The 51,512-nt window shown below is 41.5% G+C and carries 53 protein-coding genes and 1 pseudogene (1 of these 54 cut by a window edge); 46 read left to right on the top strand and 8 right to left on the bottom strand.

From position 1 onward, the window contains the following. Positions 1 to 339, bottom strand: a pseudogene (locus RHS_RS03095) (transposase); the annotation flags it as partial. A 291-nt stretch (positions 340 to 630) separates the two neighbouring features. Between RHS_RS03095 and RHS_RS03090 the strand changes: the two are divergent. The 4 genes from RHS_RS03090 to rpoZ are packed head-to-tail and all read left to right on the top strand — an operon-like array spanning position 631 to position 2,726. After that, entirely contained in the window at positions 631 to 1,509 is an 879-nt protein-coding gene (locus RHS_RS03090) for a YicC/YloC family endoribonuclease (RefSeq protein WP_027293886.1), read from the top strand. 14 nt (positions 1,510 to 1,523) lie between these two features. Continuing rightward, positions 1,524 to 1,796: a DUF370 domain-containing protein gene (locus RHS_RS03085; RefSeq protein ID WP_027293887.1), complete on the top strand. Its 273-nt coding sequence runs from the start codon at positions 1,524 to 1,526 to the stop codon at positions 1,794 to 1,796. After that, positions 1,789 to 2,415 (top strand): guanylate kinase, encoded by a 627-nt coding sequence (gene gmk / locus RHS_RS03080; RefSeq protein ID WP_044296802.1) that lies wholly within the window; start codon positions 1,789 to 1,791, stop codon positions 2,413 to 2,415. Before RHS_RS03085 ends, gmk begins: the two co-directional genes overlap by 8 nt. Before the next feature lie 35 nt (positions 2,416 to 2,450). Further along, a complete protein-coding gene (rpoZ, locus tag RHS_RS03075) occupies positions 2,451 to 2,726 on the top strand; it encodes a DNA-directed RNA polymerase subunit omega (RefSeq protein WP_047832262.1) in 276 nt (91 codons plus the stop codon). Positions 2,727 to 2,868: 142 nt separating this feature from the next. On the opposite strand, the gene RHS_RS03070 is transcribed toward rpoZ, so the two are convergent. Together RHS_RS03070 and RHS_RS03065 are read right to left on the bottom strand one after the other, a co-directional pair. Then, entirely contained in the window at positions 2,869 to 4,425 is a 1,557-nt protein-coding gene (locus RHS_RS03070) for an ABC-F family ATP-binding cassette domain-containing protein (protein WP_027293890.1), read from the bottom strand. Between the two features lie 122 nt (positions 4,426 to 4,547). Continuing rightward, positions 4,548 to 4,736 carry a hypothetical protein gene (locus RHS_RS03065; RefSeq protein WP_027293891.1) on the bottom strand — a complete coding sequence of 63 codons (189 nt, stop codon included), beginning with the start codon at positions 4,734 to 4,736 and terminating at the stop codon, positions 4,548 to 4,550. A gap of 368 nt (positions 4,737 to 5,104) precedes the next feature. Between RHS_RS03065 and rimO the strand changes: the two genes are divergently transcribed. The 5 genes from rimO (at position 5,105) to RHS_RS03040 (ending at position 11,730) form a co-directional block, all read left to right on the top strand. Further along, entirely contained in the window at positions 5,105 to 6,442 is a 1,338-nt protein-coding gene (gene rimO / locus RHS_RS03060; RefSeq protein WP_027293892.1) for a 30S ribosomal protein S12 methylthiotransferase RimO, read from the top strand. After that, complete coding sequence (gene pgsA, locus RHS_RS03055; RefSeq protein WP_027293893.1) at positions 6,426 to 6,962, top strand: CDP-diacylglycerol--glycerol-3-phosphate 3-phosphatidyltransferase; 537 nt, start codon at positions 6,426 to 6,428, stop codon at positions 6,960 to 6,962. Before rimO ends, pgsA begins: the two co-directional genes overlap by 17 nt. 21 nt (positions 6,963 to 6,983) lie before the next feature. Continuing rightward, positions 6,984 to 8,249 carry a competence/damage-inducible protein A gene (locus RHS_RS03050; protein ID WP_027293894.1) on the top strand — a complete coding sequence of 422 codons (1,266 nt, stop codon included), beginning with the start codon at positions 6,984 to 6,986 and terminating at the stop codon, positions 8,247 to 8,249. A gap of 159 nt (positions 8,250 to 8,408) precedes the next feature. Next, complete coding sequence (locus RHS_RS03045; protein WP_027293895.1) at positions 8,409 to 10,934, top strand: glycyl radical protein; 2,526 nt, start codon at positions 8,409 to 8,411, stop codon at positions 10,932 to 10,934. A gap of 1 nt (position 10,935) precedes the next feature. Beyond that, positions 10,936 to 11,730: a glycyl-radical enzyme activating protein gene (locus RHS_RS03040; RefSeq protein WP_047832261.1), complete on the top strand. Its 795-nt coding sequence runs from the start codon at positions 10,936 to 10,938 to the stop codon at positions 11,728 to 11,730. Between the two features lie 164 nt (positions 11,731 to 11,894). On the opposite strand, the gene RHS_RS03035 is transcribed toward RHS_RS03040, so the two are convergent. Together RHS_RS03035 and RHS_RS03030 are read right to left on the bottom strand one after the other, a co-directional pair. Continuing rightward, positions 11,895 to 12,170 carry a hypothetical protein gene (locus RHS_RS03035; protein WP_027293897.1) on the bottom strand — a complete coding sequence of 92 codons (276 nt, stop codon included), beginning with the start codon at positions 12,168 to 12,170 and terminating at the stop codon, positions 11,895 to 11,897. A 7-nt stretch (positions 12,171 to 12,177) separates the two neighbouring features. Continuing rightward, positions 12,178 to 12,651, bottom strand: a complete 474-nt coding sequence (locus tag RHS_RS03030) for a hypothetical protein (RefSeq protein WP_027293898.1) — start codon at positions 12,649 to 12,651, stop codon at positions 12,178 to 12,180. Positions 12,652 to 12,762: 111 nt separating this feature from the next. Between RHS_RS03030 and RHS_RS29980 the strand changes: the two genes are divergently transcribed. After that, positions 12,763 to 12,912: a hypothetical protein gene (locus RHS_RS29980; RefSeq protein ID WP_176731078.1), complete on the top strand. Its 150-nt coding sequence runs from the start codon at positions 12,763 to 12,765 to the stop codon at positions 12,910 to 12,912. Positions 12,913 to 13,039: 127 nt separating this feature from the next. Here the strand turns inward: RHS_RS29980 and RHS_RS03025 are convergent, their stop codons facing one another. Together RHS_RS03025 and RHS_RS03020 are read right to left on the bottom strand one after the other, a co-directional pair. Then, positions 13,040 to 13,294, bottom strand: a complete 255-nt coding sequence (locus RHS_RS03025; protein WP_377146108.1) for a chorion class high-cysteine HCB protein 13 — start codon at positions 13,292 to 13,294, stop codon at positions 13,040 to 13,042. A gap of 85 nt (positions 13,295 to 13,379) precedes the next feature. Then, positions 13,380 to 15,077 (bottom strand): S8 family serine peptidase, encoded by a 1,698-nt coding sequence (locus tag RHS_RS03020; protein WP_047832259.1) that lies wholly within the window; start codon positions 15,075 to 15,077, stop codon positions 13,380 to 13,382. A gap of 118 nt (positions 15,078 to 15,195) precedes the next feature. On the opposite strand from RHS_RS03020, the gene RHS_RS03015 reads away from it, so the two are divergent. The 10 genes from RHS_RS03015 to RHS_RS02975 all read left to right on the top strand — a co-directional run bounded on the left by RHS_RS03015 (position 15,196) and on the right by RHS_RS02975 (position 24,373). Beyond that, complete coding sequence (locus RHS_RS03015) at positions 15,196 to 15,954, top strand: prolipoprotein diacylglyceryl transferase (protein WP_027293901.1); 759 nt, start codon at positions 15,196 to 15,198, stop codon at positions 15,952 to 15,954. A gap of 47 nt (positions 15,955 to 16,001) precedes the next feature. Continuing rightward, complete coding sequence (locus tag RHS_RS03010) at positions 16,002 to 16,901, top strand: S8 family peptidase (protein WP_027293902.1); 900 nt, start codon at positions 16,002 to 16,004, stop codon at positions 16,899 to 16,901. Positions 16,902 to 17,125: 224 nt separating this feature from the next. After that, positions 17,126 to 18,622, top strand: a complete 1,497-nt coding sequence (gene glpK / locus RHS_RS03005; protein ID WP_047832258.1) for a glycerol kinase GlpK — start codon at positions 17,126 to 17,128, stop codon at positions 18,620 to 18,622. Between the two features lie 57 nt (positions 18,623 to 18,679). Further along, a complete protein-coding gene (locus tag RHS_RS29975; protein WP_276327319.1) occupies positions 18,680 to 18,802 on the top strand; it encodes a hypothetical protein in 123 nt (40 codons plus the stop codon). Between the two features lie 321 nt (positions 18,803 to 19,123). Then, complete coding sequence (locus tag RHS_RS03000; RefSeq protein ID WP_044296793.1) at positions 19,124 to 20,515, top strand: 2-isopropylmalate synthase; 1,392 nt, start codon at positions 19,124 to 19,126, stop codon at positions 20,513 to 20,515. 23 nt (positions 20,516 to 20,538) lie between these two features. Further along, the gene (locus RHS_RS02995; RefSeq protein WP_395021081.1) at positions 20,539 to 21,240 is read left to right on the top strand and encodes a GntR family transcriptional regulator; all 702 of its coding nucleotides are present in this window, start codon (positions 20,539 to 20,541) and stop codon (positions 21,238 to 21,240) included. Beyond that, complete coding sequence (locus RHS_RS02990) at positions 21,237 to 22,439, top strand: NADP-dependent isocitrate dehydrogenase (protein WP_027293907.1); 1,203 nt, start codon at positions 21,237 to 21,239, stop codon at positions 22,437 to 22,439. Before RHS_RS02995 ends, RHS_RS02990 begins: the two co-directional genes overlap by 4 nt. A 145-nt stretch (positions 22,440 to 22,584) precedes the next feature. Then, complete coding sequence (locus RHS_RS02985) at positions 22,585 to 22,926, top strand: PadR family transcriptional regulator (RefSeq protein WP_044296792.1); 342 nt, start codon at positions 22,585 to 22,587, stop codon at positions 22,924 to 22,926. Between the two features lies 1 nt (position 22,927). Further along, positions 22,928 to 23,401, top strand: a complete 474-nt coding sequence (locus tag RHS_RS02980; protein WP_047832257.1) for a hypothetical protein — start codon at positions 22,928 to 22,930, stop codon at positions 23,399 to 23,401. A 75-nt stretch (positions 23,402 to 23,476) separates the two neighbouring features. Beyond that, positions 23,477 to 24,373, top strand: coding sequence for a radical SAM protein (locus RHS_RS02975; RefSeq protein ID WP_027293908.1), 897 nt, complete (start codon positions 23,477 to 23,479; stop codon positions 24,371 to 24,373). A 142-nt stretch (positions 24,374 to 24,515) separates the two neighbouring features. Here RHS_RS02975 and abc-f read toward each other — a convergent pair whose 3' ends face one another. Further along, complete coding sequence (gene abc-f, locus RHS_RS02970; RefSeq protein ID WP_027293909.1) at positions 24,516 to 26,432, bottom strand: ribosomal protection-like ABC-F family protein; 1,917 nt, start codon at positions 26,430 to 26,432, stop codon at positions 24,516 to 24,518. Between the two features lie 162 nt (positions 26,433 to 26,594). On the opposite strand from abc-f, the gene RHS_RS02965 reads away from it, so the two are divergent. The 26 genes from RHS_RS02965 to acsE form a co-directional block, all read left to right on the top strand. Next, a complete protein-coding gene (locus RHS_RS02965; RefSeq protein WP_027293910.1) occupies positions 26,595 to 27,914 on the top strand; it encodes an aspartate kinase in 1,320 nt (439 codons plus the stop codon). Positions 27,915 to 28,075: 161 nt separating this feature from the next. Beyond that, positions 28,076 to 28,726 (top strand): redox-sensing transcriptional repressor Rex, encoded by a 651-nt coding sequence (locus tag RHS_RS02960; protein WP_027293911.1) that lies wholly within the window; start codon positions 28,076 to 28,078, stop codon positions 28,724 to 28,726. Between the two features lie 82 nt (positions 28,727 to 28,808). After that, a complete protein-coding gene (locus tag RHS_RS02955; RefSeq protein WP_047832256.1) occupies positions 28,809 to 30,317 on the top strand; it encodes a bifunctional ADP-dependent NAD(P)H-hydrate dehydratase/NAD(P)H-hydrate epimerase in 1,509 nt (502 codons plus the stop codon). Beyond that, positions 30,304 to 31,473 carry an alanine racemase gene (gene alr, locus RHS_RS02950; protein ID WP_027293913.1) on the top strand — a complete coding sequence of 390 codons (1,170 nt, stop codon included), beginning with the start codon at positions 30,304 to 30,306 and terminating at the stop codon, positions 31,471 to 31,473. The genes RHS_RS02955 and alr overlap by 14 nt, the downstream gene beginning before the upstream one ends. Positions 31,474 to 31,670: 197 nt before the next feature. Continuing rightward, on the top strand, positions 31,671 to 32,018 hold the full coding sequence (locus RHS_RS02945) for a type II toxin-antitoxin system PemK/MazF family toxin (protein WP_027293914.1): 348 nt from the start codon (positions 31,671 to 31,673) through the stop codon (positions 32,016 to 32,018). 136 nt (positions 32,019 to 32,154) lie between these two features. Next, positions 32,155 to 33,516, top strand: coding sequence for a hemolysin family protein (locus tag RHS_RS02940; protein ID WP_027293915.1), 1,362 nt, complete (start codon positions 32,155 to 32,157; stop codon positions 33,514 to 33,516). Between the two features lie 24 nt (positions 33,517 to 33,540). Next, positions 33,541 to 34,269, top strand: coding sequence for a YebC/PmpR family DNA-binding transcriptional regulator (locus RHS_RS02935; protein ID WP_027293916.1), 729 nt, complete (start codon positions 33,541 to 33,543; stop codon positions 34,267 to 34,269). A 168-nt stretch (positions 34,270 to 34,437) separates the two neighbouring features. Further along, positions 34,438 to 34,758 (top strand): hypothetical protein, encoded by a 321-nt coding sequence (locus tag RHS_RS02930; protein WP_395016278.1) that lies wholly within the window; start codon positions 34,438 to 34,440, stop codon positions 34,756 to 34,758. A gap of 188 nt (positions 34,759 to 34,946) precedes the next feature. Continuing rightward, positions 34,947 to 35,246: a LacI family DNA-binding transcriptional regulator gene (locus RHS_RS02925; RefSeq protein ID WP_047832254.1), complete on the top strand. Its 300-nt coding sequence runs from the start codon at positions 34,947 to 34,949 to the stop codon at positions 35,244 to 35,246. Positions 35,247 to 35,279: 33 nt separating this feature from the next. Next, positions 35,280 to 35,438 carry a hypothetical protein gene (locus RHS_RS29970; RefSeq protein WP_395021077.1) on the top strand — a complete coding sequence of 53 codons (159 nt, stop codon included), beginning with the start codon at positions 35,280 to 35,282 and terminating at the stop codon, positions 35,436 to 35,438. Positions 35,439 to 35,505: 67 nt separating this feature from the next. After that, positions 35,506 to 36,567, top strand: a complete 1,062-nt coding sequence (locus RHS_RS02920) for an Ig-like domain-containing protein (protein ID WP_047832253.1) — start codon at positions 35,506 to 35,508, stop codon at positions 36,565 to 36,567. A gap of 129 nt (positions 36,568 to 36,696) precedes the next feature. After that, positions 36,697 to 36,846: a CD1871A family CXXC motif-containing protein gene (locus tag RHS_RS02915; protein WP_044296781.1), complete on the top strand. Its 150-nt coding sequence runs from the start codon at positions 36,697 to 36,699 to the stop codon at positions 36,844 to 36,846. 11 nt (positions 36,847 to 36,857) lie between these two features. Beyond that, on the top strand, positions 36,858 to 37,736 hold the full coding sequence (locus RHS_RS02910; RefSeq protein ID WP_047832252.1) for a 4Fe-4S binding protein: 879 nt from the start codon (positions 36,858 to 36,860) through the stop codon (positions 37,734 to 37,736). Between the two features lie 131 nt (positions 37,737 to 37,867). Then, positions 37,868 to 39,019, top strand: coding sequence for an ABC transporter substrate-binding protein (locus tag RHS_RS02905; protein WP_047832251.1), 1,152 nt, complete (start codon positions 37,868 to 37,870; stop codon positions 39,017 to 39,019). 60 nt (positions 39,020 to 39,079) lie between these two features. Beyond that, complete coding sequence (locus RHS_RS02900; protein WP_197041661.1) at positions 39,080 to 40,000, top strand: ABC transporter permease; 921 nt, start codon at positions 39,080 to 39,082, stop codon at positions 39,998 to 40,000. A gap of 13 nt (positions 40,001 to 40,013) precedes the next feature. Then, positions 40,014 to 40,808, top strand: a complete 795-nt coding sequence (locus tag RHS_RS02895; RefSeq protein ID WP_027293921.1) for an ABC transporter ATP-binding protein — start codon at positions 40,014 to 40,016, stop codon at positions 40,806 to 40,808. 407 nt (positions 40,809 to 41,215) lie between these two features. Next, positions 41,216 to 41,635, top strand: a complete 420-nt coding sequence (locus tag RHS_RS02890; protein ID WP_027293922.1) for a hypothetical protein — start codon at positions 41,216 to 41,218, stop codon at positions 41,633 to 41,635. Between the two features lie 12 nt (positions 41,636 to 41,647). Further along, on the top strand, positions 41,648 to 41,836 hold the full coding sequence (locus RHS_RS02885) for a CooT family nickel-binding protein (protein ID WP_027293923.1): 189 nt from the start codon (positions 41,648 to 41,650) through the stop codon (positions 41,834 to 41,836). A gap of 45 nt (positions 41,837 to 41,881) precedes the next feature. Next, entirely contained in the window at positions 41,882 to 42,757 is an 876-nt protein-coding gene (locus tag RHS_RS02880) for a methylenetetrahydrofolate reductase (RefSeq protein ID WP_047832250.1), read from the top strand. A 30-nt stretch (positions 42,758 to 42,787) separates the two neighbouring features. Further along, positions 42,788 to 43,558 (top strand): AAA family ATPase, encoded by a 771-nt coding sequence (locus RHS_RS02875; protein WP_027293925.1) that lies wholly within the window; start codon positions 42,788 to 42,790, stop codon positions 43,556 to 43,558. A gap of 163 nt (positions 43,559 to 43,721) precedes the next feature. After that, positions 43,722 to 45,614: an anaerobic carbon-monoxide dehydrogenase catalytic subunit gene (gene cooS, locus RHS_RS02870; protein WP_027293926.1), complete on the top strand. Its 1,893-nt coding sequence runs from the start codon at positions 43,722 to 43,724 to the stop codon at positions 45,612 to 45,614. 39 nt (positions 45,615 to 45,653) lie between these two features. Beyond that, the gene (locus tag RHS_RS02865; RefSeq protein ID WP_027293927.1) at positions 45,654 to 46,424 is read left to right on the top strand and encodes an AAA family ATPase; all 771 of its coding nucleotides are present in this window, start codon (positions 45,654 to 45,656) and stop codon (positions 46,422 to 46,424) included. 14 nt (positions 46,425 to 46,438) lie between these two features. Continuing rightward, on the top strand, positions 46,439 to 48,568 hold the full coding sequence (gene acsB, locus RHS_RS02860; protein ID WP_027293928.1) for an acetyl-CoA decarbonylase/synthase complex subunit alpha/beta: 2,130 nt from the start codon (positions 46,439 to 46,441) through the stop codon (positions 48,566 to 48,568). 188 nt (positions 48,569 to 48,756) lie between these two features. Next, positions 48,757 to 49,698: an acetyl-CoA decarbonylase/synthase complex subunit delta gene (gene acsD, locus RHS_RS02855; protein WP_027293929.1), complete on the top strand. Its 942-nt coding sequence runs from the start codon at positions 48,757 to 48,759 to the stop codon at positions 49,696 to 49,698. Positions 49,699 to 49,724: 26 nt separating this feature from the next. Beyond that, the gene (gene acsC / locus RHS_RS02850) at positions 49,725 to 51,068 is read left to right on the top strand and encodes an acetyl-CoA decarbonylase/synthase complex subunit gamma (protein ID WP_047832249.1); all 1,344 of its coding nucleotides are present in this window, start codon (positions 49,725 to 49,727) and stop codon (positions 51,066 to 51,068) included. A 224-nt stretch (positions 51,069 to 51,292) separates the two neighbouring features. Next, on the top strand, positions 51,293 to 51,512 hold the start of the coding sequence (gene acsE / locus RHS_RS02845) for a carbon monoxide dehydrogenase/acetyl-CoA synthase methytransferase subunit (RefSeq protein ID WP_027293931.1). Its footprint extends 566 nt past the window's final position; only the first 220 of its 786 coding nucleotides appear in the window; it begins with the start codon at positions 51,293 to 51,295; its stop codon lies off the right edge, out of view.

The raw sequence follows: 51,512 nt of genomic DNA, 5'->3' as shown, positions 1-51,512 counted from the left end.
ATGAAAGAACTCCTTGAGATTCAATTCTTTCATGATGTCCTGAAGAAAGAAATACCCAATATTCAACCAGTTGGAAGCCGATGCTTCATCAGCAGAAGGTCTGACCCTTTCGTTAAAATCGGCAGTCAGATTGAAAGAGACTTTGCCAACGCGGTATTCCTCATTCATCTTTTTGATTTGTTCTCTCACATAGAGTTCAGGATCATCTGTGACCTTCAATAACTCGGAGTGTTTTCCAAAGTTTTTAATATTTCTGGTGGTTGTTTTCTTTCCATTACGGATTCCCTGCTGTGCATAATAAGTGGGATCCTTTAGTCGTTTATCAAAGTATATTTTCATAAATGCATCACCCCTGTAATTATTATACCATATAAATACAACACATACAACATAAAAATAGTAAAAATTTGACAAAAAAATAAGCCTGTATCAAGGCTTTAAGGTACTTTAGAGATATGGAAAGTGTCGAAGACCCGCACTATCTACATCTACAAAGCGTCCCTTCCTCAACAAAACCCCAATTTAACCAGTATAACAGGATTTTGCTGTTGACTACACATTTGATATGTTTTATAATGTTTTTAATGTGGCGGCATGTGCCACAAAACTAAAAAAAGAGAGCGAATGAAGATGATTAAGAGCATGACAGGCTTTGGCAGGTGCGAAAACCTCCAGGGCAGCAGAAAATTTACAGTAGAAATGAAGGCAGTGAATCATCGTTACTTCGACGTGAATATTAAGATGCCCAAGAAGCTGAGTTTTTTTGAGTCAGCGATCAGAGGAATGCTTAAGAATTATATTCAGCGGGGGAAAGTAGACGTTTTCATTACATATGAAGATTTTACCGAAGAAAACTTTTCGTTAAAATATAATGAAAATATTGCAGGGGAATACGTTCGTTATTACAAACAGATGGCGAAGACATTTGGTCTGGAAAATGATATCAGGACTTCAACTCTTGGCAGATGCCCGGAAGTATTTACAATGGAAGAATCCACAGCAGATGAAAAAGAAATCTGGGCAGTACTGGAGGCAGCTTTGGAAGGAGCCAGCAGACAGCTTGTGGAAGCCAGGTTAAAAGAAGGTGATGCATTAAAAGCAGATCTCTTTGAAAAACTGGACGGTATGCTGGCAGATGTAGCTTCTGTAGAAGAACGGTTTCCTCAGATTATGGCGTCTTACCGTGAAAAACTGACTGAGAAAGTAAAGGAACTGTTAGGGGATACCCAGATTGAAGAAGGACGGATCGCAGCAGAAGTAGTACTGTTTGCTGATAAAATCTGTACGGACGAAGAAACAGTCCGGTTAAGAAGTCATATTGAAAATATGAAATCCTGCCTGATGGAAGGTGGAAGTGTCGGCAGAAAGCTGGATTTCATAGCACAGGAAATGAATCGTGAAGCAAACACAATTTTATCTAAGGCAAATGACCTGGAGACTTCCAATACGGCTATTAATTTAAAGACTGAGATTGAGAAGGTACGGGAGCAGATTCAAAATATTGAATAAGGTGGGAAAATAATTTGGCCAGATTAATTAACATCGGCTTTGGTAATGTGGTGAATACCGGCAAAGTCATAGCAGTAGTAAGCCCTGAAGCAGCACCTATTAAGCGGATGGTACAAAATGCAAGGCAGACCGGTAAAGTGGTAGATGCGACACAGGGAAGAAAGACCAAATCCGTGATTGTAACCGTTGATGATTTTATTGTATTGTCAGCATTACAGCCAGATACAATTGCAAAAAGATTTTCACTCAATATAGAAGATAAGCCAAAGGATGAAGAAGATGAATAGAAAAGGAATATTAATTGTTTTATCTGGTTTTTCAGGAGCGGGGAAAGGCACTTTGGTCAAGGCTTTATCAGGCAAGTATGATAATTATGCCCTGTCCATCTCTGCTACAACAAGAAATCCCAGACCCGGTGAAGAAGATGGACGGGAATATTTTTTCAAAACAGTGGAAGAATTTAAAGAAATGATTGCAGATAATGCGTTAATTGAATATGCGCAGTATGTTCAGAATTATTATGGAACACCAAAAGCTTATGTAGAAGAGAAGCTGAACGAAGGGAAAGACGTAATTCTGGAAATTGAGATACAGGGAGCCCTTAAGGTAAAAGAGCAATTCCCGGATACACTGCTGTTATTTGTAACTCCGCCGAATGCACAAACATTAGAAGAGCGCCTGAACGGACGCGGGACAGAAACCGCGGATGTGATCAGGGACAGGTTGAGCCGTGCCAGCGAGGAAGCACAAGGCATGGAAAAGTACGATTACCTGGTAGTCAATGATAAGCTGGAAGATTGTGTGGAAGAAATGCACGGAATCATTCAAAGTGAACATTTCAAAGCATCAAGAAATAACGAATTCATAAATACCATAAAAAAAGAGTTAACGCGTTTTGCCAGATAATTTCAAGGCAAACCCATTTTGAAAGGAGAAAGCATATGTTACATCCATCTTACACAGATTTAATGAAAGTTGTAAACAGTGAAGTAGAAGAGGGGGATACACCGGTAGTAAACAGCCGTTATTCCATCGTGCTTGCTACAGCAAAGAGAGCAAGACAGTTGATCGGAGGAGCAGAAGCTCTAGTGTATGATAACGGTAAAAAACCCTTATCTGTAGCCGTAGAAGAGTTAAATAAAGGAAAGATCAAGATTCTCAGTGAAGATGAGACAATGGATGAAGAGTCAGACATTCAGGTACAGACAGAAGAATAAAATATTCCAGAATGAACCTGTATGTTCGATATAGAACAGATTGATTATAACCATAAAAATAAATAAGAGGATGTTTTGCTGTGGTGTCGGTAAAGACTTTGCAGCGAAACATCCTCTTTTAATTAATATATCTCATTAAATATTAAAAAATCTTAGTGGTCCATTGTGTACAATCCCAGACTTCCGTAACTACATCCTGGTAGAATTCCGGTTCATGACAGATTAGAAGTATACTGCCTTTATATTCCTTCAATGCCCGCTTTAGTTCTTCCTTTGCATCCACGTCCAGATGGTTAGTAGGCTCGTCCAGAAGCAGAATATTGGTTTCCCGGTTGATTAATTTACAAAGGCGTACTTTTGCCTGTTCACCACCGCTTAGAACACGTACCTGGCTTTCAATATGTTTGGTAGTCAGTCCGCATTTTGCAAGGGCACTGCGCACCTGGTACTGGGTCAGTGAAGGGTAGTCTTTCCAGATCTCTTCGATACAGGTAGTTGTATTCCCAGGAGCCATTTCCTGCTCAAAATAACCGATGTAAAGATAATCGCCAAGCTGGACAGAGCCTTCCAGAGAAGGAATCTGTCCCAGAATACTTTTTAACAGTGTGGTTTTACCAATACCGTTGGCACCGATAAGTGCTATTTTCTGTCCCCGTTCCATAGCCAGGTTCAGGGGCCTGGACAAGGGTTCATCGTATCCAATAACAAGATTCTCTGCCTCGAAAATGTATTTGCCAGCGGCCCGGGCTTCCTTAAAATGAAATTCAGGCTTTGGCTTTTCGGCTGCCAGCTCGATTTTATCCATTTTATCTAATTTTTTCTGACGGGACATCGCCATATTCCTTGTAGAAACTCTGGCTTTATTCCGGGCAACAAAATCTTCCAGATCACTGATTTCCTGCTGTTGGCGTTTATATGCAGATTCCAGCTGGGCCTTTTTCACTGCATAGACTTCCTGGAACTTGTCATAGTCGCCCACGTATCTGGAAAGTGCCTGGTTTTCCATATGATAGATCAGGTTAATGACACTGTTTAAGAAAGGAATATCATGTGATATTAAAATAAACGCATTTTCATAGTCATTCAGATAGCGTTTCAGCCATTCAATATGCTGCTCATCCAGGTAGTTGGTAGGCTCGTCAAGGAGGAGGATATCCGGTTTTTCCAACAACAGTTTACCCAACAGTACTTTTGTACGCTGCCCGCCGCTGAGTTCCGTTACATCTTTATCCAGGCCGATATCCTCAAGACCCAGGGCGCGGCCGATTTCTTCTACTTTAGAATCAATAATATAAAAATCATGCATGGTCAGAGTGTCCTGGATGGTGCCCAGTTCCTCCATCATCTGATTCAATTCTTCTTCCGATGCATCACCCATAGAATCACAGATGACGTTCATTCTTTCTTCCAGAGAAAACAGCTGTGCAAAAGCACCTTTTAACACATCACGGATGGTCAGCCCTTTTTCCAGAACCGCATGCTGGTCCAGATATCCGGCATGGACATTTTTAGCCCATTCCACCTTGCCTTCATCCGGCTGTAATTTTCCGGTTACAATATTTAAAAAAGTAGATTTTCCTTCGCCATTTGCTCCTATCAGTCCGATGTGCTCACCTTTTAGCAGACGGAAGGAAACATCATGGAAAATCGCTCTGTCACCAAAACCGTGACTTAAATGCTCAACGTTTAAAATGCTCATTGCTGTATTAGCTCCTTAGTAATTATAGTTATCGATTTGATTATACAGGAAAATTCAAGAAAAGCAAGTATCTGAACAAAAAAACGCACCCGGTTGCGGGTGCGAAGCCTATAAAATAATTCTCAACATTCAATTTTTATTGTCCAGGCATAACCATTTTTTGTCCAGACATTGTAGTCATTATTTTGGGAGTTATAAGCAATATGATCCAGCTCCGGACAGGAGTTAACATTAATAATGTTTACATATTCGTTTGGCTTCAATTTCCAGTTTTTATTGCGAAGATAAGAATCAATTTCATGACTATGCATTTCTGTTACCTCCTTTGGTTGTCATTTATATACATAATCATTGACTGTTTTCATAGTTTTAATCAGTGCCTCTCATGTATATCATTATTATATCAGCAAGTGCATCGGTAGGAAATGGTAAGATGTTAGAAACTATTGTAATAATTTTGGTTAATTTGTCGATTTCATGCAGAAGTCAGTAGATGTGAATGAGATTTTTCTGGGATAATATATAAAAAAGGACAATAAAAATTGGAACGGGTGAAATTGTGGTTTTGAGAACTTTGCACATTCTCAAGTATTTTATTGACCTTTTAAGACGAAAATAGTACAATAAACATCAAAGAGCAATTTTGCTTTTGGACGATACTAAAAATGAGGAGTAATTTATGAACGTATTATTTGTATCCCTGGGATGCGACAAGAATCTGGTGGATTCGGAAGTGATGCTGGGGCTGCTTGCTAAAAATGGATATGTCCTTACAGATGATGAGACACAGGCCGATATTATTGTAGTGAATACCTGTTGTTTTATCAATGATGCAAAGGAAGAGAGCATCCAGACGATTCTGGAGATGGCAGAGCACAGGAAAAATGGTAAATGCAAGGCATTGGTTGTGACAGGATGTCTGGCACAGCGGTACAAAAAAGAAATTGTGGATGAAATAGAAGAGGTTGATGCCGTACTTGGCACCACAACGTACGATGAAATCATCAAGGCGGTACAGACGGCGCTGAATGGGCAGCAGCTGTTAGAGTTCCATGATATTGATGCCCTTCCGGCAAAATCAGCAGGACGTGTATTAACTACTGGCGGACATTATGCCCATTTAAAAATAGCCGAAGGCTGTAATAAGCATTGTACTTACTGTATTATCCCGAAGATCCGTGGAAATTATAGAAGTGTTCCTATGGAACAGCTTATTGAAGAAGCAAAAGACCTGGCAGAACAGGGTGTTAAGGAATTGATTCTGGTTGCGCAGGAGACTACGCTCTATGGAAAGGATCTTTATGGGAAAAAGAGCCTTCATGTCTTATTAAAAGAGTTATGTAAAATTTCAGGAATCCGGTGGATTCGTATTCTCTATTGTTATCCGGAAGAAATTTATGATGAACTGATACAGGTTATGAAAGAAGAGAAGAAGGTATGCCATTATCTGGATCTTCCCATTCAGCATGCCAGTGATGATATTCTGAGGAAGATGGGAAGAAGAACGAATAAACAGCAGCTTAAGGCTATTGTGTCTAAACTGCGCAGCGAGATTCCGGATATTGCGCTTCGGACAACCTTGATTACGGGTTTTCCAGGCGAGACTCAGGAACAGCACGAAGAACTGATGGAATTTGCAGATGAGATGGAATTTGAGCGACTTGGGGTGTTCACCTATTCTCCTGAGGAGGATACTCCGGCAGCAGAGATGGATGGACAGATTGAAGAAGAGATCAAAGAAGACAGAAGAGATGAGCTGATGGAACTTCAGCAGGACATCGCTTTTGATAAAGCACAGCAGATGGTTGGACGCAGTGTAATTGCTATGGTGGAAGGTAAAGTAGCAGATGAAAATGCTTATGTAGCCCGTACTTATGCAGATGCACCTAATATAGACGGATATTTGTTTATTAATACAGGTGAGACACTTATGTCAGGGGACTTTGTCAGGGTAAAAATTACAGGTGCGCTGGAATATGATTTGATTGGAGAGATTGAAGATGAATTTGCCGAATAGTTTGACCATATTAAGAGTTATTTTAATCCCTTTTTTTGTGATTTTTATGAAATCTGATCTGGGCGGCGCAGGAAAATATATAGCGCTTGCTATTTATATTATCGCCAGCCTCACGGATAGCCTGGATGGATATCTGGCAAGAAAAAACCATCAGGTAACGAACTTTGGTAAATTTATGGACCCTCTTGCAGATAAGCTCCTGGTGTGCTCTGCAATGATATGCCTGGTTCAGATGAACCGTCTTGCCGACTGGATTGTTATAATTATTATCAGCCGTGAATTTATTATCAGCGGCTTCCGTCTGGTGGCATCGGATAATGGAATTGTAATTGCTGCTAGCTGGTGGGGAAAATCCAAAACCATTGCGCAGATGATCATGACAATTTTATTAATTGCAGACCTGGGTGGATTTTTTAATACATTAGAAAATTTATTCGTTTTATTGGCACTGGTTCTGACCATTATATCATTAATTGATTATATTGCGAAGAACATCAACGTATTAAGCATGCAAAAGTAAGATTACTTTGGAGGATGAAAAATGGTAGTAGAACTGATTTCCGTTGGGACGGAGATATTACTTGGGAACATTGTAAATACAAATGCAGCCTTTCTGGCAGAAAAATGTGCGCTGCTGGGATTATCTATGTATCATCAGACGGTAGTGGGAGACAATGAGGAACGTCTTGCAGATACCATTCAGACAGCGATGAACCGCTCTGACGTGGTTATCTTAAGCGGTGGACTTGGACCTACACAGGATGATCTGACAAAAGAGGTTGCAGCGAAAGTCCTGGACATGAAACTGGTAGAAGATAAACACAGCAAAGAACGGATACAGGAATATTTCAAGAACAGCCAGTTTAAGATCATAACCGACAACAACTGGAAACAGGCATTAATACCGGAAGGTGCAATTGTCATCGATAATAAAAACGGCACAGCACCGGGGCTTATTCTGGAAAAAGAAGGTAAATCCGTAATCCTGCTTCCTGGCCCGCCAAATGAAATGATTCCGATGTTTAACCACGATATATTCCCATACTTAAATAAACTGCAGCCGGAAATTATATGTTCTACGATGGTGAAGCTCTGCGGCTTAGGTGAAAGCTTTGTAGAGACAGAAATTGCAGACCTGATTGAAAAACAAACCAATCCTACCATTGCTACTTATGCTAAGACCGGAGAGGTGCATCTGCGTATCACAGCTAAGGCAGCCGATGAAAAAGAAGCAAAGAAATTAATTAAGCCTGTGGTAAAAGAGCTGCGCAGCCGTTTTGGCAACCATATTTATACTACAGAAGAACAGGATACTCTGGAAGAAACCATTATCCGTCTTCTGAAAGAAAAGGAACTGACCCTGACAACTGCTGAATCCTGTACAGGAGGACTTCTGGCTGCAAGGCTGACAAATGTACCGGGAGTATCGGATGTATTCAAGCAGGGGCTTGTAACCTACTGCAACCGTGCGAAGCGCAAGCTTTTGGAAGTAAAGAAAAATACGCTGAAAGAAAACGGTGCAGTGAGCGAAAAAACGGCGAAGGAAATGGCGAAAAACGGCGCATTCATTACCGGGGCAGATGTCTGTGTTTCTATCACAGGTATTGCAGGGCCTGGAGGGGCGACGGATGAGAAGCCGGTTGGACTGGTCTACATTGCCTGCTCATATAATAACCAGGTGACGGTAAGAGAGTTTCATTTTAAGGGAGAGCGTAATAAGGTAAGAGAAAGTTCGGTGGTAAATGCCCTGATCCTGTTACGGGAATGCATTATTGCAGATACAGAGAAATCAGCAAAGAAAGATTGATGTTGTATTTGTTGGATTTATGTTTTTTTGTGCAGGGTTTTATTGACTTGTTAGGACGAATAGCGTATAATAAACGTATAAAAAAGTCCTGCGTCTATGTGGAAGCGTAGGTGCAGGACTTTTGACTTTGCAAATCGGATACATAAAGGAGAAGTGAACGTGAAGAATTTTTATGATGGTGAAATAGAAAAGAGTTCCAGAATTCCGAAATTGATCGAAGACCTGTACGATCATATGCCGGTTATCGAGGCAGATCGTGCTGTCATTTTAACAGAGAGTTATAAAGAGACAGAAGGAGAGGCAGTGATTCTGAGGAGAGGAAAGGCATTCGCAAAGATCTGTCATGAACTTCCGATTACGATTCGTCCGGAAGAACTGATTGTGGGAAGTAACACAAAGACAGCCCGTGGATGTCAGGTATTCCCGGAATATTCCTTTTCCTGGCTGGAAGACGAATTTGATACGGTAGAACATAGAAGTGCAGATCCTTTCTATATTTCAGAAGATACAAAAGAAAAACTTCATGAAGTTTATTCATACTGGAAAGGAAAAACCACCAGTGAACTTGCAACTTCTTATATGACTGAAGAAACGCTGCTGGCAATGAGGCATAATATCTTTACGCCCGGCAATTATTTTTATAATGGTATCGGACATTTTACAGTAAAATATGAAGAAGTATTGACAATTGGTTATGAAGGCATTATTGCCAATGCAAAAGACGAATTAAAAAAATGCAAAGTAACGGATGGTGATTACCAGACTCGTTCTGCTTTTCTGGAATCTGTTATTATCAGTTGTACCGCTGCAATTCATTATGCCCAGCGTTATGCGCTCCTGGCGTTGGAAGAAGCTGCGGTATGTCAGGATAACCGCAGAAAATTAGAGTTATTGGAAATTGCCAGAATCTGTGCAAAGGTACCGGGTAAACCGGCGGAATCATTTTATGAGGCTTGTCAGTCATTCTGGTTTGTACAGATGCTGCTGCAGACAGAATCCTCGGGCCATTCCATTTCTCCGGGACGATTTGATCAGTATATGTATCCATATTATGAAGCGGATATGAAAGCCGGCAAGTTAACAAGAGAATCAGCACAGGAACTGATCGACTGCATCTGGGTTAAATTAAATGACCTGAATAAATGCAGGGATGCGGCAAGTGCGGAAGGTTTCGCGGGCTACAGTCTGTTCCAGAACCTGATTGTAGGCGGTCAGGACGAGGAAGGAAATGACGTAACCAATGAATTATCCTTTATGTGCATTGAGGCATCTATGCATGTATTTTTACCGGCACCGTCTCTTTCGGTTCGTGTCTGGAATAAGACGCCGGATGAACTGATGATTAAGGCGGCCAAACTTACCAGAACAGGTATCGGTCTTCCGGCTTATTACAATGATGAAGTTATCATACCGGCAATGGTAAGCAGGGGAGTAGCCCTTGCAGATGCCCGTACGTATAATATTATCGGCTGTGTGGAGCCCCAGGCTCACGGCAAAACCGATGGTTGGCATGACGCTGCATTTTTCAATATGTGCAGGCCCCTGGAGCTTGTGTTTACCGCCGGCATGGAAGACGGCGAACAAGTGGGACTGAAAACCAAAGACATCAGCGATATGCACAGTTTTGAGGAATTCTATGATGCCTATAAACAGCAGATGGAATACTTTATTGAATTAATGGTCAATGCGGATAATTCCATAGACGTGGCACATGCCCAGAGATGTCCGCTTCCTTATCAGTCAAGTATGATTGATGACTGTATTAAAAAAGGAAAGTCTTTACAGGAAGGCGGGGCAGTATACAACTTTACAGGTCCACAGGGCTTTGGAATCGCAAATGTTACGGATGCATTGTATGCAGTGAAAAAATTGGTATTTGAAGATAAAAAACTTACGCTGGCTGAATACAGGCAGGCTTTGGATGACAATTTTGGAAAAGGGCTGAGCCAGTCCAGAGTAGAAGCATTAACGATACAAATTGCAAAAGAACTGCAAAATGCCGGTCAGAAAGTCGGTGCTTCTGAAATCCGTGTAATCGCAGAAACTGTTAGACAGACCGGAACAGAACCTGCTAAAAAGCAGAAATATGACGCACTTTTATCCATGATCGATGAACTTCCAAAGTATGGTAATGATATCGAGAGCATCGACCTTTTTGCAAGAGATGTAGCCTATACCTATACGAAACCTCTTGAAAAATATAGAAATCCCCGTGGAGGGCAATATCAGGGCGGATTATACCCTGTTTCGGCAAATGTACCGCTCGGTGCCCAGACAGGCGCTACACCGGACGGAAGGCTTGCTCAGACACCAATTGCGGATGGAGTGGGGCCGGTAGCAGGAAAAGATATCAGCGGTCCTACAGCAACAGCCAATTCAGTTGCACGCCTGGATCATTTTATAGCATCCAACGGGACTTTGTTTAATCAGAAATTTCATCCTTCTGCACTGAGCGGTATGGCTGGACTTCAGAAATTCACTTCCCTGATCCGGGCATTTTTTGATCAGAAGGGAATGCATATGCAGTTTAATGTAGTAAGCCGCGAGACTCTGCTGGACGCACAGGCACATCCTGAAAATTATAAAAACCTGGTGGTAAGGGTTGCAGGGTACAGTGCCCTGTTCACAACGCTGTCCAGAGCGCTTCAGGATGACATTATTAACAGAACGATGCAGGGATTTTAATATGGAAAAAGAATTTTTAAAACAGACAGGCCGTATTTTTGATATTCAGAAATTTTCTATCCATGACGGACCAGGAATACGGACAATTGTATTCCTAAAGGGATGTGCCCTTCGCTGTAAGTGGTGCTGTAATCCGGAATCCCAGAGTTTCCAGATACAGACTATGATACAAAACGGCAAAGAGAAAGTAACAGGCAGGGATGTTACCGTAGAAGAGGTAATGGAAGAGGTCTTAAAAGACACTTATCATTATAAACGTTCCCAGGGAGGACTAACGCTGTCCGGAGGAGAGTCGCTGCTTCAGCCTGATTTTGCTTCAGCACTTTTTCAGGCAGCTCAGTATTACGGAATGAATACAGCGCTTGAATCAACCGGATTTGCTGAATTTGAGACGATTAAAGAAAAAATACTGCCATATCTGGATTTGTTTTTAATGGATATTAAACATATAAACAGTGCCAAACACAAGCTGTTTACCGGACAGCCCAATGAATTAATCCTTGAAAATGCCAGAAAAATCGCTGCCGAAGGTCAGAAAATGATTATCCGTGTTCCGGTAATCCCTACGTTTAACGATACTTCGGAGGAAATTCTGGGGATTGCCCAGTTTGCCAGAACCCTGCCGGGAATTGAACAGCTACACCTGCTGCCATATCATAGGCTGGGACAGGATAAATATGAGGGACTGGATCGTGATTATACCTTAAAACATCTGGTACCTCCTGATAATGAGCATATGGAGACTCTGGCACAGGTTGCCAGAACTACAGGATTATATGTACAAATCGGTGGATGAGAGAAGATAAACCACCAACACCAAATTAAAATTGACACTGCATAAGCCGGAAGCGGGAGGGAAACTTTATATTCCCTGCCCGCTTCTTTATGTTTCTATTTATCACCAAGACCGTAAAGCCTCCGTTTCCCGATAATCACAAAGCTTATGTCCCTGATAATGTGTTAATGCATCATCTTCATCATATTACGTAATTTTTCTATATTCTGGATTTCTTCTTTTGGTTTTCCCTGTTTCATGACTTCGATTATTAGATCTACTTCTTCAGGAGCAAAACTATTTCCCTGAGACTTTGTCCGTGATGCGGCCGCTAACAGAAATGGCAGCAGCTCTTTCGGCGATTTTCCGGAAGACTGATCTGCAAGTGCCATGAACATCTCCAATTTTGACTTATCAATATCTTTGAGTGCAGGGTTATTCATCCAATCATTACTATTCATAAAATCCTCACTTTCCTTCTGAATCAAACATTGTGTTATAGGTTTCAAACATCGATTGCTGCTCCGGAGAGAGCATGTTCATGACAAAATCCATAGGATTCTGACTTTGTCCTTCTCCGTCACCACCATTATCGCTCTGACTGAACATTTCTTTATAGGTTTCGAAAAGTTCCATGGTATTCAGGAGATTCAGGCATGTATCCAGCATTTCTCTTTGGGAACTGCTACAATATTTTCGCATGTCATTTAGCATATCTTTTGGAGAAAATGAAGTATTCTCCATCGAACACGCTTTCATAGGAGAATCGGAATCTTCATAAAATGTAAGGATGTTTCCCAGTTCCATGACCTTAATATATAACGCCAGAAATTTTTGATTCTTGAATTCTACATATGGTATGATGGCTTTTAACATCTGGAGTTGGTTTCCATTTGCGATCTGGTCGATGGCTGTTAAAGGCGGTGCAGCATATTCTTCCATATTTTCCTGCCAATGTGTTTTGAAAAAATATATGTGTAAAACCAGGGAAGTATGACAGATGGGGGCAAATTCTCATATATTATATGTATAGTTCATTAAGGAGGATACAAAATGTCGCGTCATATTGTTATAGATGGTAATGCATTTTACGAAGTAGATGATGAATGTATGAAAGGAAGAAAGGAAGAAGTGTTTAATAAAGTAAAGAAAGAAAAGGTTACGGCGGAAAAGAAAACAAACAAAGAAGATTCTGAAAAATAGTCCACTGATGATAACGGAGGTTTTAAGTATTGGAAAGTGTAAAATCTTGAAGCCTCCAGAATTTTTCTGTTTCGATTGCTGCAATATAAATAGAAAAAAGCCCCCATAAAGGGGGCTCTTGTGGAAATTAGCAAAGAGATCCACATCCGCCACAGCAGAGCAGTAATAAGATGATTAACATACAGGAGTTGTCGCCACCGCCACAACCGTTGCCGCATCCGCCACAACCGCCGCCGAATCCACCGTTTCCGCCACAGCAGAACAGAAGGATAATGATCCACAGGCAAGAACCGCCGCCGAATCCGCCGCCACATCCGTTGTTACATCCACAATTTCTTTCTTCACATCCACATCCACAATTTGTTGCTGCTAAATCACTCATTTATCTTCCTCCGATAATTTTGATTACACTTCATGATATGTCTGGAGGCTTGTTTGGGTTACAATATTTAAAAAATTTTTTTTATTTATCTTAGAATCTCAAAAATGCGGTATACATTCAGGGTGCCGTATCCCCATTCACGATTGGGATAGAGCAGGTTTTCCGAGCGTTCGGCACCACGGATCAGAAAATTTTTAACTTCCCGGGTACTGAGGACATGAGGCGTATATCTGGTCAGCCCCCAGTTGACCAATAGGGCAACCGACCCTGCAGCCAGTGCCGCGGCAAGGCTGGAACCTGTTCTTGGCATATAGCTTCCCGGTCCGTCGGGTCCATATACATTGACGCCGGGAGCGGCAATATCCGGCTTAATGGCTCCTGTGCGGGTATACCCGCGGCTGGAATTGATAAAGAGACTCTTATCATAGGCATTATAAGTACTGACGGTAATCACAGACTCCGCTGGGGAAGGGGAGGTCAGCGTGGTATCCGGATTTGGAGTTAAAAATACAGTTCCCGGTGGGATAAGCCCTGTAATTGGCAGCCACATATGGAAGATACCGTTTATGAAAATATTATTAATGACACTGATATTCCAAAGACCCGGTGTGGGGTTTTCAAATCGTATCAGTATTAATTGGCTGCCCGTTGTGAATTCTACAATTTCATAATCAATGTAGATGACTGTTTTCTCTAAGACCAGACGTTCTACCGTACTTTGCCCCAGTCTGGCAGGCACGGCGGGTATGGTTTCCCCCAAAGGAGAGGTGACAGATACGGAATAAAGCTCCGGAGCCTGGGCCCAAATTTCCAGAGAGAACCCCTTGGTATCCTTATCCACCAGAATTTCTGCTGATTGGTATTCGTTTTCAGCAGCAATTTTACCGTAGAAATGATGTCCCATTCCGGCTTCATTACCTGCAGCTACCACACAGTAGATGCCGGTGTAGTTGGAATAGTAGGACACGAAGCTGTCCAGGAAGGACGCACCGGAATGGTCTCCCTGATTGCTGCCAAGTCCAATGCAGATTACAAGGGGCAGGTTGTTGTCAATTGCAAGATTATAAAGATAGTAGACCGCCGTCATGATGTCGGATTCCTGAAATGCCAGCGCATCTTCAGCAACAAAGAAGAAATCCTTCAAATACTTCTTGGCAGGTTTTAATTTTACAACAGCAATGTCACTCATTGGGGCTGCTCCTACAAAATCCTGTTCCGGATCTTCACTCCCTGCGGCGACACCGGCTACAAAGGTACCATGTCCGTTTTCATCCGTTTCAGGAACGATGCTTAGGGGATTATCGGAAGCAAGTGCGGTGTTTAGATCATCTCTGGTATATATTTTTCCATAGAATAGCTCATCCGGCGGATCATCCGTTCGCTCTGTCTGATCCCAGATGCCGAGAATCCGGCTGGAACCATCAGATTTTCGGAAGGCATCCAATGTATAGTCGATTCCGGTATCGATAAAACCCAGCAGAATATTTTCACCCTTCAGATTCAAAATAGGCTGATTCTGTGTCCTTAAAATTCCGGAAACCTCCAGACTGGTGGTATCCAAAGTGGTATACAATTTCGGGATCGTGGTGTATCCTACAGTAGAGAGGATACTGCTGGGAAATAATGTCTTGTCTACGTGTAAAATTGCATAGCCCCCGCCCACGGTCTGAGACCCCAGTAAAGGAAAGTCCCTGGAAAGATTTTCTTCTGCCCCCTGATAGGAAACGACAAGATCATAAAAGTCGTTTGAGTATATTTTGTTTTGTAATTCGTTTTTGGGCATATGACCTCCAATTCTAATGTTTTTTAATAAGATATGGGAAAATAGTGATTCCTATGTTATACTAATAATATTGTGCATGGTTTAATATTTATACTGAAACAGAAAAGAGGTAGAACAAATGAGACCGGATTTATTTTCAATCGGACCAATCACCATTCACGGCTATGGTTTAATGATAGGTATTGGATTTTTAGCTGCGATACTGATCGGAATGAAACGGGCAGAGAAACACGGATTAGATAAGGATATCGTTTTTAATATGGGTTTGCTCTGCATTGTGGGCGGTATGCTGGGTGCTAAAATTTTATTTATTATTACAGAATGGAATAACATTATTCATTCCAGGAACCTGTGGTCAGACCTGGCTTACGGATTTGTTGTATATGGAGGCATTATCGGAGGAATTCTTATTCTTTATGTATACAGCAGGTTTAAAAAGCTGAACTTTTTACAATATATGGACCTGATTGTTCCGTCCGTTTCCATAGGTCAGGGATTTGGAAGAATCGGCTGTCTGCTGGCGGGCTGCTGTTATGGACGGGAGACAGATTGTCCTATTGGAATTGTATTTCATAACTCTGAATTTGCGCCAAACGGAGTTTCTCTGCTTCCAACCCAGATTTTTTCCAGCCTGGGAGATTTTGCGATTGCGGGATTTTTAATCTGGTATGCCGGAAAGCAAAAGAAAGATGGTAAAGTTATCAGTATGTATCTGATTCTCTATGGTGTGGGCAGATTTATTGTAGAAATCTTCCGAAATGATCCAAGAGGTAATGTAGGGATGCTGTCAACATCACAGTTTATTTCCATCTTTATGGTAGCATTCGGAGTAGGAATGATGTATTTTGTAACACATCGAAAAAAGAAAGAACAGTAGCCACCTTTTTATTTTTACGTATACTGGTAAAAAAGGGTTAGAGCGAAATGAATCGTGCCAGATTGTCAGTAAATGTAGAAAATGTTCATCGCAGAGGCATTTTAGGCCAGGGAATTGGTGTGGCGGTATTAGATACGGGGGCATATCCGCACCCGGATTTCAGAGATAGAATTTGTAGTTTTCGTGATTTCGTGGGAGGAAGAGCATCGATGTATGACGATTGTTCCCATGGAACCCACGTTATTGGGATCGTCGCTGGGAATGGAAAAATGTCCGGTGGCAGATACAGGGGGATTGCTCCTGCATGCCACGTAATGTCATTAAAGGTATTGGACCGCAAAGGCGGCGGAAATAGAAAAGATGTATTAAATGGAATTGACTGGGTAATCCAAAATAAAGAGTTATATAATATTCGAGTATTAAACATTTCCGTGGGAACAGAGCGGGAAGGGGATGACGCGGATTTTAAGCTGGTTGACAGCGTGGAGCGGGCATGGGATGCAGGACTGGTGGTGGTAGTTGCAGCCGGAAATATGGGTCCGGATCCAATGTCTATTACGGCACCCGGAAACAGTAAAAAAGTTATTACGGTGGGCTCTTCAGATGATTTTATGAAGGTGGGAAGCTATAACAATGAAAAACTGTATTATTCGGGCAGAGGCCCTACAAAAGAGTGCGTCTGTAAGCCGGATGTTGTAGCTCCCGGATCCAGAATCATATCCTGTAACAGCATTAATGTGAGTAGTAAAGGCTACTATTGCACAAAAAGCGGAACTTCCATGGCGACGCCTATCGTTTCCGGAGCAGTAGCGCTTCTTTTATCCAGGTCTCCTGGCATGACAAATGTAGAAGTGAAAATGAAGCTGAAAGAGACCTGTGATGATATAGGACGCCCACGCTACCAACAGGGCTGGGGGCAGATTAACATTGAGACGTTACTGAAATAATTTTTTAATAGTGTAAAAAAAGAGGGTGGCTGCGGCATTGTAAATGCTGTGGCCGTCTTTTTGTATATGTTTAGAGAAGATATTCCCCAAATTACATACCTTTATAGTTTTGCCCCGACTTCCATGAATGTCGCTTGAATCGTAATAATCAGTATGTTAAAATTAAAAATATGAATTGATAACAGAAGGGAACATTTGAAATTGCAAATGTGCAGGTAATGGATATGGCAAAGTATATTATGGCATTGGATGCTGGGACTACAAGCAACCGCTGCATATTATTTAATGAAAAAGGTGAGGTATGCAGTGTTGCCCAAAAGGAGTTTACACAGTATTTTCCAAAGCCGGGATGGGTTGAACATGATGCCGATGAAATATGGTCTTCCCAACTTGGCGTTGCCGTGGAGGCAATGTCCAAAATTGGAGCAGTCGCCGCAGATATTGCTGCGATTGGTATTACGAATCAAAGGGAGACGGCAATTGTCTGGGACAAGAAAACAGGATCGCCTGTTTATCATGCAATCGTGTGGCAATGCAGGAGGACTTCGGAATACTGTGATACATTAAAAGAAAAAGGTCTGACAGAAGTTTACCGGAAAAAGACAGGCCTGATTATTGATGCTTATTTTTCGGCGACGAAAATCAAATGGATTCTGGACAATGTGGAAGGGGCCAGGGAAAGAGCAGATAAAGGGGAACTTCTATTTGGAACGGTAGAGACATGGCTTATATGGAAGCTTACGAAAGGCAGAATTCATGTGACGGATTATTCCAATGCGTCCAGGACCATGCTCTTTAATATTAAAGACCTGAAATGGGATGAGGAGATTCTGGAAGAACTTCAGATCCCGGTAAATATGCTTCCGAATCCAGTACCTTCAAGCTGTGTATACGGAATGGCAGATGCATCTTATTTTGGAGGAGAAATACCAATTGCGGGAGCGGCGGGAGATCAGCAGGCAGCACTGTTTGGGCAGACCTGTTTTACGGCGGGAGAAGCCAAAAATACATATGGAACGGGTTGCTTTATGTTGATGAATACTGGGGAAACCCCTGTTTTTTCCAGCAATGGTTTAGTTACTACCATAGCCTGGGGATTAAACGGTACGGTCAATTATGCGCTGGAAGGATCCATTTTCGTGGCAGGAGCAGCAATACAATGGCTGCGGGATGAACTGCACCTCATAGACTCTGCTTCGGATTCCGAATATATGGCGGGAAAAGTGAAGGATACCAATGGCTGTTATGTAGTGCCGGCTTTTACCGGACTTGGTGCACCATATTGGGATCAATATGCCAGGGGCAGTATTGTGGGAATCACCAGAGGTGTCAACAAATACCATATCATTCGGGCAACCCTGGAATCTCTGGCTTATCAGGTAAACGATGTCTTAAAAGCCATGGAAGCTGACTCTGGCATAGAGGTAAGAGCGCTGAAAGTGGATGGAGGGGCAAGTGCAAATAATTTTTTGATGCAGTTCCAGTCAGATATCATAGGAGCGCCCGTACATCGCCCGGACTGTGTAGAGACAACGGCGATGGGAGCAGCATATTTGGCAGGACTTGCAGTAGAATATTGGAATAACAAAGAATCCGTTATCCAAAACTGGCAGGTTGACCGTGTCTTCAAACCGGCAATGGCGGAAAAGGAGCGGCTTAAGAAGATTAAAGGATGGGACAAGGCCGTGAAGTATGCGTTTGGATGGGCGAAGGAAGAGTAGGTTGAGGTACTGGTACTAGTATTGTAGCTGATTAAGACGCTTTGTAAATGATAGGTAGTGTACAGAAAGATGGGTGTGGGAAACTGGCATGGGCTCCGTCAGCTGGCCGCAGAACTGGTATTTTCTAACCTTTCCGAAGCGCTTTTTGGCGGCACGCGGGCATTCACCGAGAAATCCTGATGCATTTCTCGGTTCAGTACCCGCTTAGTATCCGATGGGAGCCAGTCGAATACTATCCGCCAAAAAGCACTTCGAAAAGGTAAGTAAATACTCAGCTCTGCTCTACGCTTCCTCCGCCCATGCCAGTTTCCCACACCCATCTTTCTGAGATAGCATTCGTTGATACAAAGCTGGTTTTCTCACCTACTTCTGCCGCCTGCTTCCTTACCCAGCTTATAACAGCAAAGTGTTGATTCTACAAAAAATTCCCATTTCCCTATTGACAATACGTGTATGATTGTATACAATGATACAAAATAAACCCTTAGGAGAGATTGAATCATGGATAATCGACGCGTTAAAATGGATTCCCACACAAACTTGCTGCAGTTAGAAGAGCATATGTATCATTTAGTTGACGTAGAAACGCCAAATGTTTTCCGTAACCTGTTTCCTTATGATGAAGTACCGAAGATTGCCTTCAATGACCGTATTGTGCCGCACCATATGCCGGAAGAGATCTGGATTACAGATACTACGTTTCGTGATGGGCAGCAGTCCCGCGCACCTTATACCACAGAACAGATTGTGACATTATTTGATTATTTTCATAAACTGGGCGGACCAAACGGTAAGATTCGTCAATCCGAATTTTTCTTATACAGTAAAAAGGACAGGGACGCTGTCTATAAATGTATGGAACGAGGCTATAAATTTCCGGAAGTCACCAGTTGGATCCGTGCCAGTAAAAAGGATTTTGAATTAGTTAAAGATTTGGGGATGAAGGAAACCGGAATTCTGGTAAGCTGCTCGGATTACCATATCTTCTACAAGATGAAGATGACAAGAAAGCAGGCAATGGAACATTATCTCAGTGTAATTAAGGAATGTCTGGAGACCGGTGTCAGTCCAAGATGCCATCTGGAAGATATCACGCGTGCAGATATTTATGGATATGTAATTCCATTCTGCGTAGAATTGATGAAATTGATGGAAGAATACCAGATTCCAATTAAAGTGCGCTGTTGTGATACCATGGGGTATGGCGTAAACTATGCCGGTGCTGTAATTCCCAGGTCTGTACAGGGAATTATTTATGGTATTATGACACATGCAGGTGTGCCTTCTGAGCTAATTGAGTGGCATGGGCACAATGATTTTTATAAAGCAGTCAGCAATTCCACAACTGCATGGCTTTACGGAGCGGCAGGCGTAAACTGTTCCCTTTTTGGAATCGGAGAACGTACGGGAAATACTCCGATTGAGGCGATGGTATTTGAATATGCACAGCTTCGGGGTACACTGGATGGTATGGATACAACTGTTATTACGGAAATGGCAGATTATTACCAGAGAGAGATCGGGTATCACATCCCTTCCAGAACACCATTTGTAGGGCAGAATTTTAATGTGACGAGAGCAGGTATTCACGCTGATGGTTTATTGAAAAATGAAGAAATCTATAATATTTTTGATACAGAAAAGTTCCTGAACCGTCCGGTACTGGTTGCTGTTTCCAATACGTCCGGGCTGGCTGGAATTGCACATTGGATTAATACATACTATCGCCTGCCGGAAGAAAAGCGCCTGTCAAAGGATGCGCCACTTGTTGAAATGGTGAAAAATTGGGTGGATAAAGAGTATGAAGATGGTCGTGTAACAGTAATTACTGATAATGAACTGATAAAAGTCATTGATGACTGTTGCAAAAAGTTGAATTATGTTTTAGTATAGTAGGCAGGGCAGGAGGAATCATTTTGAGTAATCATGAAATGCTTAAAGAAGTAAAAGATAAATATTCGCTTCGTGGAAGGGTGTTCCATACCATACGGGAAGATATTTTAAATGGCAGATACCGCCAGGAAGAAGAACTGCGGGAAACTGCTATCGGTGCAGAATTAGGTGTAAGCCGGACTCCGGTGCGGGAAGCCTTAAGACAGCTGGAGCTGGAAGGTCTGGTAAAGATCGTTCCAAATAAAGGTGCTTATGTGACCGGAATTACCCCCGCAGACGTCAAGGATATTTATATGATCCGTGCAAGGCTGGAAGGATTATGTGCCAGAATGGCTGCAGAGTCCATCACTCCAAAAGAGCTGGAGCATTTGGAAGAAATCATAATGTTAGCGGAATTCCATGAGAAACAGAAGCATTATGAGCAATTATTTTCGTTAGACAGCAAGTTTCATGAAACTTTATATGAAGCCTGTCAGAGTAAAATGCTGGAACATTTGTTGTCGGATTTCCACCATTATGTACAAAGGGCCCGTAAGCTGGCGCTGAAGCATCAGGAAAGGGCAGAAAAGTCGACTTATGAACACCGACAGATATTAGAAGCAATCCGTGAACGAAATCCGGATAAGGCAGATGAACTGGCTACGCTGCATATTATGAATACGATACATAATATGAATCATTACAAGATAGAAAACATTTTAGATGAAAATGGAGGACAAGCATGAGCAAAATTCAGATGAAGACACCGTTGGTAGAGATGGATGGAGATGAAATGACAAGGATTCTTTGGCAGATGATCAAAGATGAATTACTGAATCCTTTTATTGAACTCAATACTGAATACTATGATTTAGGACTGGAACACCGCAATGAGACAGATGACAAGGTGACATTTGACAGTGCATATGCAACCAAGAAATACGGTGTAGCAGTGAAATGTGCGACCATTACGCCAAATGCTGCCAGAATGCCGGAATACAATTTAAAAGAAATGTGGAAAAGCCCTAATGGCACTATCCGTGCGATCTTAGACGGAACGGTATTTCGTACTCCGATTATCGTAAAAGGAATTGAGCCATGTGTGAAAAATTGGAAAAAGCCAATCACAATTGCCAGACATGCATACGGAGATGTATATAAAGCTACAGAAATGAAAATTCCGGGAGCAGGTAAGGCAGAGCTTGTCTATACAGATACAGACGGTAATGAATCCAGAGAGCTGATTCATGATTTTACAGGAGCAGGAATCCTTCAGGGTATGCATAATGTAAATGATTCCATTGAAAGCTTTGCTAAAAGCTGTTTTAACTATGCACTTGATACCAGGCAGGATCTTTGGTTTGCTACAAAAGACACCATTTCTAAAAAATATGACCATACATTCAAAGACATATTCCAGGAGATCTTTGATGCAGAGTATGCGAAAAAGTTCGAAGAAGCAGGCATTACTTATTTCTACACACTGATTGATGATGCGGTTGCCCGTGTTATGAAATCAGAAGGCGGTTACATCTGGGCTTGTAAAAATTATGATGGAGATGTAATGAGTGATATGGTTTCTTCTGCGTTTGGTTCTCTTGCTATGATGACCTCTGTATTAGTATCTCCGGAAGGCTTCTTTGAGTACGAAGCTGCCCACGGTACCGTACAGAGACATTATTACAAACACTTAAAGGGCGAAGAAACTTCCACAAATTCCGTTGCAACCATTTTTGCATGGACCGGTGCACTTCGTAAACGTGGTGAACTGGATGATAATAAAGAATTAATGGAGTTTGCTGACAAACTGGAAAAAGCTACGGTAAAGACCATCGAAGATGGCAAAATGACAAAAGACTTAGCGCTGATTACCAGTACTCCAAACCCGGTTGTATTAAACAGCGAAGATTTCATTAAAGCAGTACGTGCTGAACTGGAGATTTAATTAAAAAATATTTATGCAGGGCATATCAGAATCAGATTGGTTTTGATATGCTTTTTGAGTATCTAAGCAGCAGTTCTTTAGATGCCAATTTATCCTGACGATGATAAAATTGAGTTATATTGTTCGAATAGGGGGAAGGATATTAATGAATGATGTACTTGAAAATAAACTTAAAAGAGTAATTTTGGATATTAAAGTTTTACATATATTAATGGAAAGACCATATTATGAAGATGAATTATTACAGGAAGTTAAAAATGATTCTAGAATTTTTGCTTCGTTAAAGGAAGGAATGTTCTATGCAAGGTTATGTGGATTACATGATCAGGAGTACATATTCTGTCAATTAGAATTTAATAAAAGTAAATCCAGATTATTAAAAATGTATAGTATTACGGAAACGGGTAAATTACAGTTAAATAAATGTAAGAAAATGTGGGAATTTGTTACGGAAGAAATGTCTGTGATTCTGGATAGGGAGGCATAGAATGGATGAAAAACAATACATAAAAAGTATACTCTTATATACAAGGTGTGGTTTTAAGAAAAAGAAAGAGTTATATAATATTCTGTCAGATATAGTAGTAGAGAAAAAAGAAAATGGCATGAATATGAAAGAGATTATGACATCCATAGGAACACCGGAGGAAGTTGCTTGTGAATTAAATGTTTACTTATTGGAAAAAAAACAATGTATGGATCAAAAGATTTTAAAGATTTATAAGACCTGTAAATATTTAAGCTATGCTGCCATTATTGGATTTTGTATAATTGTTGGATATATTTTTATAAAGCAAAACAGTATATTGCGTTTTCTTACAGAACAAAATTCATCAACTTTTGTGGCGGGTTCATCTATCATTAACATACAGGTATTTGTCCTGATATTACTTGCAATATTAATTGCTATTCTATTTGGTGCTAAATATGTTATTAAAAGAAAGTATATGTGGGAAATTTAATGATCATTAGTATAAGTATCGGAAAGGCATAACGGAATTTGTTGAATTTTGATATGCCTTTTTTGGAGGTGAAAAATGGCAGTTTACAAAGAAATTACCTGTGCATCAGCTTGTAATAAATTAAAACGCAAAATTCCCTATGGCTGGGATTTGAATATTTATCGTGGCTGCGAACATGAATGCAGATATTGCTATGCCATGTATTCCAATGAGTATCTGGGCTCAGGAGATTATTTTGAAGAAATATATGTCAAAACTAATATTGCAGAGCAGTTGGAAAAGGAACTGAGTTCTCCCAACTGGAAAAGGGAAGTTGTAAATATCGGAGGGGTTACAGACAGCTATCAGCCTGCAGAAAGTATCTATAAACAGATGCCGGATATCCTTAAATTAATGATCAGGTATAAAACGCCCTGCATTATTTCTACAAAATCTGATCTGATCCTGCGCGACTATGATTTAATTGCTGAACTGGCAGGGATCACATATGTAAATGTAGCGGCAACTATCACTTGTATGGATGAAGGAATACGGAAAAAAATAGAACCAAACGGGGCAGAATCCGTAAAGCGGTTTCAGATGCTGAAGGAGTTTTCCAAAACCAATGCATCTACAGGACTTCATTTTATGCCGATTATTCCTTATTTGACAGACAGCCGCCAAAATGTGGATGCTCTTTACCAGCTGGCAAAAGAGAGTGAAGTGGGGTATGTATTACCCGGAACGCTATATCTTAGGGGAAAGACGCGGAATGTATTTTTTGACTTTATTTCTAAAGAATATCCCAATTTGTATGAGCCGCTGAAAACGCTGTATCAAACAGGGGGAGCACCAAAGACATATAAAAACCAACTTTATCAGATGGTAAATGAATTAAAAGAAAAATACGGTTTATCCGGCAGTTATTCTAAACTAATGAAAGAGAAGATGAACCAGCCCCAGTATACACAACTCTCATTATTCGATCTGTAGAGTGGAAATATACTGGCATGTTTGATTGAGCGGCAGCAGACCGGAATAACCTGTTACGATAAAAACCCCATACTATAATCATCTGTGCAGAAACACAGGTATATTATGGTATGGGGTTTTTGATTTATCATTTCCACGCAGGCTATTCAGCCAGTTCCGCCCAGGCTTCATAAAGCGTTTCCAGTTCTTCCTGAACAGCGGCTTTTTCTGTGTTTAAGGATAGACATTTTTCAACGTCGGTATAAATCTCTTCTTTTGTCAGCAGTTCATCAATTTCGCCATCTCTGGTTTCCAGTTGGTGGATGCGGTCTTCCGTCTTTTTTAAGTCATTCTGACGTTTGCGGATACGTGCCTGTTCTTCTTTTTGCTGTTTCCAATCCAGTTTTGCGTGGTTGTCATCTTCCGATGTACCCTCAGCAGTAGCAGTGGAAGCTGCTGCATAAATCCGGGTCAGCTCATCTTTCTTTTCCAGATAATAATCGTAATTGCCGATATAGTTAACTAAAGTATTGCCGGTAAGATCCATAATACGAGTTGCCGTCTGGTTGATAAAATAACGGTCATGGGATACATAAAGGACAGTACCGGTATATTGATTTAGTGCATTTTCTAGAATTTCTTTCGAAACAATGTCCAAATGGTTGGTAGGCTCATCCAGGATGATGAAATTAGCTTTGGAGAGCATAAGTTTAGCCAGGGAAACACGTCCTCTTTCTCCACCGCTTAAATCCTTGATTCGTTTAAACACGTCATCTCCGGTAAATAGAAATGCTGCAAGGATATTACGGATTTCTGTGTTGGTAAGGTTGGGATAAGCATCGGAGAGTTCTTCAAATAAAGTTTTCTCCATGTGTAAAACATGGTGCTCCTGATCGTAATATCCGATGTGGACTTTACTTCCCAGTGTAAACTTTCCGGCATCTGCCTGAATAACACCGTTGATAATCTTTAAGATCGTTGTTTTTCCGGTACCGTTATTACCGATAATTGCAACTTTTTCTCCCCGCTTGATTTCAAAATCCAGATCCTGAAATAAGGTATTTCCATCAAAAGATTTTTTGAGTCCTTCCACGGTCAGTACATCATTTCCGCTCAGAATTTTTGGTTCCAGCGTTATGTGTATTTCAGAGGTCTGTGTTACCGGTTTGTCCAGAACTTCAATCTTATCCAACATTTTTTCACGGCTTTCCGCCCGGCGGATAGATTTTTCCCGGTTAAAGGATTTTAGTTTGGTGATAACTTCCTGCTGATGTTTGATTTCCTGCTGCTGATTTAGGTATGCTTTTAACTTTGCATCCCGGATCATCGCCCGTTTTTGCGCATAATCCGTGTAATTCCCTAGGTAGGTGGTAACCTCACCATTGTCAATTTCTACTACTTTCGTTACCACACGGTTTAAGAAATAGCGGTCATGCGCTACGATGATTACGGCACCGTTGTAGTTCAGAAGATAGGTTTCCAGCCATGCAATGGAGTTCATATCCAGGTGGTTTGTAGGCTCATCCAGGAGAATAATGTCCGGATTGGAAAGAAGCAGTTTACCAAGAGCCACACGGGTTTTCTGGCCGCCTGAGAGTGTATTGATGGGTTTGTCAAATTCGTCTTCGGTAAAGCCAAGACCCTTTAAAACCCCTACGATTTCACTTTTATAGGCATAGCCGTTTTTGTGTTCAAATTCCATTGTTAGCCGGTTATAGGTTTCCAGGATTTCGGTAAGTCTGGCACCTTCCAGGATCTTCATTTCCTGTTCCATGGTTCGGATCCGCTGTTCCAGTTCGATTACATCCCGTTTTACTTCCAAAAGTTCTTCATAAATCGTATTTTCATTTGTAACAGACTGATGCTGTGCCAGGTAGCCGATGGATTTTCCGCGGGTGATTATCACTTCACCGGAATCCGCAGGCATTTCCTGCATAATAATTTTCAGGAGGGTAGACTTACCGGCTCCGTTAATTCCCACGATTGCTGTTTTTTCACGATCTTCTATATGGAAGGAAGCATTCTTAATAATTTCAGTTGTTCCAAATGCTTTGCTTATGTTCTGACATGCAAGTATCATAAGTAATTCACCCAATCTTTCTCATATTTATCAGAAACTATTATAATAGATAATCCGGGTTTTGCAAATAGATTTCTTCAAAAATACTGGACTTTATGCATGATTTGCGATAATATAGGGATATTGTTACGTTTATGGATATACAAGAGGAGGAAATTGGTAATGAAGAAAGTAGTAAAATTTGGCGGCAGTTCATTAGCAAACGCAGAGCAGTTTCAAAAGGTAGCCGACATTATCCGTGCAGATGAAGCAAGAAGATATGTAATTCCTTCCGCACCGGGTAAACGCTTCTCAAGTGATATTAAAGTTACAGATATGCTTTATGAATGCTATGACATTGCAGAATCCGGTAAAAAATTTACCGCGAAGCTGGATAAAATAAAAGAGCGCTATAACGAAATTATCAAAGGATTGGAACTGGACCTTTCTTTGGATCATGAATTTGAAGTAATTCATGAAAATTTTGAGAACAAAGCAGGCAGCAACTACGCAGCTTCCAGAGGAGAATATTTGAATGGTATCATTATGGCAAACTATCTGGGCTATGAGTTTGTAGATGCCGCTGAAGTAATTTTCTTTGATGAAGCCGGAAACTTTGATGAAGTTAAAACAGATAAAGAACTTGCAAACAGATTAAAAGACACGGAAAGGGCGGTCGTACCCGGATTTTACGGTGCAAAACCGGACGGATCTGTTAAAACATTTTCAAGAGGCGGTTCCGATGTAACGGGTTCCATTGTTGCAAAAGCAATTCAGGCTGATTTATATGAAAACTGGACAGATGTATCCGGCTTTCTCGTGACAGATCCGCGGATCATTGAAAATCCGGAGGTAATCGAGACCATTACATACCGTGAATTAAGAGAGCTTGCATATATGGGGGCCACTGTACTTCACGAGGATGCTATTTTCCCGGTTCGCAAAGCGGAAATCCCCATTAATATTAAAAATACCAATGCTCCTCAGGAAAAGGGAACTCTGATCGTGGCTCATACCTGTCATAAACCGAAATATACGATTACCGGTATTGCCGGTAAAAAAGGTTTTGCAGCCATCAATATTGAAAAAGATATGATGAATGCGGAAATTGGATTTGGACGCAAAGTGCTTGGAGTGTTTGAAGAAAATGATATTTCTTTCGAACATATGCCTTCCGGAATTGACACCATGACCGTATTTGTACATCAGTCAGAATTTGAAGAAAAAGAACAGAAGGTACTTCAGGGAATCCAGCGAAATGTTCATCCGGATTATATTGATTTAGAATCCGATCTTGCATTGATCGCAGTAGTAGGCAGAGGAATGCGTTCTACAAGAGGCACTGCAGGAAGAATTTTCTCAGCGCTTGCCCATGCAAATATTAACGTAAAAATGATCGATCAGGGATCAAGTGAATTAAATATTATTATTGGTGTACGTAATGAAGATTTTGAGACGGCGATTAAAGCTATTTACGATATTTTCGTTACAATCCAGCTCTAACATCGATTCACCTGTCCCCATTATCGGTATGAATGTGCCAAAATGCCTGTATAACAGGAAATTTTGTATTTTCTGCCATAATAGTTTGACATGAAATTCACAATTCGTTATAATGTTTATACGATAGAGTAAACGAGATTATGCATTTGGAGGATGGTATTGTGGAGGAAAAGGAAATTTCAAAAGCCGTCATAAAAAGGCTGCCTCGTTATTACCGTTATCTGGGAGACTTGCTGGAGGATGGTGTGGAGCGGATATCTTCGAACGAATTAAGCGACCGCATGCAGGTGACAGCATCTCAGATTCGGCAGGATTTAAATAACTTTGGTGGTTTTGGACAACAGGGATACGGTTATAACGTGAAGTATCTTTACAATGAAATAGGAAAGATTTTGGGTCTGGATAAAACTTATAATATGATTATTGTAGGAGCCGGCAATCTGGGACAGGCATTGGCAAACTATGTGAAGTTTGAAAAGCGCGGGTTCTGGATTAAAGGTATCTTCGATGTAAATCCAAGGCTACAGGGCGTGACGGTACGTGGAATTGCGATTCGGATGACAGATGATCTTCCGCAGTTTGTCAGAGATAATGAGATTAAAATTGCAGCGCTTACCCTGCCTAAGGAGAACGCTGAACAGATGGCGAACCTGCTGATTGAGAACGGCGTGAAGGCAATCTGGAATTTTGCTCATATTGATCTGCGCCTGCCGGAGGATGTAATTGTAGAAAATGTACATCTTTCAGAGAGCCTGATGCAGTTATCCTATAACATTAACCGTTATGAAAGAGAACATGAAATTAAAGAATAAGTAAGTGGACAAAATAACGCGTAGGAGGATATCAGAAAGATATTTTTACGCGTTGTTTTGCGTTTGAAAGTGGGTGAAAGATATGGAGTACCTGGTAACAGCAGAAGAAATGAAGCGCTGCGATCAGACAACAATAGAAAAGATAGGGGTACCATCCATGGTTTTGATGGAACGGGCAGCCCTGGCATGTGTGGAAGAGCTGGTGGACGGCAGTTTTAACCTTGAAAATGTACTGGTGGTGTGTGGAAGCGGCAATAATGGTGGCGATGGTTTTGCCATTGCAAGGCTGCTGCATCTGCGAGGGATAGCTGTTTGTGTATATTTTGCGGGAAATGAGGCATCTTGTACACAAGAAACCAGATTGCAGAAGAATATCTGCGAAAAATATGGTGTGATTTTTGTAAGTAAGTTGGGGGTAGGTGAATATACTAGTATAGTAGACGCTATGTTTGGAGTAGGTCTATCCAGAAATATCGAAGGCCATTATGCGGATGTGATCGGTTATATGAATCAGTCAGAGGCAGCTGTTCTGGCGGTGGATATAGCTTCCGGAATCAGTGCGGACACCGGGAAAGTGATGGGAACGGCGGTAAGGGCAATAAAAACAGTAACGTTTGCATTTAAAAAGATCGGCCACGTCTTATATCCCGGAACAGAGTATGCAGGGGGCGTCATTGTGAAGGATATAGGAATTACCGTGGATGGTTTTGGAAATCAGCTGCCTGGAGTCGTCTCTTACACAGAAAGGGATATGCAGCAGCTGCCTCCCAGATTTGCGTATTCCAATAAGGGCACTTACGGAAAGGTTCTTGTAGTGGCCGGAACTTATAATATGTGCGGGGCAGCTTTTCTATCAGCAAAGGCAGCCTATAAATCAGGGGCAGGACTGGTGCGGATTTTCACGGAAGAGAGTAACCGTACCATGCTCCAGACTATGCTGCCGGAAGCGATTCTTACCACTTATGATACCTGTGATTACAGGCATGAGCAGTTGGAAGAAGCAGCAGACTGGGCAGATGTGATTGTATTTGGACCCGGAATTGGAAAGAAAGCAGAAAAGCGCAGAATGCTGGAACTTCTTATAAAGGTACAGGATAAGCCGCTTTTGATTGATGCAGATGGTCTGAATCTGCTGGCAGAAAATCCACAGCCTTTGGGCGAACGGAAACGTCCGGCAGTGGTGACGCCTCATGTGGGCGAAATGAGCAGACTCTGTCATGCAGAAAAAAAAGATATTCTGGATAACCTATTACAAACAGCGTGTACTTATGCATCTAAACAGAGAGTGGTCTGTGTATTAAAGGATGCAAGGACAATTGTATCAGACGGGCAGAAAATCTATGTGAACCAGAGTGGAAATAACGGAATGGCAGTGGGTGGTTCCGGGGATGTGCTTACGGGTATTATAGCAGGGTTGATGGCTCAGAAAATGCCGGAAGCCCAGGCGGCCAGACTAGGGGTATATCTGCACGGCCTGGCGGGTGATGCAGCACGGGACAGATGTGGTACATATGCCATGCTGGCAACCGATATCATTGAAGGATTACAGGAAATACTTATCAGAGGAGAAAAGGAACATGCAGAAATATAGCAGGGTCTGCGCTGTCATCAGCCTGGATGCCGTAGAAGAAAACTTTAAGAACATGAGAGCAAATACAAATCCGGAAACCAGGATGATTGCAGTGGTAAAAACCGACGGATACGGACATGGGGCAGTTCCTGTGGCAAAGCTTGTGGAAGATTATGATTATATCTGGGGATTTGCCGTTGCAACTGCGGAAGAGGCTCAGATTCTTAAAAGGAACCAAATCCAAAAGCCTATTCTGATTTTAGGCTATACGTTTGAAGAACATTTTGAAATGCTGGTAAGGCTTGATATACGACCGGTCGTGTTCAAATTGGATACGGCTATAGCCCTGTCGGAGGAAGCGGGAAGACAGGGAAAGACGATTTATGTTCATCTGGGATTAGATACGGGAATGAGCAGGATTGGATTTACAGATACAAAAGAGAGTATTGAAGTGATCCTGGAAATTGCTAAATTACCAAACCTTAAGATAGAAGGGCTGTTTACCCACTTCGCCAGATCGGATGAAGCAGATAAAACCAGTGCATGGGGGCAGTTTGCGCGCTGTCAGGACTTTTTGGAAAAATTGTCGGCAGCAGGGATTAGGATTCCCCTCAAACATTGCAGCAACAGTGCAGGGATTATCGATCTTCCGGAAGCGAATATGGACGCAGTGCGTCCCGGCATCAGTATTTACGGAATTTATCCTTCCCAGGAAGTAAAGAAGGAGAGTGTTCCGCTTAAGCCTGTAATGCAGCTCAAGAGCCATATTGTTTACATAAAGGAATTAGAAGCAGGAATTCCTGTCAGTTATGGTGGCACGTTTGTTACAGAAAAGAAAACAAAGGTGGCTACGATTCCGGTGGGATATGGAGATGGTTATCCACGCAGCCTGTCAGGTAAAGGATGGGTTTTGATTCATGGAAAAAAAGCGCCGATTCTGGGGAGAGTCTGCATGGATCAGTTTATGGTGGATATCAGTGAAATCGATGAAGCAAAGGAATTGGATGAAGTTACGCTGTTTGGGGAGAGCGAGGGGGCAATCCTGCCGGTAGAAGACTTAAGCAGTATCTGCGGACGTTTTCCATATGAATTTGTCTGTGATATTGGTAAACGGATACCCAGGGTATATGTCCACAAAGGGGAGATTGTGTTGACGAGGGATTATTTTAACGAATAATGCCCGGTAAGTTCAATACCCTGCAGCTTGCTGCAGGGTATTGGATCCTTGCGGCATTCGCCGGACGGACATCAAGTTTGTCCGTTTGGGCCGATGCCGCAAGAATATGAACACAAAGATGCATACTCATGAAGAATATGGAAATACTAGAGTTAATCTTTAATTAGCCATAACGTATGAATCGGAGTGTGAAATGTGTGATTATTAAACGTGGAGATATTTTTTATGCGGACCTGCGGCCGGTAATTGGGTCCGAACAAGGGGGAATCCGGCCTGTTCTGATTATTCAGAATGATATTGGAAATAAGCACAGCCCAACAGTGATCTGTGCTGCCATTACATCGAAGATGAATAAGGCGAAGCTGCCAACCCATGTGGAAATAGATGCTGGAAAATATGCGATCGTTAAAGATTCGGTCATTCTTCTGGAACAGCTTCGTACCATCGATAAAAAACGATTAAAAGACAGAGTGTGTCATCTGGATATGGAAATCTTACGTCAGGTAGACCGGGCACTTAAAATCAGTCTGGAATTATCTACATAACTTGACTAATTCCCGGGAAGATGATATATTTTCTATTGATATGTAACTGTTTCATTGTTAAACCCCTGAATAGGGTAACTTTGAAAGTGATTTTCTTTCGCACTTAACAGTACAACAAGAAGGAGTATTTTTACAAATGGATAGTGGTGGGAGTCCTGCGACAGGATTCATCGTTTTTTTAATATTTATATTGCTGGATGCAGTATTATTTGGATTTGGATCTGCCGTTCAGGCACTGAATGAAGGCGAATTGGAGCGGGAAGAGGCACAGGGCAGCAGTAAAGCCAGGATGCTTCTGCGCGCCAAGGAGGCTCCAGACCGGCTGATTAGCACAATTCAGGTCACAACAACACTTGTCTGTATGCTGACGGGCGGAGTAATGATGCATCCGGCAACTGCTTTATGGAAGCGGGTCCTGGATAGAACCGGTCTCGGACAAATATTGCCGATGGGTGTTTATCTTTTTATAAATGCGTTTTTGGCAGTTGTCTGTATGCTTTTTCTTTTGTATACATTTGGCATACTGCTCCCGAAAAAACTGGGAGCGCATTATTGCAGGAAATGGGCATTTGGACAGGTAACGCTTGTGCATACAATCGTGGTTCTGTTTAGTCCCGTTACATATTTATTTACATCAGTTGTAAATGTAATTATCCGGCTTTTTGGAATTGATCCGAAGAAATTGCAGGATGATGTAACGGAAGAGGAAATTATCTCTATGGTAAACGAAGGCCATGAACAGGGAGTCCTGGAAGCAAGTGAAGCGGAGATGATTAATAATATATTTGAATTCCGGGATAAAGAAGCCCAGGATATTATGACCCACAGGAAGAATATTATAGCGGTAAATGAGGAAAAAACCCTCAAGGAAAGCCTGCAGTTTATGCTGGACAGTACGAATTCCAGATTTCCGGTATTTGAGGATAATATCGATAATATTACCGGCATTCTGCATTTAAAAGATGCCATGCGTTTTCATACCAGAAAAGGATATGACAATTGGGCAATCAAAGATATACCCGAATTAATCCGGCCGGCCATATTTATTCCGGAGACCAGGAACATTAATCTTTTGTTCCAGAGTATGCAGTCCAAAAAGCTTCAGATGGTAATCGTTGCAGATGAGTATGGCCAGACAGCAGGCTTAATCGCATTAGAAGATATCCTGGAAGAGATCGTTGGGAATATTATGGATGAATATGATCTGGATGAGATGCTGATCGAGGAACTGCCGGACGGGAAATATATTATGGATGGTATGACGCCCCTTGAAGATGTAGAAGAAATACTTCATATAGAGCTTCAGTCAGATGATTTTGAAACATTAAATGGATATTTGATTTACCGTCTGGATAAAATACCGGACGAAAAAGAAGACTCAGAAATTATAGTAGACGGTTATGCGTTTAAGATATTAAACGTTGCCAACAAAACTATACAAAAAGTACGAGTCAGCAAATCAGAGGAAGAGATTCCGAAAGAAATAACAAAAGAATAAAGAAAGATAAAAGGAGTAATCAAGATGTCAGGACATTCAAAATTTGCCAATATTAAACACAAAAAGGAAAAAAATGATGCTGCGAAAGGTAAGATCTTTACCATAATTGGAAGAGAAATCGCTGTTGCCGTAAAAGAAGGCGGAGCTGATCCGGATAATAACAGCAGACTTCGTGATGTAATTGCAAAAGCGAAAGCCAATAACATGCCAAATGATACCATAGACCGTGGGATTAAAAAAGCTGCCGGTGATGCAAATGCAGTTAATTATGAATATGTTTCCTATGAAGGTTATGGTCCTAGCGGTATTGCTATCATTGTAGATGCACTTACCGATAATAAGAATCGTACAGCTGCCAATGTAAGAAGTGCTTTTACAAAAGGAAGCGGAAGCATCGGAACACCCGGATGTGTGTCCTATAGTTTTGATAAAAAAGGACAGATCATTATTGACAAAGAAGAATGTGAAATGGACGCAGATGATTTAATGATGATTGCTTTGGATGCAGGCGCAGAGGACTTCCAGGAAGAAGAGGACAGTTATGAGATCATTACAGATCCTGATGAATTCAGTAACGTGCGTGAAGCGTTGGAAAAAGAAGGCATCCGGATGGCGGAAGCAGAAGTAACCATGATTCCGCAAAATTATGTGGAATTGACGGATGAAACTGCGGTTAAGAATCTGCAGAAAACCTTAGACCTTTTGGATGAAGACGATGATGTACAGAATGTATACCATAACTGGGACGAGTAAGGCAGATTAAATAATTGTGAGAACAGGACTTTATGTTTGTTTCCGATGGAGACTGGCATGAAGTCTTTTTTTGCTTTAAAGGAAAATAGGTAGGAAATAGTCTATATCCAGAACATTATCATAACTCATAGGTAAGTCAAGATTGACGCAGCAAGTGTGATGTTTGCTATGAGAAGCATGTTGGCCGTGTATGAGGAGAATAAAGATGTGGACCTGCTTTGCGGAGACTGTTCGTTTCAGGAGGTGATTCCTGATTTAATGCGGATTGCAGGATATAGCAGGGATGAAAAACTGGCATTGCTGGGGAAAATAGTAACCAGGGGGATGCAGCAAGGGTTGTCCACTCCCGGAATTATGTATGATTATGCAATGCCGGGCATACAATGTGAAGGATTTATGACATCCGTATGGCTGATACAGAATACAGTGAATTTTCTGGTGCGGCGGCAAAGAATAAGGGTGATGATAACGATACCTGTAATGGTTTAGTAAATGCGATGGCAATATACAATCTCGATAGCCTGGAGAAGTACTATGGCACTCTGGATTTTGAGAAAATAATTTAAATTTGTATTAACACAAGTTAGAAATGATGTTATAATTATTATCATATATACGGATCGTTCTGAACTTTCGTACTCCCGTAATTCTAAATACTGATGAGGAATAGATAATGAATGGTGACAATTAGTAAGATTGCTGAAATAGCTGGTGTCTCAAGAGGAACGGTAGACAGGGTACTCAATAACCGCTATAAAGCAGCACGTGAAAAGGCGAAAGAACTGGTGGCTTTTGGAGTCAGTGTAAAGTTATATCTGATCAAGGAGTTGTCGGACCGGACTATTGAGCCCCTGCTTGCACAGGTAGAAGCGGATGCGCCGGACGGAATTGCGATACTGCCGCTGCAGATGGAGTCGATAGCAGTTTTCATAAAAAATGGATGCAAAAAACGTACCCATAGTTTTTATGAATCTTGATATGGAAGATACCCAAAGGCTGTCTTATGTGAATTGGTTAGAGCCACACCGAATCTGGATGCGATTTATGTAGTAAATCCGGGCGATTATAGCATTTGTGAGGAAATAGCCAAAGTGGACATGCAGAAAAGAATTCGCATTATTACAAATGATATCGTAAGCAGACAGATGTATTTGATTGACAGTGTGTGATTGGTGCGACAATCGGGCAGCAACCTGAAAACAGAGGAATGTTGTCCATGAATTTAGGAGGAAAGTTATGTGCGGAGCAGGGAGTAAAGTAAAAAGATTGTTATTGGGAGTAGCGGCGGCGCTGGTATTTTTTAGTGTAGTCCCGGATGTATTACCGCTTACTCAGAATGTTTCCATGGTAAAGGCGGCTGGCATAAAAATTGTACCAAAGAATGTTACCTTGATTAAGGGACAACGAAAAAAGCTGAAGGTGACAGGAACAAAGAAAAAAGTTACCTGGTCAATTAGCAATAGGAAAATTGCAGAGGTCAAAAAAGATGGAACACTGGTCGCAAAGTCCGGTGGGTCGGCTAATATAACGGCAAATGTCGGAGGCAAGAAATATAAAGGCAGCGTCAGGGTAGAAGTTCCCAAATTAAGTGCCAAAAGTAAGACCCTTAAGGTGGGACAGACTTATAATCTGAAGTTGGAAAAAACAAAGCAGAAGGTTACCTGGAGCAGTTCAAGAAACTCCGTTGCAACAGTAACAAAAAAAGGTAAGGTAGAAGGGAAAAAGACTGGGAGTGCAACCATAACTGCAAAAGTACCCGGAAAGAAATTTACCTGCACCATTAAGGTAATTGCAAAAACAGATTCACCTGATAAATCCATTTCCGCAAGCCATACTAAATTAAAAAATTTCATTCTCTCCTATGGGGAAAGAAACAGCTCCGGAAATAGGTTTATCAAACAAACAGATGCCCGTTCAGGCTATACATTTGGCATCGTATATGAGAGTGCATATGACAGGTTTAGTTTTTTAAGTGTATTTGATGAAAGCGAAGCAAGTCTGGGGTTTTCCATGAAGGTAGAAACGGTCAGATCTGATTTGATCAAACCTGAACTTATTTTTTCGGTTAACAATTCATATGCCGGGTTTAGGGCAACTGCGGAATTTAATGCATCGAAATATAAGAGGAATTCTAAGGTTTACTTTACAATAAGCAATTATTCAGGGATAGTGACTGAGAGTGGCATACAGGAAACAGCTAATTTGGGACTGCAGTTATCGTTTATGAACTGGGATTATCTGCTGAGAAGCCAGACAGGCCTTTCCATGAAGGATATCGGGTTTACGTCCTATAAATAATGGGCAAGAGTACCAGGGGCATCGGTCACAGATGCCCCTGGTTTTGTCTTCGCTTGCAACTTTTTCCCGGGAATGTTATACTAAAACGTGTTTTAAACTGCCGCAATTAATCAAATTGGAGGAAAACAGATGGTAAAATTTTTAAAAGAAAACAAAGCAGCCCTTGTTATCATATGCGCAGCCGCAGTATTCCTCATTGTAGGCGTGTTTAACGGGGAAGCAGCAACGGTGTTCCAAAAGGCAACCAATATATGCCTGGAATGCATTGGGATCGGATAAGGAGGCGTAAGATGGGAATATTGACAAAATTAAGGAATCACATACGTCTCGTTGTACAAATTGCATTTACAGCTGTTTCAAATGGTTATGTGAATGGATTTCTGGGTGGGACCATTTTTAAAGGAAGTACAAAAAATCTCTGTGTGCCGGGTTTGAACTGCTATTCTTGTCCGGGAGCATTGGGGTCATGCCCCATTGGTTCGCTTCAGGCGGTGCTGGGCAGCCGGAAATACCAGTTCTCTTTCTATGTAATTGGTTTTCTGATGGCATTTGGAGCTTTCTTCGGTCGCTTTATCTGCGGGTGGCTGTGTCCTTTTGGACTTGTTCAGGATTTGCTTCATAAGATTCCGTTTCCGGTAAAAATACGGAAGGTTCCGGGTGATAAGTATTTAAAGTATCTGAAATACATAATTCTGGTTGTATTTGTTATCATACTACCGATGTTTGCGGTAAATCTTCTGGGAAATGGAGACCCCTGGTTCTGTAAGTGGATTTGTCCTTCGGGAACACTGTTTGGCGGTATTCCACTGGTATCAGCCAATCCTCCGCTGCAGGAAGCGATCGGCTTTCTGTTTAACTGGAAGATGGGAATCCTGATTTTAATCATAGTGCTGTCAATCGTAATATACCGCCCATTCTGCAGATATCTTTGCCCATTAGGTGCAATATACGGATGCTTTAACAAAGTGTCCATTTACCGCTATAAAGTGGATGATAAAAAATGTATAAATTGTAAAAAATGCCAGAAAGTATGTGAAATGAATATACCGGTATATGAGACGCCAAACAGTGCAGAATGTATCCGCTGCGGGAAATGCAAAAAATCCTGTCCTACGGGAGCGATATCCTCTACTATGTCAAAACTTTATGGTACATTTTACAAAAAATAATGGGATTTATTGAATTTTTTCATATAATATATTGACCTTTTTCTTGAAATAGTGTATAGTCACATTTATGAACATGACGCTTTAATGCGAGAAAGCGTTGATTCGGAAAAGAAAATAGGAGTGAGGATATTATGAAAAAAGCATTATCTATGTTATTAGCAATGGGTCTTGTTGTTTCTATGGCTGTTGGATGCGGTTCAAATAGTGGAAGCACTGAGACTTCAGCATCAAAAGAGACAAGCGCAGCTTCTACAGAGGGTGCCTCTGCAGAAGGCGCTGCCACAGACGCAGCAGGAGACACGGATGCTGCAGAAACAGCAAGTGCAGCAAAAGCAGATACGGATAAGGTCTATAAGATTGGTGTCTGTCAGTTGGTGCAGCATGATGCTTTGGATGCGGCTTATGAAGGGTTTGTAGAGGGCTTGAAGGAAGCTGGATACGTAGACGGAGAAAATATCCAGATTGATTACCAGAATGCTCAGGGCGACCAGTCAAACTGTAGTACCATTGCGTCCAAACTGGTTAATGACCAGTCAGATTTAATTCTTGCAATTGCAACGCCTGCAGCACAGGCATGCGCAAATGCAACAGAGCAGATTCCTATTGTACTTACAGCAGTTACAGATCCTGCAGCAAGCGGATTAGTTGAATCAAACGAAGCGCCGGGTGCAAATATTACCGGGACATCTGATTTGACACCGGTAAAAGAGCAGATGGACTTATTAAAGGAAATGCTGCCGGATGCAAAGAAAATTGCAATCCTTTACTGCTCCAGTGAAACCAATTCCAAGATCCAGGCTGATATGGCAAAAGAAGCTGCAGAAGCAATCGGATTGGAGACACAGGATGCAACCGTTTCTAACTCTAACGAGATCCAGCAGGTAGTTCAGAACCTGGTTGGTAAAGTAGATGCTATTTATGCGCCTACTGATAATATGATTGCAGCAGGAATGCAGACTGTTTCTATGGTAGCAAATCCGGCTGGTATTCCGATCATCTGCGGTGAAGAAGGAATGGTGAATAACGGAGGCCTTGCAACCAGAGGTATTAATTACTTCAATCTGGGTAAACAGACAGGGGCACAGGCTGCTAAAATTTTAGCCGGCGAAAGTGATCCTGCGGCTATGCCTATCGAGTATTTAAAAGATGTTGATACCGTAATCAACAAAGATGCAGCAGAAGAACTGGGACTTGAGATTCCGGCTGACTTACAGGAGTTTGTTAAAACACCGGCTGCAACAACAGAGGCTTCTTCAGAGGAGACTTCTGCGACAGAAGAATAAGAAAAGTGGCTGTTTCAAAAGGTATTTTGAAACGGCCATTTTATAACAATGGAGGTAGAGATGAACATTTTAATGGCAATATTTGGGGCAGTGTCCCAGGGGTTATTGTGGAGCCTGATGGCACTGGGGGTATACATAACATTTAAAATATTGGACTTCGCAGATATGACATGCGATGGTAGTTTTGCACTGGGCGGATGTATCAGTGCGGTTTTTTGCGTTAAGCTGCATATGAATCCATTTCTGACCCTGTTTTTTGCACTGGCTGCAGGAGGATTGGCAGGAGCAGTTACTGGCATACTCCATACAAAGCTTAAGATTCCGGCTATATTATCGGGAATCCTGACGATGATTTCTCTCTACTCAATTAACCTGAGAATTATGGGGCAGGCAAATACGCCTATTAATACCAGAGAAAAAGGAACTGACACCATAGTAACAATGCTTGTAAAATTGCTGCCGGACAGTCTTCAGAAAAATACAAATATCAATACGATCGTAGTCTGTTTTATCGGACTGATTATAGCAATTGCCGCAATCGTCTTGCTCTATTGGCTCTTCGGAACAGAGATCGGAAGTGCACTGCGTGCTACCGGAAATAACGAAGCTATGATCCGGGCATTGGGTGTGGATACAGACAAAATGAAAATATTCGGTCTGGTTATCGGGAATGCCCTTGTCGGATTGTCAGGTGCTTTAGTTGTGCAGGCGCAGAAGGTTGCGGACGTAGGTATGGGAACCGGTACTATCGTAATCGGTCTTGCGTCTATTGTAATTGGTGAAGTTGTTATGGGAAAACGTCTGAACTTCGCAGGAAAGCTTGGCTCTGCTATTTTAGGATCTATCCTGTATCGTGTAATTGTAGCAGTAGTTCTTCAGTTAGGTATGGATTCCAATGATATGAAACTGTTAACAGCGGTTATTGTAACAATTGCTCTGGCCGTTCCGGTATTTTCTAAAAAACTGGTAGTTAAGAATTAGGAGGCGAGCAGATATGTTGACAATAAAAGAGGTATATAAGACATTTAATCCCGGGACAATTAATGAGAAAAGAGCACTTCAGGGGCTGAATCTGCATGTCAACCCTGGGGATTTTATCACAATTATAGGTGGTAATGGTGCAGGTAAATCTACGATGTTAAATATGGTTGCCGGTGTATACCCCATTGATTCCGGAAGCATTGTGCTGGATGGGGACGATATTTCCAAAAAACCGGAGTATCAGAGAGCCGGAAATCTGGGGAGGGTCTTCCAGGATCCCATGATGGGAACGGCTTCCAGTATGGAAATACAGGAAAACCTTGCACTTGCTTACAGAAGAGGCAAGAAAAGAGGTCTGGGCTGGGGAATTACCAAAAAAGAGAAGGAAATATTCCAGACTGCCCTTAAGTCACTGGATTTAGGTTTGGAGGACCGCATGACTTCCAAGGTCGGGCTATTATCAGGAGGCCAGCGTCAGGCGCTGACACTGCTCATGGCTTCTCTACAGCGTCCGAAAGTGCTGCTGCTGGATGAACATACGGCTGCACTGGATCCAAAGACAGCCAAAAAAGTACTTGATCTCACGGTTAAGATTGTAGACACCCACAATCTGACTGCACTTATGGTTACGCACAACATGAAGGATGCCATCCGTATCGGCAACCGGTTAATCATGATGTATGACGGACATATTATCTATGATGTATCCGGTGAGGAGAAGAAAAATCTGCAGGTGGCAGACCTTTTGAAAAAATTTGAAATGGAAAGTGGCGGAGAATTTGCCAACGACCGAATGATTTTAGCTTAATTGTGAAAAAATTAATGGAAAAGATTGCTAATTTTATGATAATGATTTATTATAAAATTAGCATTTTTTATTTTTAAAATTATCCTTTCGTAAATTGTATGTTTAATGAGTAAGGCGGGGAATGAGGCGCAGGTTATGCAATGCAGGGGTTCTGTTAGACATGAATATAATATGGATTTCGGACAGCATGATGAGGATGTTAATTATTTGGCAATGCAGCAGTTTAGTGAGTCGAAGTGATGTTATATATTTGTAAGTATTAGTGAATCTTCTAAAATTATTTAAAAAAATACAATACTCATTGTTGAGAATTCATATATTGTATGTTATAATATCCCCATCTAAGGGTTATGATATATGACTCTGTGAAGCTTTTAACAAATAAGAGGAAAGGAGAGTGGATAACAGTGCATTTAGTTAAAGATGAAAATGGTAACATTTGTGCGCATGCGCATGAACATGTCCATCCTCACACCCATACCTACGAACACAACCATGCACATGACCATGAGCATGGCCACGAAGAGGAACATAAGCATTCTCATGATGGAAGTTGCAGCTGCGACAGTACATCCTGCAATGAGAGCAGTTGTGGATGCGGATGTGGTTCCGGGGAAGAAAACCCCAACAAAGAAAATATTGCGTTATTAACCTACATGTTACAGCATAATGAACATCATGCGGCAGAGCTGGATCAGATGGCGGCTAAGTTAAGAACAGCCGGTGCCGAAGGCGCAGCAGAACAGATCAAGAAAGCAGTAGATGAGTTTCAAAAAGGAAACATGTATTTAGGAGTTGCACTTGCAATGGTCAAGGAGCAGCAATAGGAGGTCATAGAGATGTGCTTAGCTACGGCATATAATATCAATAAAGAAGACAGTATTATTTTACAATATGTTAGTATGATCGAAGTGGAAGGCATGAACATCACTCTGACTGATGTAATGGGGGAACGAAAAGTCGTGGAAGGAACCATCGCTATGGTGGACCTGACCGGCGGAGTTGTTAAAATTAATTGTCCTGATTAGGAAGGATAATTAAAATAAAACTAAAAAAACGGAGGTATTAGTTAGATGAAAAGCGTAATCGACATTATGAAGGAGAGAACATCATTTTCTTTCGAGGTATTCCCTCCAAAGGCTGAACAGCCAATGGAACCATTATTAAACACACTGGACGAACTCTATCAGTTTGATCCGGATTTCATCAGCTGTACATATGGTGCCGGCGGTTCTAATGCAGGGCGTAATGTGGAAATTTGTAAAGCTATTGCGGACAGCGGACACAGAGCAGTAACTCATTTTACATGTATTGGAAACACAAAAGAAAAAATGAAAGCTGAGTTACAGGCATACCTGGATAATGGTGTAAACCATATTCTGGCACTTCGCGGAGACTTACCGGCAGGCTGGGAAGGAACACGCGGAGATTTCAACTATGCAAATGAACTGGTAGCATTCATCAGAGCAGAATTTGGTGATCAGTTTACCATCGCCATGGCCGGAGATCCTGAAAAACATATTCAATGTCCAACCTTTGAGGAAGATATTGCACATCTGAAAATGAAACAGGATGCAGGCGCTGATTATATTATGACTCAGCTTTGCTTTGATATTGAGCAGTTTAAGAGATGGGTAGATCAGATCAGAAATGCCGGAATTACACTTCCTATCGATGTAGGTGTAATGCCTGTATTAAACAAAGATGCTACAATCCGTATGGCATTGTCCATGAACGGATGTTCAATTCCAAGAGACCTTGCTGAAGTAATCAGTAAATATTACAATGATCCGGAAGGATTTAAAGAAGCAGGTATCGATTATACCGTACATCAGTTATACCAGTTCATTGGCGAAGGTGTAGAAGGTATACATTTATATGCATTAAACAAATCTGCGGCAGTTTCCGAAATCTTAACAAGATCCGGACTCAGAGCAAAAGCAGAATAGACTATAGGGAAATGACAGGAGGCACCCGTTATGACACATACAATTGCAGTTGCAGGAAAAGGCGGAGTGGGAAAAACCACAATTTGCGGACTTATTATTCAGTATCTCTGTGAAAAGGGAAAAAGACCGATTTTGGCAGTAGATGCTGATGCGAACTCAAACCTGAATGAAGTTCTCGGAGTGGAAGTAGATATGACTCTGGGCGATATCAGAGAAGAAGTGGCACGTGCGGAAAACAGTGTAAAGAACCCTATTCCGGCAAGTATGTCTAAAGCAGACTATATGGAAATTATGTTCAACCGCTGTATGGTGGAAGAAGATGATTATGATTTACTTGTTATGGGAAGAACCCAGGGAAAAGGCTGCTATTGTTTTGTAAACGGACTGCTTCAGACACAGCTTACAAAATTGCTGCCGAATTATAAATACATGGTGATGGATAATGAGGCGGGGATGGAACATATCAGCAGAGGCGTCCTGCCCAAAGTTGATACCATGATTCTGGTAAGCGACTGTTCCAGAAGAGGAGTACAGGCTGTAGGGCGGATTGCAAAGCTTGTAAATGACTGTGAGATGAATCCGAAAGATATGGGATTGATTATCAATCGTGCTCCAAATGGAGAACTGAACGAAGGAACCCGTGAAGAAATTGAGAAACAGGGTTTAAAGCTTTTAGGAGTCGTTCCGCAGAACTCGGATGTATACGAATTTGACTGCGATGGAAAGCCTACAGTTGAACTTCCTGAGGATTCACCGGTGAAAAAAGCGATAAGAGATATTGTGGATGCATTAGGTCTTTAATATTATGAGTTATTAATTCCCCTTGATGGAAGGGATCACCAGACACCAGGGGGATTAATTTTAAAGAGAAATATCCCGTGGGGGCGGATAATACGAAATGAATTTCGTATGTTGGGATAAAAACAGCCCCGGGAAAACAACCCAATTTTAAAGGAGGTTTATAATGGGAAACTTTAAATTAACAACAGTAGAAGAATTTGAAGCGGCTACAGCCAGATTGTTGGAGACAGGCGCAAAGGTTGGTGCTGATGCCTGGCAGTTCAGAGTAAAAAACCAGACACCACACTGTAAATTCGGCGAGACAGGTGTCTGCTGTAAAATCTGTGCTATGGGACCTTGCCGTATTACTCCAAAGGCTCCAAAAGGAATCTGTGGATGTGACGTACATGGTATCGTAGGAAGAAATTACCTTAAATTTACAGCAGGCGGATCTGCTACACATTCCGATCATGGTCGTGAAATCTGCCATACACTTTATGAATCAGCTGCGGATGGCAACTACAAAGTAAAAGATCCGGAAAAATTACTTCGTATTGCTAAAGAGTGGGGTGTAGAGACCGAAGGAAAAGATATCTACGATCTGGCTCACGAAATCGCTGAAATGGGTATGATGGAATATGGTAAGCCATTCGGAACCCAGAGATTCTTAAAGAGAGCACCAAAACATACTCAGGAAATCTGGGAAAGAGAAGAAATTGCACCAAGAGCAATTGACCGTGAAGTTTCATGTTCTTTACATATGGCTCATATGGGATGTTCCTCCAAACCGGAAGCGCTGATCAGACAGTCATTCAGAGCAGGTCTTTCTGATGGTTGGGGCGGATCCATGATGGGAACGGAATTCTCTGATGTTCTCTTTGGAACACCGAAGCCGGTTGATACAGAGGCAAACCTTGGTGTTATGGAAGTGGAAAACGTAAATATCGTTGTTCACGGACATGATCCTTCACTTTCAGAAATGATCTGTGAATATGCGGATGATCCTGAATTAATTGCTTATGCGAAAAGCAAAGGTGCTAAAGGCATTACCGTATCCGGTGTGTGCTGTACTTCCAATGAAGTTGCTATGCGTCGTGGTATCCCGATGGCAGGAAACTTCTTACAGCAGGAAAACGTAGTACTTACAGGAGCTTGTGAAGCGATTGTAGTTGACGTACAGTGTATTTTCCCGGCACTTGGTCCTTTAAGCAAATGTTTCCATACAAAATTCATCACAACTTCTCCGATCGCTCAGATGCCGGATTCTGAATTCATCAGATTCAATGCTCATACAGCAGGCGAGAATGCAAAAGCGATTGTAAAAGCTGCTATTGACAACTTCGAAAACAGAAATCCGGATCTGATCTACATCCCGGATATGAAACAGAAAGCTACTGTTGGTTATTCTGTAGAAGCAATTGTTAAAGTGTTGGATGGCGTTACAAATTCACAGGTAGATGAGACAGGAACAACAAAACCATTACTGGAATGTATTACATCCGGTGTACTACGTGGTGCTGTTGCTATGGTTGGATGTAACAATCCGAAGATCAGACCTGACCTTGCTCACATCGAATTAATGAAAAAATTAATCGCAAACGATATCGTAGTCATTGCATCCGGTTGTGCTGCTCAGGCGGCTGCTAAGGCAGGACTTATGGACAAAGCTGCAAAAGATATTTGCGGTGCAGGTCTTAAGAGAGTTTGTGAATTAGCTGATATCCCTCCAGTATTACACATGGGATCTTGTGTTGATATCAGCCGTATGATGATTCTTGCATCTGAACTTGCAAAAGATTCAGGACTTAATATTTCTCAGCTTCCGGTTGTGGGATGTGCTCCTGAGTGGATGTCTGAAAAAGCAGTATCCATTGGTAACTACGTAGTTTCTACCGGTATCGATACATTCCTTGGAGTTGATCCTTATGTATCCGGTTCCAGTGAAGTTGCAGAGTTACTGACAAGCGGCGTAAGAGAATGGGTTGAAGCAGCATATACGGTTGAAAAAGATATAGATAAGCTTGTAGATGCTATGATTGACAGAATTGAAGAAAAGAGAGCGGCTCTTGGTATCTAATCGGGAGAACGCTGCTATTGGCAGCAGATTGGAGTTAAAATGAAAATTGCAGTTACCGGAAAAGGCGGAGTAGGAAAGACAACTTTTGCGGCCACTTTGGCCAGATTATATGCACAGGAAGGGAAGAATGTCCTGGCGGCGGATGTGGATCCGGATGCAAATTTAGGATTAGCCCTTGGTTTTTCTGATGAAGAATTAGATCAGATCGTACCGATTACCAAAATGCGTAAGCTGGTGCAGGAACGTACCGGTGCAAATGACGACAATAAGTTTTATAAGATCAACCCGAAAGTAGACGATATCCCGAATAAATTTGCAAAGTCAGCAAACGGCGTAAAACTGCTGGTTCTTGGCACCGTTGATACGGCTGGAAGCGGCTGTGTATGTCCGGAGCATGTAATGCTCAAAAGGATTATCAATCATCTTGTTTTAAGAAGCGATGATGTGGTAATCCTGGATATGGAAGCGGGCCTGGAACATCTGGGACGGGGAACTACCGAGGGAATGGATCAGTTTGTGGTTGTAATTGAACCCGGTGCAAGAAGCATCCAAACCTACAAGAATGTAAAGCGTCTTGCAACGGACCTTGGTGTGAAGCACGTGCGGGTTGTGGCGAACAAGGTGCGTAATGAAGAGGACGAAGAGTTTATAAAATCCAAAATTCCGTCAGAAGATTTATTGGGCTTCATTCACTACAACACGGAAGTGATCGATGCGGACCGGCAGGGAAAATCCCCCTTTGATTTTAGCGACACCGCAACAGAAGAGATAAGAAAAATAAAAGAAAAGATCGATAATACAAGTATCTGATTGGAGGTATAACAGTGACATTATTTGATAGAGTATTTAGTGGAAATGATGCCGTATACGGATTGACAGAGCAGGCAATTGACGGTGCAATCGCACAGCATGGCGCTGATAAAGCAGTAAGTTTTCCAAATACAGCATACAGCTTACCTTGTTACTATGGTGTAACAGGAACAAAAATCGCTAATTTAGGTGATTTAAAAACAGCTCTCGGAGTTGTAAAATCTTTAATGACCAGAGAAAAACGTCTGAATGATGCATTTATGTCAGGTGTTGCTACAGCTCTGTGTGCAGAGTTTATTGAAGTGTTAAAATATATTGACGGAGCTGCTCCTTACGAAGATCCATGCTATGGACATTTAAGCGATGCAATTATCCGTGAGCTGGGCGTTCCTCTTGTTACAGGAGATATCCCGGGTGTAGCTGTAGTCCTTGGTACTGCACCAACTGCACAGGAAGGTGTTGACCTGATTAAGAGCTATCAGGCACAGGGTATCCTGGTAACATTGGTTGGCGGAATCATCGACCAGTGTGCAGAATTAGGCTATAAAACAGGCGCTAACGTTCGTGTTATTCCGTTAGGAAAAGACGTAACAAGCGTAATCCACGTAGTATCCGTAGCAATCAGAGCTGCTCTGATCTTCGGTAATATTACAGCAGGAGATGCAGGCGCGTTAATGAAATATACATTTGAAAGAGTTCCAGCATTTGTAAATGCTTTCGGACCTTTGGATGATGTAGTAGTTGCCTGTGGAGCTGGTGCAATTGCACTTGGTTTCCCGGTAGTTACAAACGAAACAGAAAATATCTTCCGCGTACCAAAGAGCTTAATCGTTCAGGAAGATGTAGCGAAATTCAACGCAACATCTCTGGAAGCAAGAGATATTAAGATTAAAATCACCAAGATCGATATCCCGGTTGCATTTGCATCTGCATTTGAAGGTGAAATCATCCGCCGTGGTGATATGCAGGTAGAATTCGATGGTTCCAGAGTTGACTGTTTCGAATTAGTACAGGCAAAAGAAGCAACAGAAATCGAAGATCATAAGATTGAAGTAATCGGACCGGACTTTGACGAATTCGAAGTTGGAAGCAAACAGAGTATTGCTTACATAGTAGAAGTTGCAGGAAAGAACATGCAGTCTGATTTCGAGCCTGTATTTGAACGTAAATTCCACTCCTACATCAACTGTATCGAAGGTGTAATGCATACCGGACAGAGAGATATGATCCGTGTACGTGTGAGCAAAGATACCTTTAATGCCGGATTCAGAGCAAAACATATCGGTGAAGTTCTGTATGCTAAAATTAAGAGCGAATTTGCAGCAGTTGTTGACAAATGTCAGGTTAAAGTTATTACGGATGCAGCGGAATGTACAAAACTTCGTTCAGAACTGGCTGTACCAAGCTATGACAAACGTGATGAAAGACTTAGTACATTAACAGATGAAGGTGTTGACGTATACTACAGCTGTATTATGTGTCAGGCATTCTCACCGTCTCACGTATGTGTTGTTACACCTGAAAGACTTGGACTTTGCGGTGCTGTTTCATGGCTGGATGCAAAGGCTACCAACGAACTTGATCCTCAGGGACCATGCCAGGTTATCACAAAAGGCGGCTTAATTGATGAAAGAACCGGATCTTATCAGGATGTTAACGATGCGGTTAAGAAATATTCCCAGGGTGCTCTTGAAACAGTAACCTTATATTCTATCATTGAAGATCCTATGACATCTTGTGGATGTTTTGAGTGTATCTGTGGTATTGAGCCATTATCCAATGGTGTATGTATTGCGAACCGTGAATATGCAGGAATGACACCAATCGGTATGACATTCCCTGAATTAGCTTCCATGACAGGCGGCGGTGTTCAGACACCAGGTTTCATGGGACATGGTAAACACTTCATCGCTTCTAAGAAGTTCATGAAAGCAGAAGGCGGTGTTGGCAGAATCGTATGGATGCCAAAAGACTTAAAAGATCAGGTTGCTGAGAAGTTAAATGCTACCGCGAAAGAATTATATAATATCGATAACTTTGTTGATATGATCGGTGATGAAACAGTAGCAGAAGATCCGGAAACATTATTAGCATACTTAGAAGAAAAAGGTCATCCGGCACTTAGCATGGAACCAATGATGTAATTTGATTTAAGAATCACCAAAGCTTTTGTTTATACCGGAGATATCTATAAATATTCAGTAAATTCAAGGGTTTTTAATGGGAGTGTTCTTAAAGAAGTACAAAGATTTTATGGATTTTTAAGGCAGACTGTTGTAAAATATAATTATGTTTTACAACAGTCTAAAAACATGAAGGAGGTTTATTAGAAATGCCATTTAATGCAAAATCAGGAAAGTTCAGCGCAAATATTAACACTGTTGAAATTGGATGCGGGGACAAGAAAATTACCATAGGCGGAGAAAATGTATTACCATTTTATACCTTCGATGCTCCTATCGAAAACGCACCAAAAGTAGGTGTTGAGATCACAGACTTCGGTTTAGAAAATGAACCGGAATTTATTCAGAAATATTATGAAGGCTGTGCAACTGTAGCTGATATGGCTAAAAAAGCCGCAGCTATGGAAGGTGCTGATTTCCTTTGCCTGAGATTAGAAGGCGGAGATCCCAACGGAGCTGACAAATCTACAGAGGAATTAATTCAAATCGTAAAAGATGTTGCAGCAGCAGTAGACGTGCCACTTGTTATTGCGGGATGCAAGAACGTTGAAAAAGATGCAGAACTTTTAAGCAAAGCTGCCGAAGTACTGGAAGGCAGAAATGCAATGCTTTTAGCAGCAAAGGAAGAAAACTACAAGACAGTTGGTGCAGCAGCAGGCCTGGCTTATAAGCAGGTAGTAGGTGCTGAATCAGCAGTTGATATCAACCTTGCAAAACAGTTAAATGTATTATTGTCACAGTTAGGTGTCAGCAGTTCTAACGTTGTTATGAACGTAGGTACTGCAGCAGCAGGTTATGGTTTTGAATATGTTGTTTCCACCATGCAGAGAGTAAAAGCAGCAGCTTTATCTCAGAATGATGGAATGTTACAGATGCCGATTATAACACCGGTAGCATCTGAAACATGGGGCGTAAAAGAATCAATGGCTTCAGAAGCTGATATGCCTGAATGGGGAGATGTTGAACAGCGCGGTATTGATATGGAAGTAGAGACAGCAGCAGCAGTTTTAGTTTCCGGATCAAATGCAGTTATTTTAAAACATCCTGTATCAGTTGCAACTATTTCAAAATTAGTCAAAGAATTAGTATAATTGCTGCTTAAGGAGGAAAAAGAATTATGGCACTTAAAGGTCTTGATATATTTAAATTATCACCTAAGAAAAACTGTAAGGAGTGTGGATGCCCAACATGTATGGCTTTCTCAATGAAGGTTGCACAGGGCGCTATGGATATCAGTGCATGTCCGCATTTCTCACCGGATGCATTAGCAACTTTATCAGAGGCTACTGCACCACCAATGAAAACAATTAAAGTCGGAACAGGCGAAAATGAATTTACTTTAGGCGGAGAAACTGTTCTTGAAAGACACGAAAAAACTTTTGTAAGTAAGACAAGATATGCAGTTGCTCTTTGCAATTGTATGGATGAAGCAGCAATTGACGCTAAGCTTGCAGCAATTCCTAAGGTTGATTACGAACGTATCGGCGAAAGAATGTTTGTAGAGATGGTCTATGTTAACTACAGCGCTGATGGAGTCAGTGATTATGTAGAGCTTGTAAAAAAAGCAGCGGCTCTGAACAGAACTTTAATTTTAGGATGTACAGATGTTGAAGTTGCAAAAGCAGCTCTTGAAGTATGCAAAGACAGCAAACCAGTATTAAATGGAGCAGATGCTTCCAATTATGAAGCTATGAGTGCAATAGCTGTTGCAGCAGGTGCTGTACTTGGTGTTCGTGGAGCAGATATAAATGAATTATATGATACTGTTGCTAAATTAGAAGGACTTGGAAACAAGAACCTGATCCTGGATGCGGGATGTAAATCCATTAAAGATGCATTTGCAACAGCAGTTCAGATGAGAAAAGCAGCAGTTAAAGACAGTGACAGAACATTTGGTTATCCGTCAATCGTAAATGTAGCAGCACTTGCAAAGGGAGATATCCACATGCAGGCAGCTTTAGCATCTATGTTTACAATTAAATATGGCTCTATCATAGTAATGGAAGAAATGACTTATGCTCAGGCATTGCCGTTATATGGTTTAAGACAGAACGTATTTACAGATCCTCAGAAACCAATGAAAGTAGAACCGGGTATTTACCCAATCAATGGAGCAGATGAGAATTCAGTTTGTCTTACAACTGTAGACTTTGCACTTACATATTTCGTAGTATCCGGCGAGTTAGAGCGTTCCGGAGTTCCTTGTAATCTGATTATCAGTGATGCAGGCGGATTATCCGTTCTGACAGCATGGGCAGCAGGTAAATTATCTGCAAGTTCTATTGCTAAATATTTTGGAGAAGCTGATATCGAAGGCAAGATCAAAAACAGAAAATTAATTCTTCCAGGTAAAGTAGCTGTTTTAAAAGGTGAAGTAGAAGCGAAACTTCCGGGATGGGATGTCATTGTAGGACCAAATGAAGCTGTACAGCTTGTGAAATTCTTAAAAGATATGCAGTAATTTTCTCTATACTAATATAGTATGGCAGAAATCAGTAAATGATTTTACTAACAATATGTAACAGTTCAGACAGCATGAACTGTTACACATCCAGCCCATTGAAATTCGCCTGCGGCGAAGGGCTGGATGTCTGCAGGCTTCAGGTTTTCATACGGTCGGCGCAGTAAATGCGCAGACCTGTCTGAAATGTTACAACAATTTCAATTAGAGAAGGAGATTAAACAATGGCAAAATTCGTAACAATTGGTGAAAGAATCCACTGTATTTCCCCAGTTATCCGTAAAGCAATGGCAGAAAGAGACGGAGCTCCTATCATTCAGCGTGCAAAAGAGCAGCTTGATGCAGGCGCAACTTACTTAGATGTAAATATCGGACCGGCTGAAAGCGATGGCGAAGAATTAATGAAATGGGCTGTTCAGCTGCTTCAGAATGAATTCGACAATG

It is taken from the genome of Robinsoniella sp. RHS, assembly GCF_001029355.1.
GTDB lineage: Bacteria > Bacillota > Clostridia > Lachnospirales > Lachnospiraceae > Robinsoniella > Robinsoniella peoriensis.
The sequence above is the reverse complement of the archived record's forward strand: the minus strand, read 5'-3'. Positions and strand labels throughout refer to the sequence as shown.

Excerpts from the sequence above, each read along its gene's own strand:
- RHS_RS03090 (WP_027293886.1), top strand. The coding sequence starts at position 631 with ATGATTAAGAGCATGACAGGCTTTGGCAGGTGCGAAAACCTCCAGGGC.
- gmk (WP_044296802.1), top strand. The coding sequence starts at position 1,789 with ATGAATAGAAAAGGAATATTAATTGTTTTATCTGGTTTTTCAGGAGCG.
- rpoZ (WP_047832262.1), top strand. The coding sequence starts at position 2,451 with ATGTTACATCCATCTTACACAGATTTAATGAAAGTTGTAAACAGTGAA.
- RHS_RS03070 (WP_027293890.1), bottom strand. The coding sequence starts at position 4,425 with ATGAGCATTTTAAACGTTGAGCATTTAAGTCACGGTTTTGGTGACAGA.
- RHS_RS03065 (WP_027293891.1), bottom strand. The coding sequence starts at position 4,736 with ATGCATAGTCATGAAATTGATTCTTATCTTCGCAATAAAAACTGGAAA.
- rimO (WP_027293892.1), top strand. The coding sequence starts at position 5,105 with ATGAACGTATTATTTGTATCCCTGGGATGCGACAAGAATCTGGTGGAT.
- pgsA (WP_027293893.1), top strand. The coding sequence starts at position 6,426 with ATGAATTTGCCGAATAGTTTGACCATATTAAGAGTTATTTTAATCCCT.
- RHS_RS03050 (WP_027293894.1), top strand. The coding sequence starts at position 6,984 with ATGGTAGTAGAACTGATTTCCGTTGGGACGGAGATATTACTTGGGAAC.
- RHS_RS03040 (WP_047832261.1), top strand. The coding sequence starts at position 10,936 with ATGGAAAAAGAATTTTTAAAACAGACAGGCCGTATTTTTGATATTCAG.
- RHS_RS03035 (WP_027293897.1), bottom strand. The coding sequence starts at position 12,170 with ATGAATAGTAATGATTGGATGAATAACCCTGCACTCAAAGATATTGAT.
- RHS_RS03030 (WP_027293898.1), bottom strand. The coding sequence starts at position 12,651 with ATGGAAGAATATGCTGCACCGCCTTTAACAGCCATCGACCAGATCGCA.
- RHS_RS29980 (WP_176731078.1), top strand. The coding sequence starts at position 12,763 with ATGTCGCGTCATATTGTTATAGATGGTAATGCATTTTACGAAGTAGAT.
- RHS_RS03025 (WP_377146108.1), bottom strand. The coding sequence starts at position 13,294 with ATGAGTGATTTAGCAGCAACAAATTGTGGATGTGGATGTGAAGAAAGA.
- RHS_RS03020 (WP_047832259.1), bottom strand. The coding sequence starts at position 15,077 with ATGCCCAAAAACGAATTACAAAACAAAATATACTCAAACGACTTTTAT.
- RHS_RS03015 (WP_027293901.1), top strand. The coding sequence starts at position 15,196 with ATGAGACCGGATTTATTTTCAATCGGACCAATCACCATTCACGGCTAT.
- RHS_RS03010 (WP_027293902.1), top strand. The coding sequence starts at position 16,002 with ATGAATCGTGCCAGATTGTCAGTAAATGTAGAAAATGTTCATCGCAGA.
- glpK (WP_047832258.1), top strand. The coding sequence starts at position 17,126 with ATGGCAAAGTATATTATGGCATTGGATGCTGGGACTACAAGCAACCGC.
- RHS_RS03000 (WP_044296793.1), top strand. The coding sequence starts at position 19,124 with ATGGATAATCGACGCGTTAAAATGGATTCCCACACAAACTTGCTGCAG.
- RHS_RS02990 (WP_027293907.1), top strand. The coding sequence starts at position 21,237 with ATGAGCAAAATTCAGATGAAGACACCGTTGGTAGAGATGGATGGAGAT.
- RHS_RS02985 (WP_044296792.1), top strand. The coding sequence starts at position 22,585 with ATGAATGATGTACTTGAAAATAAACTTAAAAGAGTAATTTTGGATATT.
- RHS_RS02980 (WP_047832257.1), top strand. The coding sequence starts at position 22,928 with ATGGATGAAAAACAATACATAAAAAGTATACTCTTATATACAAGGTGT.
- RHS_RS02975 (WP_027293908.1), top strand. The coding sequence starts at position 23,477 with ATGGCAGTTTACAAAGAAATTACCTGTGCATCAGCTTGTAATAAATTA.
- abc-f (WP_027293909.1), bottom strand. The coding sequence starts at position 26,432 with ATGATACTTGCATGTCAGAACATAAGCAAAGCATTTGGAACAACTGAA.
- RHS_RS02965 (WP_027293910.1), top strand. The coding sequence starts at position 26,595 with ATGAAGAAAGTAGTAAAATTTGGCGGCAGTTCATTAGCAAACGCAGAG.
- RHS_RS02955 (WP_047832256.1), top strand. The coding sequence starts at position 28,809 with ATGGAGTACCTGGTAACAGCAGAAGAAATGAAGCGCTGCGATCAGACA.
- alr (WP_027293913.1), top strand. The coding sequence starts at position 30,304 with ATGCAGAAATATAGCAGGGTCTGCGCTGTCATCAGCCTGGATGCCGTA.
- RHS_RS02940 (WP_027293915.1), top strand. The coding sequence starts at position 32,155 with ATGGATAGTGGTGGGAGTCCTGCGACAGGATTCATCGTTTTTTTAATA.
- RHS_RS02935 (WP_027293916.1), top strand. The coding sequence starts at position 33,541 with ATGTCAGGACATTCAAAATTTGCCAATATTAAACACAAAAAGGAAAAA.
- RHS_RS02930 (WP_395016278.1), top strand. The coding sequence starts at position 34,438 with ATGAGAAGCATGTTGGCCGTGTATGAGGAGAATAAAGATGTGGACCTG.
- RHS_RS02925 (WP_047832254.1), top strand. The coding sequence starts at position 34,947 with ATGGTGACAATTAGTAAGATTGCTGAAATAGCTGGTGTCTCAAGAGGA.
- RHS_RS02920 (WP_047832253.1), top strand. The coding sequence starts at position 35,506 with ATGTGCGGAGCAGGGAGTAAAGTAAAAAGATTGTTATTGGGAGTAGCG.
- RHS_RS02915 (WP_044296781.1), top strand. The coding sequence starts at position 36,697 with ATGGTAAAATTTTTAAAAGAAAACAAAGCAGCCCTTGTTATCATATGC.
- RHS_RS02910 (WP_047832252.1), top strand. The coding sequence starts at position 36,858 with ATGGGAATATTGACAAAATTAAGGAATCACATACGTCTCGTTGTACAA.
- RHS_RS02905 (WP_047832251.1), top strand. The coding sequence starts at position 37,868 with ATGAAAAAAGCATTATCTATGTTATTAGCAATGGGTCTTGTTGTTTCT.
- RHS_RS02900 (WP_197041661.1), top strand. The coding sequence starts at position 39,080 with ATGAACATTTTAATGGCAATATTTGGGGCAGTGTCCCAGGGGTTATTG.
- RHS_RS02895 (WP_027293921.1), top strand. The coding sequence starts at position 40,014 with ATGTTGACAATAAAAGAGGTATATAAGACATTTAATCCCGGGACAATT.
- RHS_RS02885 (WP_027293923.1), top strand. The coding sequence starts at position 41,648 with ATGTGCTTAGCTACGGCATATAATATCAATAAAGAAGACAGTATTATT.
- RHS_RS02880 (WP_047832250.1), top strand. The coding sequence starts at position 41,882 with ATGAAAAGCGTAATCGACATTATGAAGGAGAGAACATCATTTTCTTTC.
- RHS_RS02875 (WP_027293925.1), top strand. The coding sequence starts at position 42,788 with ATGACACATACAATTGCAGTTGCAGGAAAAGGCGGAGTGGGAAAAACC.
- cooS (WP_027293926.1), top strand. The coding sequence starts at position 43,722 with ATGGGAAACTTTAAATTAACAACAGTAGAAGAATTTGAAGCGGCTACA.
- RHS_RS02865 (WP_027293927.1), top strand. The coding sequence starts at position 45,654 with ATGAAAATTGCAGTTACCGGAAAAGGCGGAGTAGGAAAGACAACTTTT.
- acsD (WP_027293929.1), top strand. The coding sequence starts at position 48,757 with ATGCCATTTAATGCAAAATCAGGAAAGTTCAGCGCAAATATTAACACT.
- acsC (WP_047832249.1), top strand. The coding sequence starts at position 49,725 with ATGGCACTTAAAGGTCTTGATATATTTAAATTATCACCTAAGAAAAAC.